Source organism: Enterococcus camelliae, from assembly GCF_042685105.1.
In the GTDB taxonomy this organism is placed as follows: domain Bacteria; phylum Bacillota; class Bacilli; order Lactobacillales; family Enterococcaceae; genus Enterococcus_G; species Enterococcus_G camelliae.
The window spans coordinates 57,672-107,483 of the sequence record NZ_JBHUMO010000001.1 but is presented as its reverse complement, the minus strand read 5'-3'; the positions used below and the strand labels follow the sequence as shown (position 1 = coordinate 107,483).

Here is a 49,812-nt window from a genome sequence, read left to right as displayed (position 1 = left end):
TGTAGATACCTCTTTCATACTTATGGTTTTGACGCTTTTAAGTATAACGTATCTACATGATTTTTTTGTTTATTTCTTTATGCATTTCATTTTACAACTTACCATTTTTTTAAAAGACGTTCATTAAGAAAAAAACACCAAAAAGCATTCGTTTTTTGGTGTTTTTTTCTGATATTTCATCGAAATACATTATAGTTATTCGTTATTGTTTAGTCTATCAACTGATGCTTATCTCATCGTTGGGAATAGTAAAACGTCGCGAATTGATTGAGCATCGGTTAGTAACATAACCAATCGATCAATTCCGATTCCTAATCCTCCAGTAGGTGGCATTCCATATTCTAGCGCTTCTAAGAAATCTTCATCCACCCCATGAGCTTCATCATTGCCTGCTTCTCTTTCTCGTTCTTGTTCCTCAAAGCGTTCTCTCTGATCAATTGGGTCATTTAGTTCAGTGAATGCATTGGCAAACTCACGTCCAACAATAAATAATTCGAAACGATCTGTAAATCGTGGGTCTTCCGGATTTTTCTTAGCTAACGGTGATACTTCAACTGGATGACCATAAACGAATGTTGGTTGTTGCAATGTTTCTTCAACAAATGTTTCGAAAAACTCATTAATGATATGTCCAACGGCCATAGCATCCGTAATTTCAACGTTATGTTCTTTCGCAAGTTGACGAGCTTCTTCCACACTCATTTTTTCCCAGAAATTGACTCCTGTCTTTTCTTTAATTGCATCGACCATGTGAACGCGTCGGAATTCAGCACCCAAATCAACTGGCATACCGCCGTAAGTAATGTCCGTTTTACCTAATGTTTTTTCAGCTGCTGTACGGATGATTCCTTCTGTTAAATCCATGACGTCTTTGAAATCAATATAAGCTGTATAGCACTCTAACATGGTAAATTCTGGATTATGTGTTGTATCAATGCCTTCGTTGCGGAAGACTCGACCTATTTCATACACCTTTTCCATTCCACCTACGATGAGCCGTTTCAAATGCAGTTCCAAAGCGATACGCAAATACAAATCAATATCCAATGCATTGTGATGCGTGATGAATGGACGTGCAGCTGCACCACCTGCTTGATTATGTAAAACAGGTGTTTCCACTTCAAGATAGCCCAATCCATCTAGATAACGACGGATTTCACTGATGATTTTGCTGCGTTTTGTGAACCGATCAAAACTTTCTTGATTGCTAATCAAATCTAGATAACGTTGACGGTAACGTTGTTCGACATTTGTTAAGCCATGATATTTATCTGGCAATGGTCGCAACGCTTTTGATAAAATTGTTATTTCTTTGGCCTTGATGGTCACTTCACCAGTATCAGTTTTCATAATCTCGCCAGTTACACCAAAGAAGTCCCCTAAATCAGCATGCTTAAATACATCATAGGGTTCGTCACCAACTTGATCTTTACGCACATACAGTTGTATCCGTCCTTCGCGATCTTGCAAGTGTGCAAATCCTACTTTTCCTTTTCCACGTTTGGTTATTATTCTTCCAGCCACACTAGCTGTTAAGCCCATTTCCTCTAATTCCTCTTTTGTACGAGGGTCAAACAATTCATGTAGTTCAGCTGATTGATGAGTACGTTCAAAACGATGGCCAAAAGGGTCAATCCCTTCTTCTCGCAATTTTTCCATCTTCTGGCGACGAACCAACATTTGGTCATTTAATTCTTCTTGTGTTTGTCGTTCCTCTGTCACGAATTTTCCTCCATTCTCACATATGCTTCTTTATTATAATGCCAATCTTCAGAAGAAAAAGCAAGCCGAATGTTAACTCCGGCTTGCTTTCAACTATCAAACGGATACGGAAGTCGCTTGACTGGCTAAAAAAGCATCTAGCAAGGTAAGCACTGTTTCTCGATCTTCCGCTTTATTAATGGCTGCCTTTAATTTTGCCGTTCTTGAGACTCCTTTTAGGTAATAGGCCGCGTGTTGTCGAAACTCTCTTGCAGCGATTTTCTCGCCCTTTAGGTCAACAAGTCGCTCAAAATGAAGCTTTGCCATAGTGATTTTTTCATTTGGTGTTGGCTCCGCTATTAATTCCCCTGTCTGTAAATAGTGATTGGTACGACGAATCATCCACGGGTTTCCAAGTGCCGCTCTACCGATCATAACAGCGTCGCAACCAACTTCATCCAACATTCTACGAGCATCTTCTGGGGTTCGCACATCGCCATTGCCCATAAGAGGAATAGAAAGATTTTTTTTCACTTCTTTCAAAACGGTCCAATCGGCTTTTCCTTCATACATTTGGACACGTGTTCTTCCATGCATCGCAATTGCTGCGGCCCCAGCTGCTTCTGCGGCCAAAGCATTTTCAACTGCGAATAGGTGCTCTTCATCCCAACCTGTTCGCATTTTAACGGTAACAGGTATAGATACTGCAGATGCAACTGCTTGAACCATTTCATACACTTTATTCGGGTCTAACAACCACTTGGCTCCTGCTTCTGCTTTGATGATTTTATTTACCGGACAGCCCATGTTGATATCAATAATATCAGCTGTCGTATTTGTTTCCACAAATTTTGCAGCTTCAACCAATGTTTCCTTTGTCCCACCAAAAATTTGCAAACTTAATGGGTGTTCAGTTTCATCAATATACAACATCTCTAAGGTTTTTTTGTTGCGTAGTTGAATTCCTTTGTCACTAATCATTTCGCAAACAACTAGACCCGCTCCTGCTTCTTTGACCGTTACACGAAAAGCTGCATTTGAAATACCAGCCATCGGTGCAACAACCACACGATTCGCAATTTCTACTTGACCAATATTCCAAGAAGAAGGCATCTTACTTCGTCCCTCCAGTAATTTCTTCCTTAATTTCCATCAGCTCTTGTTCATTGAAAAAGTATTTATTGCCACAAAATGAACAAACTGCCTCTGCACCATGATCTTCATCAATCATATCTTGGATTTCTTTTGAACCCAATGTCAAAATTGCTGAGGCAAATTTTTCTTTTGAACAATCACATTTAAATTGTACTGGCATTTCTTCCAGAATCATCAATGATTCCCCAGCAAAGAGGGCATCCAATATATCTTCCGGTGTTTTTCCTTCATCGAGCAATGTGGAAACTTTTGGTAATTCTTGCAAACGAGTTTCTATTTTTGCAATCATTTCCTCAGATGCACCTGGCATAACTTGTAGCATAAAACCACCAGCAGAACGGACCGAATCATCTGTATCCACAAGAACACTCAGACCGACCGCCGAGGGAACTTGCTCAGATGCTGCCAAATAATATGTAAAGTCTTCTCCTAGTTCTCCTGAAACGATTGGCGTTTGACCAGAGAAAGGTTCTTTTAACCCTAAATCTTTGATGACTGTAAAAATTCCTTCTGTTCCTACCGCCCCACGAACATCTAGTTTCCCTTGCGTATTCAAAGGTAAACTGATTTGCGGATTTTGAATGTAACCTTTCACATCGCCACTGCCATTCGCATCAATCATAATTAAGCCCGCAGGACCATTTCCTTGGATTTTGACTGTTAATTTATCGTCCCCTTTCAATGTACTTCCTAATAGAAGGGAACCCACTATTGCTCTACCTAAGGCTGCTGTCGCCGTGTTCCAAGTATCGTGACGATGTTGCGCCTCAGCAACTGTCTTCGTTGCACAAACCGCATAGGCGCGGACATAACCGCCATAAGCCAACGCTTTTACTAAGTAATCTTTTGTCATGTTTCAACTCCTCTTTCTCTTCATTATTGAATCATACCTAGAATGCATCCATTTTTCAAATTCACCGCTTGAGGGTGTCATTCAATCAAAAAGCAAGAGAGTCATTCCATGAACGGCTCTCTTGCAACGTAATTATACAGTTGTGTCATCATTTGAATCAGGTGTTATTTCTTTTGATTGATCCGTTGATCCACTTTCGGCTTGTTCTGCTTGTTCTGCTTGTTTTTCGGCATCCTTTTGTTCCAATGCTCGTTTTGCTTCTTCATAAGAAGCCGCTTTTTCGCTAGGGAAAGGATTGCCTCCTGTTTCTTCTGGCATTTTACCTGTTTCAAACAAAGATTTAATTGCTTTTGCATCAAGCGTTTCAAATTCTAACAGTTTTTCTGCTATCAATTTGTGTTGCGCACGATGCTCTTCAATAATTTCGCGTGCTTTGTTGTGTGCCTCTACGAGAATCCGACGTACTTCTTCATCAATTTCGTATGCAACTTGTTCAGAATATGCCTTTGTTTGACCATAATCTCTACCAACAAACACTTGATGGTTTCCTTCATATTGAACCGGACCTAACTTGTCGCTCATTCCATATTCGGTTACCATACTCCGTGCCAAAGCAGTTGCTTGTTCGAAGTCATTGGATGCGCCAGTTGATTGGACATTGAAAATAATTTCCTCTGCTGTCCGTCCACCCAATAGGCCAACAATCTGCTCAAACAAATCTTCTTTAGTCATTAGCATTTGGTCTTCTTTTGGCAAAGCAATCATATAACCACCTGCACGTCCCCGAGGAATAATTGTTACCTTGTGGACAATGCGTGCACGACTAAGTACTAAACCAACAATTGTATGACCTGCTTCGTGGTAAGCAACCATTTCACGTTCATGTTTGCTGATTACGCGATCTTTTTTCGCAGGTCCCGCAATAACCCGGTCTTCCGCTTCATCAATATCAGAGGCATCAATTTTGGTTTTATTTCGACGAGCAGCAACAAGTGCAGCTTCATTCAGCACGTTTTCCAATTCTGCACCGGCAAAACCTGGTGTTTGTTGAGCAACGACTTTCAGATCTACATCATCTGCTAATGGTTTGTTGCGTGCGTGTACCTTCAAAATAGCTTCACGGCCTTTTACATCCGGACGTCCTACCAAGATTTGTCGGTCAAAACGACCCGGACGAAGCAAGGCTGGATCTAATACATCTGAACGGTTAGTTGCCGCAATGACGATGACTCCTTCGTTTCCATTGAACCCATCCATTTCTACTAACAATTGGTTAAGGGTCTGTTCCCGTTCATCATGTCCGCCACCCATACCGGCGCCACGTTGACGACCGACTGCATCGATTTCATCGATGAAAATGATGGCTGGTGCATTTTTCTTCGCCGTATCAAATAAATCACGTACACGACTAGCACCGACCCCGACGAACATTTCTACAAAGTCTGAACCGGAGATAGAATAGAACGGTACGCCAGCTTCACCAGCGACTGCTTTTGCAAGCAAAGTTTTCCCAGTTCCTGGAGGTCCTTCTAATAATACCCCTGCTGGAATACGTGCCCCTAAGGCAGAGAACCGACGTGGATCTTTTAAGAATTCGACTACTTCAACTAATTCTTGTTTTTCCTCTTCCGCTCCGGCCACATCGGAGAATCGAACGCGATTGGCTTTTTTATCTGCTTCTTTGGCTTTTGATTTACCAAAATTCATGACTCCGCGGCCGCCGCCACCGCCGCCACCTTGTTGACCCATCATCATATAGAAAAAGAAAATAATGATGACTAATGGCAAGAAACTCACTAAGAGTGATAGCCAAATACCACTATTTGATTCTTGCTCAATCTCTGTTTTTACTCCTTGATCACTCGCTAATGTTGTAATTTCATTTAGCGTAGAATCATTTGGTAAAACAATCGTTGAAAACGAAGAAGATGTGGATGATGTTGAGCCAAAAACACTTAACCCACTGTCACTTTCAACTTTCTGAGCGTCTTTATACTGTCCAGTAATACGATAAACACCATTTGATGGTTGGACAGTAAATGATTCAACTTCGCCATCTTTTAATTGCTTCGTAAAAGTAGAGTACTCAATTTCTGGGGAACGATCACTGCCGTTGCCAAAAAAGTAATACACCACCATAACCATGGCTAATAAAATGAGTACATAGTATAAGGTCGTTTTGACCGTACCATTTCCTTTTTTATTCATGCGGCCCCTCCTTGCCTTTTTTGTCTTTATCTGACCTTTCCATTGTATCACATTTGATCAGAATTTATGATTGATTATGATTGGTAAACTGATGGTTTTAATACACCAACATATGGAAGGTTACGATACTGTTCCGCATAGTCTAGGCCATAGCCAACTACAAACTCATTTGGTACATCAAATCCAACATAATTTGCCTCAATTGGGACAACTCGTCCTTCAGGTTTGTCGAGCAATGTAACGATTTGCACGGACTTCGCTTTGCGATATTTAAATAAATCCACAAGATAAGCTAGTGTTCTACCACTATCAATAATATCTTCCACAATCAACAAATCGCGTCCCTCAACATTTGTATCCAAATCTTTTAAAATTTTTACTTCTCCGGAAGACACCGTTGCATTTCCGTAACTAGAAACATCTAAAAAATCGAGTTCCAAATAACAATCCATTTCACGGACAATATCAGCCATAAATGGAACTGCGCCTTTTAGCACCCCCACCACAAGAGGATTTTTATCCTGATATTCTTCTGATAATCGTTTTCCTAGCTCTGCGCAACGTGCTTGAATTTGTTCTCTTGTAATGAGTATTTTTTCAATATCTTTGTCTAACATAAGGTTCTCCTTTCAAAGTTACTTCCGGTATTTATAGAGAAGTACGTACCGTATTTTATCAGTTTCTCTCTCAATACTCAAATAGGAATGAAAAAAAGGAAAAAAAGCCAATTCATTCTTAGTAGAATCTAAAACAACCCACCCCTCATCACGCTGTTTTTGCGGAATTTTATGATCAATCAACCAACGAGACAAACGCTTGGTTAATGCGGGGGTCAGTTTCAATCGATCACCATTCTTTCGTTTCCGAACTTCTAGTGGAAGCGTGACCGTTGACGCAAGCGGTAGACAAACCGTTTGCCACTCACATAGTTCTTTAGGGATGAGCTTTTCATCGATTGGTGTAGGTAAAAGACCAATCCATTGATGATCAGATAAAAAAAATTGAGTATCTTCCATCAGAGAATACGATTTCGCCATCTCCGTTTGCTCTAAATTTCTTTCAATGTACAGATAGTCATACGCCCGCCTAATAATCCATTCCTGGCCAATGTCCATTGTCCATTGTGGTTTGTGCGCATTGCATAGAAGGCGCAAGGTTTGATCAATTTGCTTTTGAGAAAGATTCAAACCCGTTGTTTTTCTAAAGGTATGTGCTGCTTTTTCAAATAAATACATTTGCTCCAGTTTTGAATGTTCATTAAGTTGAGACAACGTTATCGACCATCCATTATCGGATGGGTGGAAAAGTTGTTTTCCTTTTTCCCAGGATAGTTCTTCGAGTAACGCTTCTCTATGTATGACTTGATTAGCAATTTGTTGAAACTGTTTCGCGAGTTGCGGTTGTTCCTCTTTTAGGATTGGCAGAACTTGATGCCGAATCCGATTGCGAAAATACGTCAGTTCTTCATTGGTATTATCCTCAAAAAAGATAAGTTGGCGCTCTTTTGCATAGTTGTAAAGAGTTGCTTTTTCATAAGACAATAACGGACGAACCAACTGTCCTTCATCGGCAAATGCTTGGCTAGGTACAATTCCTTTCAAAGCGGATACTTGACCATCTCGAACGGCCTTCATTATCATGGTTTCAACCTGGTCATCACTATGGTGAGCAGTCAACAATACCTTGTATCCCTTTTCGTTCATGATTGATTGAAAAAAAGCATATCGAAATTGCCGCGCATTGCCTTCTACATTGGTCAGCGTAGGCTCCCAATTCGCTTGAAAATAAGGAATTTTTCGCTGGGCGCAATATGCTCTTAAAAACCGAGCTTCCTGGACACTTTCCGGACGCAGTTGGTGATTCACATGCGCAACGGCTAGTCGTTGTCGTGAAAAATTCCAATTTGCTAGCATCAAATCGAGTAAAACCATTGAGTCGACTCCGGTTGAGACGGCTAGCAAAACCGGGTATTCTTGCAACCAAGCTTGTTGTTTGCCAAATGTTCTTTGCATCTCTCGTGCATCCATTTACACACCCCCAATCAAAAAAGAAGGTTGAGCACTTGCTGTCAATAAGCAAGGCTCAACCTTAACATTATCCTTTGATACTGACTAACTACGACGACCTCCGCGACCTCCGCGTTTTCCTTCAGTATTTCTTCTTAATGAAGAAAGACGATCGTCACTATCCTTCAAAAAAGAAGACATCAATGAGTCGAAGTCTTGTTTCGAATTATTTGCTGCATTTTGATTTCCTTGATTGCGATTGAACGGTTTCTTAGGTCCCGCTTTATGAAAATCTTTTTTGGGAAAATCGCGTTTTTCTTCTTGTGGGCGATCTTCGGCCTTACGAATAGACAAGCCGATTTTACCATCAGCGCCAATATTCGTCACTAATACAGTCACTTCATCGCCAACTTTCAACACTTCGTTGATATCTTTGACAAAGCCATTTGACACTTCACTAATATGAACAAGACCCGTCTTGCCAGATCCTAAATCAATGAATGCACCAAAATTGGTAATTCCTGAAACTTTTCCTGGTACTTTTGCTCCAACTTCGATTGACATAAAAAATGTGTTCCTCCTAATTTATTACCCTTTTATATTCCATCGTCACAAATATGTGCAATGATGACTTATTTATCACTAGACTTGGTTGGTGTTTGGCTATCTGAATCAGGTATTTTAAAGTTGATTTCGCCGTCTTTCGAATAAAAGTACCGACTACGTGCTAACTTTGCAACGTAATCATCGTCTTCTAGTAATGCGACATCTGATTTTAGTTGCTTCACTTCTTTATTTACTTTTTTTTGCTCGACAAGCGTCTCTTGTTTATAGGTATTCAATGTGGCTAATCGTGCATAATCCCGCATTAAACTATAACCGACACTAATTAGCGCCAACACACCGATTGTACAAATAACAGCCAAACGTCTTCGACGAAAAATAACTTGTCGTTGCTGCTTCGCATAATTTGCGTATTGTTCTTTGGCAAAATTTGTTGGCAGATAGGCTACATTATTCTTGTTTTGCTTTTTCAATCCACTCGCCCCAGTCCCTTGATTGTCCTTTTCATTATACCAACATCAGAATCACTTGTCTAACAATATTGCAAACATCTTTTCATGAAATCAAACCAGCAATTAGCTTGATATTCGTTCATCTGAAAGAAGCGTATACATCGCGCTCGCATCTTCTTTTTTCGTTGATTCTTGTAATTTTTCCACTTTGACTTTCACAATTCGATTTCCAAATTGAATTTGAATGGTATCCCCAACTTTTACCATGCTGCTAGATTTCGCTAATTTTCCATTCAATTGAACCCTACCTTTGTCTGTCACCTCTTTAGCAACCGACCGCCGTTTAATCAAACGCGAGATTTTTAAAAACTTATCAATTCTCATTTCTTCACTCCTATTCGTAATAGTTTCTCACCAAATGGAATAAATAACCATTCACGAATGGTGAAAACTTTCAATTTTAATGCAAGTGTGACAAATGTAATAGCCCCTATTCCCACACCACCAATACTCACCATTAAGGTTGTACTGCGATGCCATTTTTCAGGTAAAATCAAAAACCACATGCCATCATAGAGAAACAGTACCCCTACCATTCCGACCAACGCTCCAACTAAACGCCATCCGAATTTTCGTTGGCTCCAAAATTGGTGTAATTGCAATTCATCAAAATGTAAGAATGTTCCAAAGACGAACGCCAAGCCAAGCAAGGTCGAGAGACTTGCACCAATTGTACCAAATAGAGCCGTTAAGACTCCCGTTGTACAAAACTTTATGACGCAGCCACAAACCGCTGCTTTAAAGGATGCTAACACTTTGTTTCTACTCTGTTCAATGCTTTGGAAGGCTTGAATCACCGCCATAAACGCAATAGCAAAGACAAATAAAACCAATGTCCATGTCCCTTGAAAATCTTTAAACAATGTATAATTAATGAACGGCATAAGTAACGCTAGCCCAAAAGAAGCCGCCAAAGAAAGTGAGACAGTCAATCGTAAATACATCATTGCAGAAAATCGAAATTTTGCAAACTTTTGCGTCCGCAAATATTCGGTCAGAGCAGGCAAAAAGCTAGTCCCTAATGCCCCTGCTACAACCAAACCTAATTGGACAAGTGGCTGTCCTCGATCATAGACCCCTTTAGATAATTGCGCGACTTCTTTCGAAACCCCGGAAAAGATTAAGCCATTCACAACAAAAAAGGAATCAATTAGCTGAAATAAGATTAGCAATGCACTAAAAACGGTTAGCATTCCCGCTTCACGGTAAAATCGTATTCGCGCCTTACGCGTTGGTCTTTTTATAGCCAAAAGCCGAGTAAAATGCAAGGTGCTTCCGGTCATTTTTCGATGATAGTGTGCTAAGACCATCCATGCTACAAGCCCACCAAACAACGAGCCTGATAGCGCATATTCCCCAACACGGTAAACAGAATAGTCAAATACTACAAATCCCCAAGCAGCAAGCAAAATAATCCCAACGCGAACGATTTGTTCCACAATTTGCGAGACAGCAGTAGGTACCATATAAAGGTCTCCCTGAAAGCTTCCTCGGTAAAATGCGAGAAATGGAATCAATAAAAAGGTAAATGAGGTCACTCGAATTAACGGTGCTAATTGGCCATCCCCCATTCCCAAAGCCAGCCATTTACTCGTCACCATGAAAAAAAGCCAAGTTAAAAAGGAGAGAGCAGCAATAAATGAGAAGTAGGTCCGCAAAATGGTTCGTTTTTCTAATGGCGATTGTCCGACAAGTAATTTAGATAGAAACTGAGGAATACTCGTCAAGGCAATCGTCATTGCAATGCCATAAATGGGATAGATTTGTTGGTAGACATAAAAGCCTCGGTCACCCGCCAGATTTTGAAACGGGACTCGGTAAACCGCACTAAGTAATTTTGCAAAGAAAGAAGCCAAGGTAAGCACAAATGCCCCTCTGACCAATGAATGAATCTGTCTTTTTTCCATTCATTTCTGCCCCTTTCTATGACTGCAAGGACATTTTTTGTCCCTTTTCTTGGTAGCGAATATCTCGTAACGCACGAACAAATGCAGCAATTTCTTGTAACCAAACCATTTCTTTCATGTCTTTTGGTAATTGCAATCTGATGGTCATTTTTTCTTTTTCAATGCCTAGGGTCGCTTTCAATTTCGTTTTAGCTAACGCTTCAAATAGCTGTTCTACGGTATAGTTTTTGGTACCCACCTTACTTAATAAGAAGGTAATTGTCAGTTGTTGTTTTCGGATGGACTCTACTAAAGAACGATCCGCATTCATTTTTATTTCACCAATCACGAGTAAGTGTGCGACTTCATCCGGGTATTCACCAAAGCGATCAAGCAAATCATCCTGTAATTCATCGAGTTCAGCCATGCTCGCTAGTTCCCGAATGCGTTTGTAAATCTCGATTTTTTGTCGTTCATCTTCAATGTAGAATGATGGCAAATATGCATCCAGTCCCAAATCAATTTCCACATTGGTCTTCTGTAATTGACTATTCTTTCCTTGTTTGCGTTCAACTGCTTCTTGCAGCATTTGAGCATACATATCAAATCCAACCGAGTCAATGAAACCGTGTTGTTGCGCACCTAGTAGATTACCTGCTCCTCGAATTGATAAATCGCGCATCGCAATTTTAAAGCCTGAACCTAATTCGGTAAAGTCTTTGATTGCCTGTAATCGTTTTTCACTTACTTCCGTCAATATTTTTTGCGGTTCATACATAAAATACGCATAGGCCACTCGGTTACTTCGCCCTACTCGACCACGTAATTGATACAGAGTTGACAACCCCATATAGTCAGCATTTTCAACAAACAGCGTGTTCACATTTGGAATATCCACACCCGTTTCAATAATCGTGGTAGTAACTAATAGGTCATATTCCCCCTCAATAAAGTCAAAAAGGGTGTTTTCTAATTGAATTTCCGTCATTTGGCCATGAGCATAGGCAATCCGTGCATCTGGTACCAAGGCTTGCAATTCATCTACTTTGCGTTCGATTGTATCCACTCGATTGTAAAGATAAAAGACCTGGCCTCCTCGAGCCATCTCCCTTAAAATAGCTTCGCGAATTGCTCCTGGATTGCTTTCCATCACATAGGTTTGAATAGGGTAGCGATTTTCAGGTGGCGTTTCGATAACTGACAAATCTCGTACCCCTAACATTGACATATGCAACGTACGGGGAATTGGCGTAGCGGTCAGCGTCAGTACATCGACTTGTGATCGTAACTGCTTCAACCGTTCTTTATGTTTTACTCCAAACCGCTGTTCTTCATCAATCACCAATAAGCCTAAATCAGAAAAAGAAACATCCTGCGACAGCAACCGATGTGTTCCAACGACAATATCTATTTGGCCATGTCGCAGTTGTTCAATGGTTTCTTGCTGCTGACTTTTCGTCCGGAAACGGCTCAAAATACCGACATTCACTGGAAATCCTTGAAATCGGTCCACCATTGTCTCGTAGTGTTGTTGTGCCAAAATGGTGGTTGGTACTAAAATTGCCACCTGCTTGCTCTCTTTAATTGATTTGAATGCAGCACGTAATGCAACTTCCGTTTTGCCAAAACCAACATCACCAACAAGTAGGCGATCCATTGGTTTTTCTTTTTCCATATCTTTTTTGATTTCGGCTGTGCTGCGCAATTGGTCTTCGGTTTCCGAATAGGGAAAGGCATCCTCAAATTCTTTTTGATACCCGTCGTCAGGACCGAACGCATACCCTCTTTCTGCTTCCCGTTTGGCATACAACTGAATCAAATCATCCGCAATATCTTCAATTTTACTAGAGACTTTCCGTTTGGTTTTCGTCCATTCACTTCCACCAAGTTTATTAATGCGAGGCGTCTTCGATTCGGAAGCAACATACTTTTGAATCATATTTAATTGCGTGACAGGAATAAATAATTTGTCATCGTTTTGGTAAAGAATCGTTAGATAGTCTTGATGGATACCATCGACTTCGAGCGTTTCCATCCCAATGTATTTCCCAATACCATGGTTTTCATGAACGACATAGTCTCCTACTTTCAATTCATTGTAGCTTTTTAGTCGCTCAGCATTCGATACAGTTTGTCTTCGAGCACGCCGTTTAGCGACTTTTTGAAAAATTTCTCGTTCGGTTATAACCACTACCTGATCATGTGGCATTTCAAAACCCGCTTGTAGGGACCCCTGTATAATTTGTGAACGCCCTAAGAATAATCGATTAGAACGCGTTTGAACTGCATAGATGTCGTGGTCCCGAAATTCTTGCTCCAACTTTTTCATTTGTTCTTCAGATTGAACGATGAACACGACCGTTTGGGCTTGTTTTTCCCAACGATCAACTTCCGCCTTTAGCAGCCCCATTTGGCCAAAAAATTGTTGCATTGGTCGGTATTGAATGGTGTGAATCGCTTGAAAACGTAAATTCCCCATTCCTTTTTGAAACAATGCGAAAAAGGTGGTTGGTACCGTTGTTTTTTGGAAAAAATCATGTACATTATACCCTAGTTTTTGCTCAGAGAATAACCGCAACTCTTCAATTTTTTGGGTATGCCACTCGCCTTCTTCACGCTCAATTTCACGATTGGTTTCCATAATCCGAGCATAGTCATCTACCATCAAATAGTAGGCTTGGTCAAAATAATCCATAACGGTGGTAGCGTCTTTGTAAAGTAAGTCTGTATAAAACTGTGGATTTTCTCCCGCTAAGCCTTCATCCCATGATTGTAGTAACTGACCAAAATAATCGGCAAGAAACGTTCGATCCGTTTTGTCTTGCGTTACGGCCAGTCTTTTTTCCAACAATTTCTGTAGCTTCTTCTTTCCATATTCAAAATCTTCAGCTGAGAAAATAAGTTCGGTCGTCGGGTGAATGGCAATTTTTTCTAATTGTTCAAGTGATCGTTGTGTTTGTGCATCGAAATAACGAATGGAATCCACCTCTACATCGAAGAGTTCGATTCGGACGGGATGGGGCTGATTGAGTGGATACACGTCAATAATGCTGCCTCGCACACTAAAATCTCCTGGTTTTTCAATCATCGCCTGCCTTGAAAAACCCATTTGGACTAATTTTTTGGGCAATTGCTGCAAATCTAGTTCATCCTCTAAAGCGATTTTCAGCTGTGCGTTTTGCCAAGTGGTTTTGGTCGCAATTTTTTTTCGCAATGCCGCGACAGGTAAAAGGTAAATTCCTTTTTCCTCATTGGCGATAGCTGTTAATGTTGCGACACGTTCCGCTTTGGCATCTGCAGAAGCAAACGCCATTTCCGCTGAGAGCACTTCATCAACTGGAAAGACAAAGACTCGTTCCTCCACATGACGCAAATCTTCTGCTAATTGATTGGCATAATACAAATTGGGCACAACCACGACTACTGATTGATCCAATTTGTGAAATGCCCCAACAATTGCCAAATTTTTGGCTGATCCTGCCAAACCTATAATTAATTGTCGTGACATGCCTTCTCTTAATTGACGAATCCAAGTATCAACAGCTTCTGTTCGCAACAATAGTTCTACTATATTCATTCAGATGCCCCTTTTTTATTAAAATGATTCATCGCCGAAACAAACTCATCCGTTTGAATCCACTCCGTTGTTGCTTCTACAGCTTGATCGATAGCTTCCTGAATGAACTTGCTATCCTCCTTATCAAAGGGATTTAAGACGTGTTGCACCACCGTTTGATTCCATTTTGGACGGCCAATCCCGACTTTGATTCGATTAAATACTTGTGAATTTAAATGAGCGATGATACTTTTGATGCCGTTATGTCCACCAGCACTCCCTTTTTGTCGCAAACGAATCTTCCCAATTTGTAAATCCAAATCGTCATAAACAACTAGCAGCTCTTCTGGATAAATGCCATAATACGTCATTAAGGGTCCAACGGCTCTGCCAGATTCATTCATAAACGTTTGAGGTTTCACAAGTAGAATTTTTTCACCATTGACAAAAAAATCGGCAACCTCCGCTTCAAAAGGATTTTTTTTGAACGTAACCTGCTGTTTCTTTGCAAGTTGATCTACAACTGCAAAACCGATATTGTGTTTCGTCTGTTCATATTTTTTACCAGGATTTCCTAATCCTACAATCATTTTCATCTGTCGCAATCTCCATTAGTTTTTTCCAAACACAAAAGGCTGGGCAGCGCTCTGCTGTCCAGTGTCATAAACTTATTTGGTTTTGAAAATTATACCATATCTCGGACGAATCTGGCGAATTTGCAAGATTTTTTTGCTTTTTTTCTTATTATTTTATGACAACCCTTACAACTGTTTCATATTAAGTAAATAAAACGCAATCAGGAAAGCATTTACAACGAAACACAGAAAAAAATCTGTTATATTGTTTAGTGAATCACATGACAAAGAAAGCCGAAGATGGTAACATAGCAAGTGTAAGAAAAATAAAAATAAAGGATGGATTCAAATGGTTGCAACTACTGAAAAGAATTACCAAAAGGTCATTTTAGTCGGAGATGGCGCAGTTGGTTCAAGTTATGCATTTGCTCTAGTCACGCAAAACATTGCACAAGAAGTTGGTATTATTGATATTGATGCTGCAAAAACAGAAGGTGATGCAATTGACCTTTCCCATGCACTAGCTTTTACTTCTCCTAAGAAAATTTACTCCGCAACTTATGCTGATGCACATGATGCCGATTTAGTAGTTATTACCGCTGGCGCTGCACAAAAACCTAGTGAAACTCGTCTCGATTTAGTGAGCAAGAACTTAAAAATCAATCGGGCGGTTGTAACACAAATCATTGCTTCAGGCTTCGATGGTATTTTCTTAGTCGCTGCTAACCCTGTTGATATTTTAACTTATGCTACATGGAAATTTTCTGGTTTCCCTAAAGAACGTGTCATTGGATCTGGAACTTCACTCGATTCAGCTCGATTCCGTCAAGCACTAGCTGAATTAGTTGACGTGGATGCTCGAAATGTCCATGCCTACATTTTAGGAGAACATGGTGATTCTGAATTTCCTGTTTGGTCTCATGCGAATGTTGCCGGTTTACAAATCTATGAATGGGTCAAAAATAACCCTGAAGTAGATGAAGAAGCAATGGTTAATTTATTCTTTGGTGTCCGAGATGCTGCTTATACGATTATCGAGAAAAAAGGTGCTACTTATTATGGTATCGCGGTCGCTTTGGCCAGAATTACACGTGCCATCCTTGATAATGAAAATGCAGTCTTGCCACTTTCTGTCTATTTAGAAGGAGAATATGGATTAGATGGTATCTACATCGGAACACCTGCTGTTATCAATGCCAATGGTGTGCATAAAGTCATTGAAATTCCTCTTTCAGATAGTGAACAAGACAAAATGGCCGCTTCAGCAAAACAACTTAAAGAAGTGATTGACTCTGCTTTTAAAGCCTTAGCAGAAGAAGATGCAAAAGCTGCGAAAAAATAATGTTTCGCTCGTCTAACTAAAAAAATACGTTATGAAAAAACCCTCCGAATGGAAAAAGATTTGAAGTAATCCTAAAAATGAACTTTTTAGGAGTCTCTCCACTCTTTTACCACATTCGAAGGGTTTTTTAGTCATCTGCATCCTTTACGCTTCTACAAAATTGGTATACACTTCGGACACATCATCATCATCTTCTAATTTTTCCACTAAGTGAGCCAACTGTTCTTTCTGTTCTTCATTCAAGGATACCGTTGTTTGCGGAACCATCGTCAGTTCTTCCTGAGCAAGTGTGAATTGTTCTGCAAGTGCCTCTCTTACCACTGGAAAATCTTCTGGTTCTGTATAAATTTCAAAGACTTCCGGATAAGTTTGCAAATCCTCTGCTCCCGCTTCAATTACTTTTTCAAGCATCTCATCTTCTGAAATGGATAACCCTTGACGCTCAATTGCCAAATACCCTTGGCGTTTGAACAAATAACTGACAGAGCCCGTTTCACCAAGCGAGCCCCCATTTCGTGTAAACGCCACGCGGACATTTGTCTGGGTTCGATTGCGATTATCCGTCAGTGCCTCTACCAAAATAGCCACACCATTTGGCCCATAACCTTCATAAGTCAACTCTTCGTAATTGGCTCCTTCGAGACCACTCGTTGCCTTTTTGATTGCACGCTCAATATTGTCATTCGGCATATTCGCTGATTTGGCTTTGTCGACGACCAACCGTAGTGCTGGATTCATCGCGACCTCTCCACCACCAGCTTTAGCGGCAATATAAATTTCCCGTGATAATTTTTGGAAAATTTTTCCTCTTTTCGCATCCTGTGCATTTTTTCTTCCTTGAATATTGTTCCATTTACTATGTCCTGACATGTTTATCCCTCCTAAAAACTAAAAAACGTTTCTTTTTCGAATAAATTTCCAAATCATACAAAGAAGGATTGCCGTTCCTGCACCTGCGGCATCCAATATAACGTCTTGAAAAAGGGGTGTGCGTCCCCCCGTTATCATTTGATGGTATTCATCCAGTCCTGCATAACCAACAGTTGCTAACCATGCAATCACGCCGGTCAATAAAGTTGACTTTATCCTTGGAAGCAAACCTAAAAAGAAGCTTCCCCCTATCACAAAATAGAGAAAAAAATGCGCGCCTTTTCGTAGAAAAAATTCCAAAAATGAAAAATAGCCATTTGCTGCAACGCTGATTTCTTTGCCCGCATATGAAAAAGAAATTGTTTGTAGTTGGTTCAAAAATGGTTGATTTTTTAATACTTTCTGCAAGAAACCAATTTGCGACTGTTGTTCATACGTCTGGGAGGAAGAATAAAAGATTACCGCCATTACGGCAAATGCAATCACTAAATACAGACGTCCATCTTTTTGCCATTGTTTCATTCGCTGCCACTCCTATCCTTTTCTATCTTACCATTTTCTGATTTCATTTCAAATCAACTTGAAAACCTATGCTATACTAGGATGGTAAGGGAGGAATGAACAACATGACTTATGCAATAAATTGGGATTTAGAGAGTATTTTCCCTGGTGGTAGTCATTCTGAAGCTCTAAAAAAACGACTAGCAGAGCTCTCGACAGAAATCAACCACTACCATACTAAAATAGAAGAATGGACACCGACACTCCAAGAAGCTGATGCGCTAGTAGAAATCATTGAGTTAGCAGAAAAATGCACCAATGGTTTTGGACAATGTGGAAGTTTCATTAATGCATTACTTTCTAGTGATGTGAATGATCAAGAAGCAAAATTATTGATGGGTGAGCTTGCTGCTAAACGACCGGTCTTTCAATTAGCTGCGACAGTCTTTTCCAAAAAATTAACCGTCTTTTCTGATGAAGACTGGGCCACTTTATTGGAAGACACTCGCTTCGCACCAATTGCCTTTCGGTTAAGTGAAATCCGTCGTGATGGCAAAGAATTGCTATCGGAAGCAGAAGAAAACATTATTCATACACTAGCTTTGGATGGTTTGAATGCATGGAGCGAACATTATGATACCCTTGTCGCAGCCATTACCATTCCATTTACCGATAAGACCGGCCAAACAACACAGTTATCAGCTGGACAAGCCTTTAATAAAATGATGGGTGATCCAGATGCAGCTGTTCGTCAATCCTTATTTGATGCTTGGGAAAAAGCATGGTCAGCACAAGCAGCACTATTTTCTGATACATTGAATCATTTAGATGGTTTTCGAATTTCTACCCAACGACTACATGGTGTAGAGGATTATCTAAAAGAACCATTGGAATACAATCGCTTGAAAAAAGAAACCCTCGATACAATGTGGGCCACCATTGTAAAGAATAAACAACCAATGATGGATTTTCTTACACGAAAAGCACAGTTATTTGGCAAAGAGCAAATGGCTTGGCAAGATCAAGATGCGCCAATCATTTTAGGGGAGATGAAAGAAAAGACCTATTCTTTTGACGAGGCTGCAGCTTTTATCACCAAAAACTTTGCAACATTTAGCCCCAAAATGGCCCATTTTGCACAATCCGCATTTGATAATGCGTGGATTGAAGCAGAGGATCGTCCAGGCAAACGCCCAGGTGGTTATTGTACTGGCTTACCTGAATCAAAAGAATCTCGCATTTTTATGACGTATAGTAATTCTGTTAATGAAGTAGCTACGCTTGCCCATGAGTTAGGTCATGCTTTTCATAGCAGTGTCCTATGGGATCTTCCTAGCCTCAATCAAGACTACGCTATGAACGTTGCCGAAACAGCTAGTACCTTTGCTGAATTAATTGTTGCCGATGCCACATTGAAGGAAGCAACAACCGTTGAGGAAAAAATTAATTTATTAGACACCAAAATGCAAAATGCCGTAGCGATGTTTCTTAATATCCATGCTCGTTTCATTTTTGAAAATAGCTTTTATACCGCCCGTCAAAAAGGGTTGGTATCTCCACAACAAATAACAGATATGATGGTAGCCGCCCAAAAAGAAAGCTATCTTGATCAACTTGGTTCTTATCATCCTCATTTTTGGGCTGCAAAATTACATTTCTTCATTGATGATGTCCCATTTTACAATTTCCCATATACGTTTGGTTATCTGTTCAGTATGGGAATTTATGCCTATGCTTCAGAAAAGGGGACAAACTTTGAAGATGACTATATCGCTTTATTACGCGATACTGCCTCCATGTCTACTGAAGAACTGGCTCAAAAACATTTAGGTGTTGATTTAACGAAACCTGATTTCTGGCAAGCGGGAATCAATATGGTTTTAGCTGATATCAAAACCTTCTTACAATTGACAGAAGCCTTCGTAAATTAAGTTTTGTTTCTTGATTCATTGCCACATAAATAGCTGAGTAAGGGGTTCGCCACTAAGGCGTTCATCTTACTCAGCTATTCTTTGCTTTACTTCTAATCTTTGATTTATTTCTAGTCTTCCCTATCAATGAACCTTTACTGCAATCGCAATCGTTTTAGACGCAAGGCGTTCAAAACAACTGACACAGAGCTAAAACTCATCGCTGCGCCAGCAATCATCGGATTTAATAATGGTCCACCCAAAAGATGCAACACGCCCATCGCAACAGGAATACCCAAAACATTATAGGCAAACGCCCAAAAAAGATTTTCACGAATATTCTTCATGGTTGCTTGGCTTAAATGAATGGCTTTTTCCACATCAAGTAGTTCACTCTTCATCAACACAATGTCGGCCGACTCAATGGCAACATCCGTCCCAGATCCAATTGCCATGCCAATATCTGCCTGTGCCAATGCAGGTGCATCATTAATCCCATCACCTACCATTGCCACCCGTTTGTTTTCTTGTTGAATTTTTTTCACTTCATTTGCTTTATCTTCTGGTAAAACTTCACTCAGAACTCGGGATATCCCTACTTGCTGTGCAATCGCAGAGGCCGTCTGTTGATTATCACCGGTCAACATTACCACCTCTATACCACGCTTTTGCAGTTGTTGGATGGCTTGTTTACTGTGTTCCTTTACTGTATCTGCCACGGCTATAATTCCCACCAACTGTTGATCAATTGCTAAATACATGGCCGTTTTCCCTGCTTGTGCTAACGACGAAGCAACACTACTTGCTTGTTCATAAGCAATTGATTGTTGTCTCATCAAGGCTTCATTTCCTAAGTAAATCCATTGTTTCGAAATCATGGCGGTTAATCCGTATCCAGGGATTGCAGCAAAATTTTCAGAAGCTAATTTAGGTAATTGACGTGCCGTTGCTTCCTCTACGATTGCTTGACCTAATGGATGTTCGGAATACACTTCTGCGGTAGCTGCGTATTGTAGTACCTGTGACTCCGACCAACCATGGTAAGCGACAATATCAGTGACAACTGGTTTTCCTTCCGTAATTGTCCCTGTTTTGTCCAAGACCACCGTATCAAGTTTTTCAGCCATTTCGAGCGCATCCCCACTTTTGATTAGGATGCCATTCTCAGCGCCTTTACCTGTTCCCACCATAATGGCCGTGGGTGTCGCTAAACCTAGCGCACAAGGACAAGCAATCACTAAAACGGAAATCGTAATTGTTAGCGCAAAAACCCAAGATTCCTGTCCAAAAATGAACCATAGTAGCCCAGATAAAAGTGCTAAACCAATCACAATTGGCACAAAAACACCAGATACCTTATCCGCTAATTTGGCAATAGGTGCTTTGGATCCTTGTGCATCCTCAACCAATTGGACAATTTGCGCTAAAGCTGTTTCCTTGCCAACTTTTGTTGCTCGAAACTGAAAGCTACCTTGTTTGTTCAAGCTCGCACCAATCACTGCATCGCCGACAGTTTTTTCGACTGGCAAACTTTCCCCTGTCAGCATTGATTCATCCACACTAGAGGTCCCTTCAATGACGATGCCATCTACTGGAATTTTTTCTCCCGGACGTACGACAAGGATATCATCTTTTTGCACATCTTCGACGGGTAGCTCTAGAATGTCCTCACCTTTCATGACTCTTGCCATTTTAGGGGTCAAATTTAGTAATGTTTGAATGGCTGCCGACGTTTTCCCTTTTGAAACTGCTTCAAAGTACTTACCCAGAGTAATTAATGTTAAAATCACCGCAGCTGATTCATAGTACAAATTCATCGCAAAATGATGATTTCCTAGAAGAACTTCAATGGACCCATAGACACTATAAAGAAAGGCTGCACTTGTACCCAATGCGACCAATGAATCCATATTGGGATGACCTTTCACCAAGGTTTTAAAGCCCACTAGAAAAAAGGAGCGTCCCAATATCAGCACGGGCACACAAAGAAAAAATTGGAGACTTGCAAAAACCAACGGATGGGTCGTATGGCTAACTATCGTAGGCACAGGTAAACCCATCATTTCTGCCATTGCTAAATAAAGCAATGGTACAGTGAAAATCGCTGATCCAACAAAACGATGCCACATCGTTTGTGCATGTGCTTGTTTGGCATCCCGCTCAGCTGTCGCATTCTTGTCTGTTGCGACTTCTGCATCGTAGCCTGCCTCTTTCACCGCTGCAATAATTTTTTGTGGAGTGACCTGATCATGATCAAACGTCACTGTCATCTTTTCTGTTGCCAAATTAACCGTTGCTGCTTGGACACCCGCTAGTTTACTCACCGCTTTTTCAACGGTTTGGACACACGAGGCACAGGTCATTCCCTGAACAGCAAAGGTTGTTACTTCTTGACTCGTTTGGACACGATATCCCGCTTGTTGAATAGCTTTCTCAATCTCGGCTACATTCGTTTGCGCTTCTTCAAAAGAAACTTGTAATTTTTCCGTAGCTAAATTGACGGATGCTTCATTCACACCTACCACTTTTTTTACTGCTTTTTCCACAGTTAGTGCGCAAGAAGCACAAGTTATCCCCTCAATCACTAATGTCTCTTTCATCATTTCTACTCCCCTCGTTTGCTCTTGTTATCCTCACTTTATCCTTTGCGTTTACATTTGTCAACGATATTTTCTTTTCTCTTTTTCTATAACAAAAAAAACTTACAAGCACGAACTCTAGTGAGCCCATGCTTGTAAGGTATCTATACTGTTTTTTAATGATACAAATCAAAGCGTCCTTTTGCCATGACTTCCTTAAATCCACCTAGTTCAAGCAATGATTTATTTTCAATCATCTTTTTCACCACTGATGCAGGGTAACCTTTCATTGGTTTGCTGCTTTTTCCAACCACACCAAACGCATGAGTATTCCCAATTGATGCAACTGAACCTTGCGATTGATATGTAAATGGTTGCGTTGCTTGACCAGCTAATTGGCGTAAGATATTTTCTCCTGCGTGTGCTCCCATCTTGGTAGCAATTTGCGCAGTTGTTGGATAAGGTCGATTTGAAGATTTGTCCATCACAGCAGAAACATCCCCAATAAGATAAACGTTCGCATGATTTGGATCGGTCAAATCTTCGTTTACCATTACCCGACCACGACGTTCCGCGAAACCTGATTCTGTTATGACTTCGCTACCGCTCACACCCGTTGTCCAAATAATTGTTGCCGCATGTAATTCAGCTAAATCCGTAGCTTCTTTGCCATCTTGGTACACGACCGTATCTGGCTTAATTGCTTTAATTGGTTTACCTGTCATCAATTGCACTTTCCATTTTGCTAAGTAAGCTAAGCAATAATTGGTCAAATCATCATTGAACATTGGTAAAATACTTGGCGCTGCTTCCACACAATAAATTTCAATTGCTTCCGGTTCAACACCAGCGATTTTTGCAAAACGTTGACGAGCTTCCACCAATGAACCGACCAATTCAATTCCGGTAAAACCGGCACCACAAACGACTAATTTTAAGTACTTCTTGTCTTGAGTCTCTTTGTATTTGTTCATCATTGCCAAAATATGTTGGTGAATTTTTTCGGCTGTTTCAATGTTTACCATTTGCAAAGCATCTTCTTGTGCTCCTGGTATGCCAAATGTTTCAGAACGGAAGCCAAGAGAAACAACTAGATAATCATAGTGTAATGGTTTGTTTTTCACCAATGTGATTTCTTGTTTTTCCGTATCAATTTTTTTCACACAGTCTTGAATGAAGGTAGTTGGTCCCTTTACCACATCTTTAATTGGGAAAGTTACCTTATCTCTTGTTTGTGTACCTGCAGCAACTTCATGCAAACAAGTCGATTCATAATGATAATCATTTTGATCCACCAATGTCACATGAAATGAGCCTGCCTTTTCTTGCAATGCTCTCAATGCGCGTAATCCTGCATAACCAGCTCCTAAAATCGTAACTTCTTTCACGATTCGTTCCCTCTTTCTTCTAGATATCAATTATTATTCCTAATACATACGTTATTACTTGAACAAATGAACCCATAGCTAAAATACGAACAGCACAAACAAATGTTTCTTTTTTTACTTGTTTTCGCAAATACATACCTGTTTGCTTCCACACAAAAGGCACAATTGCAAAAGTAAGCAAGACTGTATACGGCGCCAACCCCAGCAAGACAGCCAACAAAATGGCCACAAAGGCAAAAACGTTATGGCCCACAAACAATGCCAATGACTGTTTTTTACCCAAATAGTGCGGGAGCGTATACCGTTTATTTTTTTCATCTTCTTCCAAATCACACGTGTTGTTTGCTAACATTAAATTTGCAATCCACAATGTATTAGGCAATGCAATTATAAAGATACTCAAAATTTGTGAAAAATTCCAATAAAATGCTTGGTAAGCATTCAAATACACACAAATCAGCGTAATCATAAAGCCCATTGTAAACCCTGAAAAAAACTCACCCACTGGCATGCTTGAAAGTGGTTTGGGACCGGATGAATAGAAAATACCTACAAAATAGCAAAAAAGCCCCATCCAAAAAAGCGGCCATCCAACAACGGCCGACAACAGAATGCCCATTGTCGCGGAAATCACAATCATTCCTACCATCAACCAAAAAACAAGCCTCAAAGAAAGTTGCTCGCGTCCAATAATATTGGTTTTTTCTTTGTAGTCGTGGACAGCAGTTGCATGATGGTAATCGTTATAGTTGTCAAGAATATCCACTGCCATATTAAATAAAAACATTGCAACAAAGAAAATAATAACAAACCCCAAATGAATGGATTGAAAATGATACCAACTATAACAAATACCAATCAAAAATGGTAAGACACTTGCTGTCTTCGCTTTAAATTCAACAAGTTCTAGAAAAACTTTAAGTGACATAGAATCCTCCTTTCCAAGAAATTTGCATAAAATTAGCCAATTCGATACAAAATAGGGTAAAATGTGACTATGTGATTAAGACTATCGAAAGGGTTGTATTATGCATTCACACTGGAACGATTATCCCACGATTCAAAACAAACTCCAAGTCGTATGCTCATTTTTGGAAAAACAGCTGAACGTACGAAACAAAGACATCCAACAAGCATTAATTGATTTTAGTCAAGCTGGAGGGAAATATCTACGACCAGCTTTTTTCTTTCTATTCGCTGAAATTGGAGAACAAGAAAAACAAAATGAAGAAGATCTGATCAAAATCGCTTCTTCCATTGAATTACTTCACATGGCAACCCTTATTCATGATGATATTATTGATGATTCTCCGTTGCGCCGAGGAACGATGACTATTCAATCCCGTTATGGAAAGGATATTGCCGTTTATACAGGTGATTTGCTTTTTACCCTGTTTTTTGAAGTATTAATTGATGTCATGAATGGCTCACCCTTTATGGCTATGAATGCGCAGGCAATGAAAGGATTGCTTTTAGGTGAACTGGATCAAATGCATAACCGCTATAATAGCAACCAAACCATCGACGATTATTTATTAAGTGTCAATGGCAAAACAGCGGAGCTTTTCTGGCTTGCTTGTCTGGAAGGGGCACACTTTGGCCACACTTCACCAGAAATTGAAGCACTCGCTGGTGACATTGGCCGTAACATTGGTATTGCCTTCCAAGCGTATGATGACATCCTAGATTACACCTCCGATGAGTCTACTTTGCAAAAACCAGTTCTAGAAGACTTGACCCAGGGTGTGTATACGATTCCTCTGCTCTTGGCCAAAGCCCAAAATTCTGCAGCATTTGAACCATTTTTACGAAAAAAGGGGAACCTAACAGAAGAAGAAGCCAAAAAAGTTGCCTCCCTCGTCGTAGCGTATCAAGGGGTAGAGCAAGCAAAAGAGTTTGCACGAACCTATACTGAAAAAGCATTGGCCGATATTCGACGCTTGCCAGCAGGACATGCCCGTGATCAACTCGAACGACTAACACGACAATTGTTGGCACGCAACTACTGATTGACTATTCATTCACCCGATAAAAAAGCAAGGACAATTGTCCTTGCTTTTTTATCGACCTTCATCCACTGCTTTTAACAATCGATAACGAGGACTTGTAGCCGCCAATTCAGCTGGGCTTCCTGCAAGCTCAATTTGACCATTCTCAATAAACAGCACGCGTTCCATTTGATTAATTCCTTGTAAATGATGGGTAATCCAAATGATTGTCTTATCTTTTAATTCACCAAAAAAGGTATCAATTAAGGCTTGTTCTGTGATTGGATCTAAACCTACAGTTGGTTCATCTAGCAAAACGATGGGTGTGTCTTGTAACAAAATACGCGCCAACGCCATTCGATGCCGCTCACCACCAGAAAAACGCAAACCAGCTTCATCCACCATCGTTTGGAGTCCATCTGGCAAACGTTGAACCAATTTTTTTAACCCTACGCGTTCAAGAACGTGCCACACCTCTTCCACTGAAGCTTCTTCATTCCCAATACGCAAATTATTCAAAATGGTCGTATGAAATAAATAGGGTGTTTGTTGAATAACACCAATATAGTTAGCTATTTGATCACCAAATTGATTCGTTGGCACCTCTCCTAAGGTCAAAAAACCATCCGTCGGCGCCAAGTCCCCACGAATAAGGGTTGCAAGTGTACTTTTTCCTGATCCGCTTCGACCTAAAATAGCTAATTTTTGCCCTTGAGGAATGGTTAAATCCAAGCCATTAAGCACCATTTTGCTTTCATTTGGATAATGAAAGGAAAGGTTTTTCAATTGGATTGTCAGCGTCTGAATAGGGAGTGCAGAATCCTCAGGCGTAGCTTGACTGTTCAGCGCATTCAATCGATTCAAAGAATCTTTGTAAACATTCGTTTCTTGCGCTGCATCAGGTAAAACAGCAAATGCATCAATCAGCGGAAAAAGACTGAGTACGAAGGCGGCAATCCAGTTTGCTGCTCCGCCATGATTTCCTACAAATCGCTGGCTTGTCCAGAGAATTAGACTAACCGCCATCAAGCCGATATACAGTTGAAAAAAGTAATTGCGTAAGCGATTGAATCGTCGTAATTCATTTTGAACATGATAAAGCTGCTGCTCATTTTCAAGATAGGAAGCTACATATTCTTGTGAACGTTGGCTGAATATCCAGTCAGAGACCCCCATCACATTATCCGTTAAATCGATATACAACGCATTTTTTACTTGTTTTTCTCGCTCTTGTCTTGCACCATTCATTAGCACAGAGACAAGCGGAAAGACCACAACCAAGCCGAAAAATAAAATAGTCATGACCAATGCAAACCAAAGTGAAAAGAAACCTAAACCAACTATCACAAACACATAGAGAATCCAAGCAATAATTGTTGGAAAGATTGTTCGCAAATATAAATTTTGAATGTGGTTAATATCTTCTGCCAAAAGTCCCAGAATATCACCCATTCGATAGGTTTGTTTAAAAAACATTGCTTCTTTCTCTAACGTGAGGTAAAGCTTGAGACGAAGCTTAGATGTCATTTTCAACACCCAGTTATGACTAGTCAAACGCTCCACATAACGAAAAACGGGTCGGCCAATCCCAAACGCCCTTGTTAGAACAATCGGAATATAAATCATTAGAATATTTTCTGGTAACGAAGCCGAACGACTAATCAAATAACCAGAAGTAAACATCAGCGCACCCGCACAAAAGAAGGTCATAAAACCTAAAAATAACGCCAAGTACAATGCTTTTTTATACTGGTGAAGAAAAGGTTTCACCCATTGATCCGTTTTTAGAGATTGGAAAAGTGGAATTTTAAACATGTTCTTCCCTCCTCATTTGCTCTGTCAATTCATAAAAATGCCCTTGCTTAGCTGTCAATTCGGCAAATGTCCCTTGCTCGACAATTTTCCCTTGCTCAATCACGAGAATAACATCCATTTGACGCATCCAATGCAAGCGGTGAGTTGCGAAGAAAACAAGTCGATTTTCCATTAATGGCAGCATTCGTTCTTTGATTTCAACTTCTGTTTCAATATCCAAATGCGCCGTTGGTTCATCAAAAAGAAGAATACTTCGTTTTTTATCTAGGAAAGCTCGTGCCAACGCAATCCGTTGGGCTTGTCCACCACTCAGCGCACGTGCACCCTGACCGATTGGTGTGTCTAGTCCTTGGGGCAATTCAGCTACCAATTCATTCAATCCCACGACATTAACGGCTTCTTGAATTTCCTTTTCAGTGGCATTTGGTGTATAAAAAGCAAGATTTTCCCGTAATGTTAGTTGGAAAAGATACGGACTTTGTGGGATATAAATCATTTGTTTTTGCCAATCTTTCTGTGCGAAGGAGGTCACACGTTGTCCAGCAATCTCAATGGATCCACCACTTGGCGTCAGAAAACCACTTAATCCGTTAATTAAAGTTGATTTTCCAGAACCACTCATCCCAATCACACCAATTTTTTTGAAGCCGGTTGTTGTCAAATCAAATGGTTGAATAGTTTCTGTCTGCCCGTCGTAAGAAAAGCTCATTTGATGTAGTGTTAGTTGAGCGTCTTTCCCCCATTGAGGGAGCGATTGTTGTACCTCTGTTTCTTCTGGTAATTCTAATACTTCTCGTACAGCAGTCATCGCATTTTTTCCATCCAATGTTGCATGATAATCGCTAGAAAAATCACGAACTGGTAAAAAATATTCCGGGGACAAAATCAATACCGTTAAAGCCGGAAATAAAAAAACTTCTTGATTGATGAGTCTTAAGCCCAAAAGAACCGCGACAATTGCTACGGATAACGTGGTAAAAAAATCCAAGGCAAACGTCGATAAAATACCAATTTTCAACGTACTCATCGTTGCTTTGCGGAACGCTTCACTTGTTTGGTAAATACTACGACCATAGCGTTTGCTTAATCCAAATACCTTCAACGTATCAATTCCTCGCAAAGAATCAATAAAATGATTGGACAACAATTGAAAGGCGCGGTATTGGCGATCAGCCTTCGCTTGAGCCGCATACCCTAAAATAATCATAAAAATAATAATCAGGGGGAAAATAAGCAGCAATGTAAGCCCTGATTCCCAATCTAAGAAAAAAATAACGACTAAAATCAGCCAAGGAATAATCATCATGTTCATCATTTTAGCCAAAATGAGATGAATGTAGTTCTCAACTTGGGAAATTCCTTCTAAAGCCATCGTAATCATATTCCCTGTTCCTTGTGCTTGGACTACAACGGGACCTAATCGGAATAATTTTTCCAGTAATTGGCTTCTTAACAATTCCACCTGTTCTTGTGCATAGTTGTCCAATAATTTATCACGGAAAAAAATGACACCATGACGAGCACTATAACAGAGAAAAAAAGCCACAATTAGCCCAAATTGAGCTTGCAACGATTTGCCTTCCCACAAGTGGGTAATGACTGTTGCTAAGGTGTAAGCTTGCCCAATTATAAAGAGAGCTTGCAAGATAGCATACCCTGCAAGCACCATCATTATTTTTTGAATGTTCGGCAAGCGCATAATCGCTTTATCAACCATTCTTAGTATCCTTTCACATCTAACGTTACACGTTTTCTAAATATATAATATGCCCAAGCAGTATATGCTAAGACAAATGGTAATAACGTAAAGGAGATATACGTCATTAACTTCAACGTATAAGGCGTCGATGAAGCATTTTTAATTAACAGATCAAATTGACTGCCTAATGAACTAATCATCACACGTGGAAATAGTCCTGTGAAAAGTAAGGCTACTAAGACAACCATTGTCAAGCCACTCGCAATAAAAGCAGTCATTTCTTTTTCTTTAAACACTGAAATGTTAGCAAGAACTGTCAACAATACAATTGCTAACACTAGTAGACTTGTCAACGCAAAATTATTATCAAAGAAATCTGTCTTGAAATACAACAAGATTGCAAACAAAACTAAACCAACATAAAGGACATAATAAAGCAATTTAGCATAATTGCGCGCATGTTCTCTGACCGGTCCTTCTGTTTTCAAGGAAATATAATTTAACCCATGCAAGTAGCAAAGCAACGTCAACGCCACTCCACCAACAACTGAAAAGAGATTAATATAATCAGTAAACTTAGCAGTCATATTTCCATCCGCATCAATTGGCATACCTTGCACCAAACTGATAAAGAGAACACCAAAGAAAAAAGGTACAATGAAACTACCAATACTTAATGTCCAGTTCCAGAAATTTTTATTTTTTTCTGGCACTTTATGCCGAAATTCAAAGGAAACGCCGCGAATAATCAAACCAAATAAAATAATAAAGAGGATTAAATAATATCCACTAAACAAAGATGCATACCAATAAGGGAATGAAGCAAACATAGCGCCCCCTGCGGTTAGTAACCATACTTCATTACCATCCCAAACAGGTCCTATCGTATTGACAATTTGGTCTTTTTCTTCGTCATTATGAGCTAACGTCTGGACAGCCATGCCGACACCAAAGTCAAATCCTTCAAGGAAAAAGAAACCGGAAAATAAAACGCCAATTAACACAAACCACATTAATTGTAAACCAGACATTAGAATGCACCTCCATCAAATGGATCTATCGACGGTTTGCTATCTGCTTCCTGTTGATGATCCACATATTCAGGCCCTTTTTTCAATTCGCGAATAACCAAGTAAACCATCACAGCACCCAGACCGGCAAACAGTAAGAAGTAAATAATATTTGATATTAATAGTGATGTCACCGATACATTAGGTGACACACTATCTTCAATTTTAAACAGGCCGTAAACTGTCCAAGGATACCGTCCAAGCTCAGTGATTAGCCAACCTGAAGTGTTTGCTAGAAATGGCGCAAAGGTCATCAAACCAAGAACCCATAACAGCCAATTTTTTTTGTATAGCGTTTCCTTCTTTTTGCGTGTCATAATTAGACCCACAATTGCGACCAATAACATTAACGTTCCAAAACCAGCCATCACCCGGAAGCTCCAAAACAAAGTGTTGACAGGAGGGTAGTAATTACCTTCACCATATTTGGCAGTCAATTCTTTGTTAATTTCATTCATGCCTTTGACAGCACCTTCTGGAGCATTATAAGACAAGATACTTAGCATATAAGGAATTTCAATCCCAAATACGCGTTCCTTTTTCGCCTCGTTTGCCCAAGCGACTACCGTCCAAGCAGCTGGGTCTCCTGAGTTTTCATATAATCCTTCTGTTGCAGCAAATTTCATTGGTTGATCTTCAACCAACGCTTTCATTTGTAAGTCACCTGCAAACAAAACAGAAGCGGAACCAATTAACGTTACCCAAAGGCCAACTCTAACGGTTTTTTTGTAAATTTTTTGTGTCAATTCACTTAATTGATTCTTCTTCAACAATTGGAAAGCAGATAACCCAGCGACCACAATCCCTCCAGTTAATATTGCACCGGCGATAACATGTGAAAACTCATACCAAACTTGGGGATTGCTAATGACTGCTCCAAAATCCGTCATTTCTGCCCGACCATTGTTAATGGTATACCCGGTTGGATGTTGCATAAAGCTATTCGCAACTAATATCCAAAAAGCGGACATGATGGAGCCAAAACCAACTAACCAAATGAACAGTGCGTGCACTGCCGGTTTTACTCGATCCCAAGTAAATATCCATAACCCTAAGAAGGTTGATTCCAAAAAGAACGCAAGCAAAGCTTCAACTGCTAGAGGTGCTCCAAAAATATCGCCGACAAAGCGAGAATAATCTGACCAGTTCATACCGAACTGAAATTCTTGAATAATACCTGTCACGACACCTACTGCGAAACTTAATAATAAGATTTGTGCCCAAAACTTAGCCATCTTCTTATAAACTTCGTCTTTTTTCGTTACATAAAGAGTTTCCATAATTGCTACGACAAATGCCATCCCAATCGATAATGGGACGAAGAAAAAGTGAAACACCGTCGTCATAGCAAATTGGATTCGAGCTAATGTAACAATATCCATTTCCTATTCCTCCAATCAACTTTGTACATTCTGTACATGTGGTCTTACAACTAACCATTTTACAAGTTTTTTCACGAATACCTATCTAAAAAGTACTCCTTTTATTATAACTCACCCTCTATTATAATAGGCGATTTTCAAATAAATGCAATGTTTGCGCCTCTCATTTGACCAAACTTTCCAAACAAACTTTCAAAGTGAAAAAGAAAGGGTCTCCTGCATATAGCATGCAAGAGATCTTTTCTTAGCAATCTTCGACTACAACATATGTGACATGGAGCGGCCCATGTACGCCTTCAACTAAAACCATTTCAATATCTCCGGAATTTGAAGGACCTGAGATAAAATTCAAAGCCGAGCCAGTAGCTTCTCCAGCTTTGATTTTAGCGGCATAGTGATCTGTCGCTTGCGTGATTCGGGGAACCATTTTGCTGATAGGAACAATTGCAATGTAATTTGTAGGCAAAAAATGCAACGACCTTCCTTGACCCGCGGATGATTCCAGCGCAACGGTTCCTGACTCTGCTAACACATATTCTGCAAAAGCAATACCGATATTCGAACGTTGGGCCTCAAAGATATTGGCTTGTCGTTTATCTGCACCTTTTTGCCAAATATATGTATTCGGACGATGAGTGAAATCAGCTAGCCCATATTCCTCAAACCGAGGATCATCTGGTAAAATCATGGAACCTTCCCCATATTCTTGAATTTGGGTTGCCAATGTAGCAGGCAAATCGGCAAGCGATGTTGTAAGCAATTGGCAATGAAGTGCTGCGCATTGTTTTTTTAAGACTTCTAACAATTCGTCTTGAGTCAGATCATTTAATGTTTCATGCGGTAAATCATTCATAAACGGCACAGCTGAATCCTTTAAACTGTGGCGCTCATACTTTAAGCATCCGGCCAAATGATCAAGAAAGTTTTCTCTGTTTTCGTTTGTTGTGCTCGTCATCTTACTTTCCCCCCATTTGCGCTTTCGCTTTTTGATGATCTTTAAACCACTGACGGAAATTGTCTTTTGCTTTAGGAGGTCGAGGTAAATCACGATAGTCGGTCCAATTTTTAGCCATTGCAGGCGCTTTGTTTAAATAGCCATCATGGTTATATAAGTTTTTTACACTCATATCTTTCTTTTTCGTAATCATTGCAGATCCAGCATGATCCACCTTTTCTACCATTTTAAACGCGATTGGGGAAGCCGTAACGCGGCCAATCATTTTCATGGTTGCATCATCCAGCCCATGTTTCATCTTTAGTTCATTGGTCATCACTGTACGATGCTCAATTAGCAATTTGTGCAAAGGAATTTTTACTGGACAAGTATCCGTGCATGCTCCACAAAGACTTGACGCATAGGGTAAATCACCGAATTCTTCGTATCCACCTAAAATTGGAGACAGCACTGCACCCATTGGTCCTGGATAAATAGACCCATAACCGTGCCCACCAATATGACGATACACTGGGCAGACATTTAAACAAGCCCCACATCGAATGCATTGCAACATTTCTTGAAATTGTGTGCCTAACGCATTTGATCGTCCATTGTCAACAATCACAACATAAAAATCTTCTGGTCCATCTGATTCATCTTCATGCTTGCGACCAGCAAACGTCACATAGCTCGTTAATTTTTGACCAACCGCACTGCGACAAAGCAAATTGTCCAATACTTCTGCTTCTTTGATACTTGAGACGATCCGTTCCATCCCCATTAAGACGATTTGTGTTTTAGGAATACTAATACATAAATCAGCATTTCCTTCATTGGTCACTAAATTGATCATGCCACTATCAGCAATTGCAAAGTTACAACCAGAAATACCTAAATCAGCTTCTAAGAATCGTTCTCTCAATATTTTACGAGCAAACTTTGCCAAATCCACAGGCTCATCTGAACCAACATACCCAAGTTTTTCAAAAATTTGTTTCACTTGATGCCGATTTTTATGGACAGCTGGGAAAACAATGTGTGAAGGTTCATCCCAATTATCCATTTGCAAAATAAATTCTGCTAAGTCCGTTTCAACCACACTAACATCGGTCATTTTTTCAAGCATTGGATCCAATCCAACTTCCGTGGTAACCATTGATTTGGATTTCACAATTTTTTTAATTTCTTTTTCTAAGACAATTTGGCGGACAAACTCTTGCGCTTCTTTATCCGTCCGGGCAAAGAAGACATGTCCCCCTTGTTTTTCGACATTATCACTAAATTGTTCTAAATAATCGGGTAAATGATTTAACGTATGTTGCCGGATTTGCTGTCCTAATTCCCGCCATTGTTCCCAATTTCCTAATTGGTCGCGGGAGCCTTCTCGTTTAATCCATTGCGCATCTTGTGCTTTCTTTAATGCTGCCTGCATTTGTTTGTCTTCGATGTTTTCCGTACATCGTTCATCGAAAGATAAGGTACTTGTCTTTAATCCCATGTATCCGTCCTCCTATGCCAATGCCTTTTCTGGAATTTTGACTCTTGATAAATCAACATCATGATTTAATACTTCTGCGATGTGCATAATCGTGATTGGCTTGCCTTCACGGTTGAACTTCCCGCCAATATTCATTAAACAAGCCATATCGGCACTAATTAAAACTTCTGCACCTGTATCGATGATGTCGTTCATTTTTTCTGTGACCATCGCATTTGAAATGATGGGTTCTTTCACTGAGAAGGTTCCGCCAAACCCACAACAATTTTCAATATGAGGAATCTCAACATATTCCAAGCCCTTAACATGTTTCATTAGTTCAAACGGTGATTCTCGTTCCCCTAACAGACGAGTCATATGGCAAGAGCGATGATAGGTTACTTTTTTATATAATGTTGCACCCACATCAGTTAACCCCAAAACATGATACAAAAACTGGGTAAACTCATATGTTTTATCATGCAACTTAACTGCTTCTTCATAGTAGATTGGATCATCTTTAAAAAACTCCGCATATTCTCTCATAGAGGCTGTGCAACTTCCTGCGGCGCCCACTACATAATCAGCATCTTTAAATGCTTCTAATTGATTAATTAATACTTTTCGCGATTCTTCTCGATACCCACTATTTAATGTGGGTTGTCCACAACAGACTTGATTCTCTGGATATAGCACTTCAATCCCAAAACGTTCGAGCACTTCTACAATCGCAATCGAGACATTTGGAAAAAGGGCATCTACGACACAGCTCGTAAACAAACTCACTTTCATGATCGTCATCTCCTACATTAGAATAATTTTAGTATACTCCTTTTCAAAAAAGCTTTCAAAAGGAAATCGTATTTTTTTGACGGATAGAATAATCTGTATAAACCAAAAAAACGGATGAGAAATCTTGTTCTCATCCGTTTTCTTTTATTTACACTAACCGTTTTCTTAATTGACCAGAAATAAAATCAATCAGCGTAACAGTTATAATAATTCCAATTAAGATAATTCCCACGCGACTCCAGTTTCGAGCATTGATTGCAAAGATCATTGGCGTCCCAATCCCACCGGCACCAACCATCCCTAAAATAGAGGCTGAACGCACAGCTAATTCAAAGCGATACAATGTAAAGGAAATGAATTCCGGAACTAACTGTGGCAAGGTCGCATAAGCCAAAAGATCCCAGCGATTTCCACCGGCACTAATAACTGACTCTGATGGTCCTTGATCCATATTTTCAATCGCTTCACTGTATAATTTGGCAAGCATCCCGATTGAGTGTACACTGACAGCCAATACACCGGCAAACGAACCTGGTCCCACTGTTTTAATAAACATAATTGCCAACACAATTTCCGGGAAAGTCCGAATCGCTGTTAGCATAATTTTCCCTGTACCTGATACAAAACGATTGCCTTGTTTGGTACGCGCAGCCCAAAAGGCAAACGGTATACTCAACAAGGATGAAATAAACGTTCCTAAAAAGGCAATCGCCACCGTTTGAATCATCAAAGAAATCAAATCTTCGCCATCACCTGTATACACATAGGCCCAATCCGGGTGCGTTAGTCCATGAAAAATAGAGCCAACAATTTCTTTCACATTTTCTTTCACACCAGTAAACGGAATACCAGAAAATGCCCATACATACATTGCTAGTAATGCCAAAGCAATAATCCAGTTTCTTACCAGATGTTTTTTTGGTTCAGCTGGCAACATCATATTAATCGCTCCCTTAACTTATTACTAATTGTGTCGATGACTAACACGACTGCGAAGATAGCAATGACAATAATAGACGTTTGATCATAACGAAATTGGCTAAGCGAGCGTTGCAAGTATATCCCAATTCCACCAGCACCAATATACCCTAAGACAGTTGATGCTCGAACGTTTATCTCAAAAGCATACAGAAGATAGCTTAAAAAATGACTCGTGACTTGGGGGAGTACCGCGTAACGAATAATATCTAATCTGGAACCACCTGATGCTGTAATTGCTTCAATCGGCCCATCATCAATTGTTTCAATCGACTCAAAAAACAATTTTGAAATCATTCCAAACGTGAATACAGCTAATGAAATAACCCCTGCCACAGGACCGATACCGACAATGGCAACGAACAATGCTGCTAGCATTAAATCTGGAATGGTCCGGATAATATTTAAAATAAAGCGGAAAATACCAGTAACCCATTTATTATGTACGATATTTCGAGCAGCAAATAAAGAAAATGGAAAGGCAAATAAAGCACCTATCGTTGTACCAATAATAGCCATCTGTAACGTTTCTAAGATAGGCTTTATGATAATGGAAACATAGGACCAATCCGGATGAGCCATTTTCTGGATGATAATAGTCATCTGTCCTGCATTGGTCACAAAGCGTGGAATATCGACACCCGAAATATTGCCACTAACAATCAATATCAAGACAAAAATAGCTAACCACAAGAAATTTTTCCAAAGTCCCCCACGTTTTGGTAGCGTCTGTGAATTCATTATACAATCGCTCCTTGTGCTTTTTCTTCCAAAATTTCACCACCATAAATTGCCTTCAATGTATCATCAGTTGCTTCCGCTACCGATCCATCAAAAACTAGACCCCCATCACGCAAACCGATGATTCGTGTACCATACTGACGTGCTAACTCCACAGAGTGCAGATTGACAACCACCGTAATCCCGAAATCTTGATTAATCCGTTTTAAATCATCCATTACTTTTTCGGTAGTCACTGGATCTAACGAAGCAACGGGTTCATCTGCTAAAATAATTTTCGGTTTTTGTGTCAAAGCTCTTGCAATCGAAACTCGTTGTTGCTGCCCACCAGACAATTCATCTGCTCGTGTGTAGACTTTTTCAGCTAGATTGACACGTTGCAATGATTGATACGCCCGTTCTTTGTCTTCTTTTGGAAATAGACCTAAAAGCATTTTCCATGTTGGATGATAAGCTACACGTCCCGTTAAGACATTTCGCAAAACACTTGAACGTTTGACCAAATTAAAACTTTGAAAAATCATTCCAATATCTCTGCGAATTAACCGCAATTCCTTCCCTTTCGCATTTGTAATGGATTGATTGTCAATTAAAATTTCACCACTTGAGATCTCGTGTAAGCGGTTGATTGAACGTAGCATGGTGGACTTTCCAGCTCCGGATAAACCGACAACAATGACAAACTCTCCTTTTTTAATATCAATATTCAAGTCCCGCAATCCATGAACACCATTTGGATAGACTTTATTGACATGCTTAAACGAAATAATCGCTTGATTTTCCTCTGTCACTTTTTTTCCTACTTTCTTATATTAAAAATAAAAAAATACAATGCAAAAGGGTATCGGTAACACTCGATACCCTTTGTTCCTATTTTATAGAAACGTTTGCTTATTGTCCAACTTCTTTTGCGTATTCGCGAACGATATCAAAATTGCTGTCTTTTGATTTTACATAGCCTTCATGCGAGTAGACAGAAGAAATAATTTCTTTCCCTTTTGGATCTTTACCGATTGCAATAAAGGCGTCTTGAATTTTTTTGTCCCATTCTTTACTCATATCTGAACGAACACTGATGGTATCGTTTGGAATTGGTTCAGTAAAGTACATTGGTTCTACTTCATCCATAATTTGTGGATAGTCTTTCTTCACTGTATTACGGGCATCTTCAAAGACAAAGGCTGCGTCCACATCTCCATTTAGAACGGAAAGAACAGCTTGGTCATGACCTTTCACTTGCACCGTTGTAACATCTTTATTAATATCAATTCCTTTTTTCTTCAATTCAGCAACTGGCCAAACATATCCAGCAGATGAAGTTACGTCTTGAGTTGCGATTTTTTTCCCTTTTAAATCATCAACATCTTTAATATTGCTTCCTTTTTTCACAACAATCATTGAACGGTAACTATCTACTAATTTATCTGTACTCTTTCCACCAGGTTGAGAAATGCCATAGCGCTGTGCTTGAAGAAGAACTTTCACACCACTTTGTTCATGAGCCAATACATAGGCGTTTGGTGGTAAGAAACCAACATCCACTTGTTTAGAACCCATTGCTTCTACAATGGTATTATAGTCAGTAGAAACACTTACAGTGACTGGAATGCCTAATTGCTTACTCAATAATTTTTCCAATGGTTTCGCTTTTGCTTCCAATGTTTCAGCAGATTGCGAAGGAACGAATTGTACCGTTAATTTTTTTGGCTCATAGCTTCCATCTTTTGATGAAGAACTTGATGAACTAGAGCTCCCACATGCCGCTAATGTAACTGCTGCAGCTAAACTCAAGCCAACCGCTGCCAATTTCTTCCAAACTTTCATCCTTATTCCCCTTTAGTAAATGTTTTGCAATTAAATACGAACAATTGCTACTAGATTATAGAATATTAATCGTTTATTAGCAATATTTTTTTATTATATTTTCGTTAGAATTATCTTCATTTCAATGAGAGTTTTCTCGTAATTCACCAATTGAGAGACACTGACCTTGTTTCACTGACAGCCGATGAAAAAAAATACAAAAATTCGTTTTGTATCCATCTGATAGTATACGCTGTTTTCGTTAACCTTCGTTAACATTTGTGTAAAGTTTTTGTAAAGAAAAATGAATGAAGCACTGCTTATCCCAAACAATGCTTCATTCATTGATTAATCACTTACCTGTTTTTCGCGTCCACTACCTACCCTCGTTGATAGTTAGGATCATATTTATCCGTTTCAATGTAGATGTAAACTTTTTTATCTGGCAAGCGTCTTCGGATATCTTCCTCAATCAGATTGACAATTGCGTAACCTTGCTCTTCTTGTGTATCTAACAAGTCAATTTTTGCAGCAACCATAATTTCATTTGGACTAAGATGAATCGTTTTGATATCAATTAATTTTTCAACATCATTTCGTTGGAATGCTTGCTTAATTTTATTTAAATCACTAGCAGTCACACTTTCTCCCACAATCAAACTATAAAATTCTCTTGCCAAGAAAATAGCTGCTCCCGTTAACAACACCCCAATTAACAAACCACTAAGGGCATCAAACGTAGGATTGTTTGTTACAATTGTCAGCAACGTTCCTGCCATCGCCAACGTCAAACCAATAACTGCACAAAAATCCTCTGTAAAAATGATAAGAATTTCGCTATGGCGACTTTCCCGTAAAAATGCCAATGTGGACAACTTTTCACTGTTCAATTCAGCAATTTCCTTCATGGCGATTCGTAAAGAATACCCTTCAACAATCATCCCAAAAATTAAAATAAGTATGACCACCCAAGGACTATTCACTTCATGACTTGGATGGAATAGCTTATCAATGGCCTCCATGATACCTAGGATACCACCCCCAAAGAACAACATGGTTGCGACAATCGTACTGAAAAAATACTTGGCACGGCCCTCTCCAAATTGATGCAATTCACTTTGACCACGGTTGGCTCGCTTGTTACCAAAAAGTAGCAACAACTGATTTCCACAATCGACCACACTATGAATACTTTCATTTAACATTGCTGCACTACCACTAATAAAATACCCAATAAACTTGCTAATTGCCACTAATACATTGGCGGCTAACGCTGCAAATACTGCCGCCATTCCTGTTGATTTCTCTTGCTCATTCATCTTTTTCTTTGCACCTTCTCTTTATCATTTTTAGCCAGTATACCTAATTACTTCTCGACCACAAAATCATTTGCTAAATAATCAATATAATTGATGGTAACGTTTGAGATACATGTTTTTGACCAATGTTACCAGGCACAAATATGCACAAACGATTCCTAACAAACAGCTCCAAAAAATCGTAGGCAAGTGCATCAATCCAAGAGAGGATCCCAAAGAAGTCATTGGCAAAATGCTTCCACAAAAAACGCCGAGACTAGTCGCAACAATCACCGGCCAAGTTGCGCGACTTTGGATAAATGGTAGTTTTGGAGAACGCAAGGCATGAATGACTAACGATTGCGTCCAGAAAGACTCTACAAACCAACCCGCATGGAAGACTGCGATGAAAACAACTTGTTGCGTAGCCGATAATTGAAAGTACGATCCGCCCGCTACAAGTGGACACAACCACGTATACAATAGATAAAAAGTCACCAAATCAAAAATGGAACTAGTGGGACCAAACCATACCATAAACCGCCCCATATCTTGCGTTGTCCATTTTTTAGGGCTTGCTAGATATTCTTGATCGACACGATCCCACGGCATTGCTAAGCATGAAAGATCATACATAAAATTTAAAAATAGTAATTGCAAGGGTAACATTGGTAAAAAAGGTAAAAAGATACTAGCAACAAGAACCGAGAGAATATTTCCAAAATTGGAACTTAACGTTGCTTTCACGTATTTCATAATATTGCCAAATACTTCTCTACCAGCTAGAATTCCTCTTTCTAACACCATCAAGTCCTTTTCCAATAAAATGACATTGGCGGATTCCTTCGCGATATCGACCGCTGTGTCCACGGATATCCCTACATCTGCAACTTTCAGGGCAGGTGCATCATTGATGCCGTCTCCTAAAAAGCCAATTGTATGATTTTTCTTTTGAAAACGTTGGACCAAATCTGCTTTTTGTTGTGGCGTCAATTTGACAAAAATCTTGGTGGTTTCAATAATCTTGTCCCATTCTTCTTCGGTTAGTTTTTCCAATTGACTGCCTTCTACCATATTCTCCGTCGCAATCCCGACTTGTTGACAAACGGATTGTGTCACTAAGGCATTATCTCCCGTTAATACCCGTACATCAACACCATGAGCATGTAAAGTGGAAATAGCTGCTTTCGCTGTTTCTTTTGGTGGATCAAGAAAGGCCAGATAGCCAATGAGGACCATCTCTGTTTCATCACCCGTCGAGAAAGCTCCCACTTCTGGTGGATTAGTCTTTTGAGCTACCCCAAGGACGCGGAATCCTTGTTGGTTTAACTTCTCTACCTCTTGCATAATGTGTCCTGCTAACGTTGGCGTAAGAGTGGTTACTTGCCCATCAAAATCGACAAATGAAGAAACACTGAGCATTTCTTCAATGGCGCCTTTGGTAATCATTTGCGTCTTACCTGATTGATCCGCAATCACCACACTCATTCTTCTCCGATCAAAATCAAATGGTACTTCATCAACTTTACGATAGTTTTCTGGATGCAATGTTAACTGTGTATCTGCAGCTTGAATAATGGCAATATCCATGAGATTTTTTAAACCCGTTTGGTAGTAACTATTCATATAGGCATGCCGCAACACGCGATTGCTCTCATTTCCATTGCAATCAAGATGGTATTCCAATACGATTTTGTCTTGAGTTAGTGTGCCTGTTTTATCCGTACAAAGCAAGTCCATTGCCCCAAAATTTTGAATGGCGGATAAATTCTTGATAATGGTTTCCTTTTTTGCCATGACACGCGCACCACGAACAAGGTTTGTTGTCACAATCATGGGTAACATTTCTGGTGTTAGACCAACAGCAACAGATAAACCAAACAAAATTGCTTCTAACCAGTTGCCTTTTGTTAGACCATTAATCACGATGACTATTGGTGCCATAATCACCATAAAACGAATTAACAGAAGAGACGTTTCCTTGATTCCCAACTCAAAACTCGTTTGCTTAGGCTTTTCGTTGAGGGTATGGGCAATGGAACCAAAGACCGTATCTTCCCCTGTTGCAATGACGATTCCTTCTGCCGTTCCACTTAATACGTTACTTCCCATCAAGACTAGGTTGGAACGTTCCGTCATGGCTATGTTTGATTCTGTTGCACTAGTTGCATCTTTCTCAACAGGGTAGCTTTCTCCTGTTAAAGCTGCTTGCGATAAAAACAAATCTTTTGTTTGTAATAAGCGCATGTCAGCAGGAATCATATCGCCTGCCGCTAATTTTACAAAATCACCGCAAACAATATCCTCCGTCGGTATTTCTTGGTAACGACCATCACGTGATACTGCAGCCGTTACATGAATCATTTTTTTTAATTGATCTGCTGCTTGATTAGCCCTGATAGTTTGGACAAAACTAACTAGACCACTTGCAAACACCATTATGCTAATTAACCAGACAGTTACGAAACTCCGATCTTGGGGTTGCGCAAAGATGCCATCTACAAAAACAGACACCACTGCTAATGCGATTAACACCAAAGTAAACGGTGTGATGAAGGATTCTCCTAATAATTTTAGCCAATGTTCATGTGATGGCCCTACAATTTGATTTTTTCCAAATTGGTCACGGTTTTCTTCTGCCTGTTCTGTTGTCAGCCCTCCAGCAACGCTGTGAAATTGACGCAGTACTTCTTCATAGGAACAACTTGCAGCACGTGCAACTTGTTCGCCTTGGTTTTTTTTCATTTTTCTGGCCTCTTTTCTCTTCTAAACGAAAGGACTGAGAAAAGAAAGCATCAGTCAGCAAGTGGCTAAGACGAACCAACCCATGCTTCGTTTCTCATTATGCTGTTGACTATTGGGGTGTCCGTCATCCATCTTACTCACTTCTTTCTATCCATTACTCTGATCCTAGTCGGTTTGTTAAAAGGAAAGGTACCCAACACAAAAAAACCTTTCACCAAATTGCTCAGCGAAAGGTTAAAAATACAAGACTGCTTGTTATTTTCGATCTACTCGTCGAGTTTTGGCACTATATAACGTAAAAAGGAAAATTCCTTTTAGCTACCTTAAAAAACGCCTTCTTCGACGATTTCTGTTCTACCCATTGGCGTCTCTCGACATTTTTGGGCAGTAGCCTGTGTTCATATAGGAGCCTCACCTAACAAATCATAGGGTCATGTTCATGCTTATTATAGTTAGAATGCTTCCAACCGTCAAATCAAAAAAGACATTTCCCGCCTTCATTTAAAAAAAATTTTTTCTCGACTTTCTTTAAAAAGAGTCAAAAACAAAACCCGTACCTATTAACTAGAATAGGTCGAGTTTTGTCTAAAATCAATTATTTAGAAGAACCATTCGCTTCTTTTTTCATCGATAAGGTCATCGCATTCATCGCCACAATTACCGTACTCAAAGACATAAGAATCGCTCCCACAGCTGGGTTGAGTACTATCCCAATCGGTGCAAGAATACCTGCTGCTAATGGGATAGCAAAAATATTGTATCCCGCTCCCCACCAAAGATTTTGAATCATTTTTCTTCTGGTGACTTTTGCTAAATCCAAAAAATGTAAAATATCTTCAGGATTGCTATTCGTTAAAACAACGTCTGCTGAGTCAATAGCTACATCTGTCCCAGCTCCAATAGCAATTCCAATCGTTGCACGTGCCAAACTTGGCGCATCGTTGATACCATCACCAACCATTGCTACTCTTTTTCCTTCATGAACGAATTGGGCAACAATCTTTTCTTTTCCATCTGGTAAAAGACCCGCATAAAATTGAGTAATGCCAAGATAGCTGGCCACTTTGGCAGCTGCTTCCTGATTGTCTCCAGTCAACATAACAGGTTCAATTTGGCGGTTATGCAATGCTTGAATAAATGCTTTTGCTTCAGGCTTGATTTCATCCCCTAAAGCAATTAGACCAACAATATCATCATTTAGTTTGACAAAACTAATCGTATTGCCTTGTTCTTGATAGTGAAGCCATTTTGATGGATCCAATGACTGCTTTTCGCTTTCAGTCAACGCATTTTCATTAAGAATTGTGACTTTTTGTGAATGCACCATTCCACTTAAGCCCACCCCAGTGATGGTCTGAGTATCTTTTGCTTCGAAAGGTTCCACTCCTTGTGCCTTTAGATAACGCATCATCCCTACTGCAATTGGATGATTGGCTGTTTTTTCCAACGCACCAATGTATTGCAATAGTTCTTGGGAAGTAATTTGATTATCCCATTGTTCAATTCCTGTTACAGCAAATGTTCCTTGGGTTAAAGTCCCAGTCTTATCAAGCAAAATCATCGACAAATCGTGTGAATTTTCAAGCGCGTTGCGGTTTTTTAACAATAAGCCATTTTGGGCAGCAATCGAGGTCGAGCGTGCAATCACTAATGGAATTGCCAAACCAAGTGCATGTGGACAAGCAATAACAAAGACTGTCACCATTCGATCAAGTGCAGTTGGCAAATCAGTCAATACTAACCAACTAATAAATGCCAAAATACCAACCGTTAAGGCCACATAAAATAGCCATTTGGCCACTTTATCAGACAATGCTTCCAGTTTTGACTTTTCCGCTTGCGCTCGGCGAACCATGGTCATCACTTTCGCTAGATAGCCCTCTTCTCCCGTACCAGTCACTTGGATCGTCAACGTACCTTCTCCATTTACCGAACCGCCAATCACCAAATCTTGTGGATTTTTTTGAACCCCGCGCGACTCTCCCGTAACGGCCGATTCATCCACAATGGATTGTCCCGACAAAATTTTTCCGTCCGTAGGCATTTTATCGCCCGACCGGACAATGAGTTTGTCCCCTGTGTGAACTGCTTGTAGCGAAACAACTTCCTCTTTACCGGCAACAAGTCTCGTTACCTTATCTGGTAATAATTCAGCTAATTTTTGTAGCGCATCACTCGCATTCATGACCGCATTCATTTCAATCCAGTGTCCAAGAAGCATAATCACTATCAACGTGGCTAGCTCCCAGAAAAAATTCATGACATCCTTTCCAAAAAAAGTTGTCGCGATAAAAGAATAGACACTATAAACATAGGACACCGTAATCCCCATTGCAATTAATGTCATCATCGCTGGATTTTTTTGTCGTAACTCTGATTTGGCCCCAGCTAGAAAAGGTTGTCCACCATAAAAGAATAATATTGTTGCCAAAATAAGAACAAGCCAATCCGATCCTGGAAATTGAAATTGAAATGGCAGATTAAGCCCCATCATTGGTGAAAGAAGCACAATTGGAAATGCAAGAATCAAGGATACCCAAAACTTTTGCTTAAAGTTTCCCATATGCATACTGTGATCCATGCTACCATGCATAGCATGCCCCATATGCATTTCATGCTTCATGTTCATTTCGTGATCCATATCCATTTTATGGTTCATGTTCATTTCGTGATCCATATCCATTTCATGATGTTGTTGGTCCATCACTGATTGCCTCTTCTCGTCATGCAGTTGTTCTTTTGGTTCTTGCATGTGCGTCATATGATGCGCGTGATTCATTGATTCATCCATTGCATGAGACCGTTGTTCTTCCTTCACAGAAGAAACGTGTGCTTCTTTTGGTTTCGATGCTTCTTGACTATTTTTCGTCACAATAAGCCCTTCTTCCTCAATTCGTTTACAATAGTAAACAATGTTTATATTTACTATACCACCTGTCGATTGATTGTCAATCAATCGTGCTTTTGCTTTTATCTCTCGTTTTCTTACCATGGTTTTTTTAAATTCACTTTTCATCTGAAAATCTTTCGGTATAATAAGAGAAACATCATCATGGGAGGTTTAAAAATGAACACACAATTAGATGCGTCCACTGCCTTCAAAGATACATTGCCCACAATGCTTGGTTACATCGGAATTGGCATTGCTTTTGGCATCGTCGGCAAAGCTGGTGGCTTTAGTACCTTAGTAGTTGTCTTGATGTCACTTATTATTTATGCAGGTTCTGCCCAATTTATTACCGTTAGCATGTTAGCTACAAACAACCCCATTTTTGCAATCATTTTCGCAACATTTTTAATTAATGCACGGATGATTTTAATGAGTCTGACCGTTGCTACTTTTTTTAAAAAAGAATCTCTTTTTAAAAATATTCTGATTGGCACCTTTTTGACAGATGAAAGTTTTGCTTTAGGCATAAACAAACAACTGATTACCAATCAGCGCTTAACGTTTTCGTGGTTCAATACGGCCAATCTTCTTTCCTACTTAACTTGGGTCGGTTCGACCATCATAGGTGCCTTAATTGGTGATTTCATTCCCAACCCCGAGTCACTTGGACTCGATTTTGCCATTGTAGCAATGTTTATTGGACTACTTTACTTACAAGTCCATACAGATCAGAAACTTTCCGTTACCTTACAACTGCTACTAATTGTACTAACATTTGTTGGTATTTACTTTGGAATGATCTTCATTCCTCATTCAATATTGGTTCTTCTCGTTACGCTAATTATTTGTGCAATAGGAGTGATGATTAACTATGCCTTCAACTAGCTATATTTTATTAACTATCCTAGGTTGCGGCCTTGTTACATGGGTTTCACGTATCCTTCCATTCATTCTTTTAAAAAAGGTGACTTTACCCAAAATTGTCATTGATTATTTACAATTTGTCCCACTCGTTATCATGGCTGCTTTGTGGTTTGATAGTCTTCTTGAACCTCAAATCGGACAATTTCCTCTTATCAAATGGACATATGTTGGCGCCTCTCTACCCACAGTAATCAGCGCCCTAATTAGTAAAAATCTCTTCGTAATCGTCCTAGTTGGCATTGCCTCATTGGCATTGATTCGCTTCTTTTTTTGAAATCGTAGTCAAAAGATTCGCAATATTCCGCATTTTTTTATAAAATTAGTCTAACTGAGAACTATTCTCAAATTATGGAGGTTGCGTATGACATCAATTCAAAAACGAATTACGACACGAAGAACAGCAAAAAAAAGTTTGGATACTCCCGTCAAAAAAGACTTATTGATCGAATTATTAGGTCAAGCTAGCAATGCACCTTATCATAAAAAGGAACCTTGGCTGGTCAAATTAATCACGACTACCGAAGAAAAAGAATTTCTTTACCAATCAATCATCGACTTCTATCAAGAAATTGGACTGATTAACGATGAAAAATCGCAGGAGAAGTTCACTGTCAAAATGAATCGATTGATTCGTCAAGCACCAGCCACGCTATTATTTGCCCACGAAGTTTTTCCGGAAAACAACCGGTTGAATTCCGATGCTGCTTTAGCAACTGCCGCACTTATTCAAAATTTTTCACTTCTATTGGCAGAACACGACTTGGTCGGCTTTTGGGCCTCTTCTCCCTTTACTTTAGAACCCACCTTCGCCAAAAAAATCGGCTTTCCAGAAAACTATGCGCTGATTAGTAATTATCGTGTTGGCTATCGTGATCCAGAAGCCAAGGTGAACAGTGGAAAAAGAAGACCCACAAGTGAATGGGTCAGTGATTTACTTCCGTAAGAACCCGTCATTCATTTCTGAAACAATAGCCGCCATTTCGTTTCTTCTTCCTTGAATACTGCTAGTTACAGCTTCACATAAGGGATGCTGAGAAACTTAGCACCCTTTAGCTGAAGCTTATTTTGACTTGCTTAGAATCTTAGCTAGCATCCACTAGGCAAACCCGCTTATAGTCAATACAGAAAGGACGTGATGACCCATGAGATTTGGAGAACGACTGAAACAAGCACGTACAAAAATTGGGAAAACTCAAGAAGAAGTGGCAGCTTATTTACACGTTTCTCGCCAAACCATCTCTAGTTGGGAAAACGAACGCAGTTATCCAGATATCAGCAGTTTACTTAATCTAAGTGATTATTACGGTCTTTCGTTAGATGTTTTACTAAAGGAGGATGCCGGTATGGTAGAAGAAATGAAGCGCAAGGAACAAGAAAGTAAATTGAAAAAAATGTGGAGTCTTTCGTATATAATGAATATAAGTTTTCTTATCATCATTATTTTAGGTTCTGTTTTTAAATGGTCTCCTTTCCAGCTCGGCTTAGGGGCCCAAATTATGGTGACAGCTATCTTATTGCTCAATGTCGGACTACTTTCACTTTTAACAAATGAACGTCAATTATTAAAAGGAAAACCTTCTAGTTTTATCGTCCAATCGCACCGATTCAAGCGTATACTGGTGGTTGAAGGGATCGCCTTATTTATTATTGGTGGCCTAACGATTGCCCATGTGCTACCTACCTATACGCTCTTTGGGGTTATCTGTGGGATTGTTTCGGCTAGCATCTTCGCCTACGTCATTTTGACAGTTACGGTGAAAAATCAAAAGAACAATCGCTAAGCCGAACCAAAAAGAGTCTCCCGATATTCATCAACCATCAGCCTGCCAGCATTTTGCTAACGGCCGAGTTTCTGATGAATCGGAGACTCTTTTTTATTGCCCTCTATCGAACACTCACTTTATTACCAAGTATCATGAGCAATTTCTTGCAACAACGTAATCTTGGCCCATTGTTGTTCTTCGGTCAGTTTATTTCCTTCTTCTGTTGAAGCAAATCCGCATTGCGGACTAATGCACAGATTCTCAAGTGGAACATATTCGGTGGCTTCTTGGATGCGGGCTTCAACGGCATTTCGATCTTCCAACTCTGGAAATTTTGATGTAATTAAGCCTAAAACAACACGACTTTGCGGATTTTGCCAGTAACGTAACGGTGCAAAATCCCCTGCCCGTTCAGAATCATATTCTAAAAAGAAACCATCGTAGTTTGTGGCAAATAGTTCTTTGGCAATTGGTTCGTATCCGCCGGAAAATAGCCAAGATGAAGCATGGTTTCCTCGACAAATATGAGTGGTAATGGTCAAATCTGCTGGTTTGTCTTGCAAAGCATCATTAATAATCTGGGTACAGATTTGCGCAATTTCATCAGGATTCAAGCCCTTTTCTCGTAATGACTCCCGCTTTGTCGCGTCAGCTAAAAAAGCCCAGTTTGTATCATCAAATTGAAGATAGCGACACCCATGCTCATAAAAAGCTTGTACTGCATCATGATACGTTTGTGCTAAATCGTGATAAAACTCAGTGACATCTGGGTAAATCTCTGCCAATTTTGAAGAGCCATCATTGGCCAAGATTTCCTGACGCAAAATCATCGTTGGACTAGGAATTGTTGCCTTCGCTACACAATCTGCTGCTTGTCCCACTGCCTCGTTGAGAAAGTCAAAATCTCGTAGAAACGGATGTGTTTCTGGAAAAGAAAGTTTTCCTACTAACCGAATGTTGTAAGATGGTGCTGCTTTGCCATGAAATTGCTGATTGTATCCTTGTTCTGGAACATAGCCTTCTACTCCGTTTAGGTGTTCCAAAAAATCAATATGCCAAAAACCTCTGCGAAATTCACCATCGGTAATCCCTTTTAAGCCTACTTGTTTTTGTTTTAAGATAAGTTCGCGAATTTCCTCATCTTCTACTGAACGGAGCGCCTGCGCATCAATTTTTCCTTTTGCAAATGCGTCCCGCGCATCTTTCAATCGTTGTGGTCGTAAAAAACTACCGACATGATCCACACGAAATGGTTTCGTTTCATTTGTCATGTTTTCCACCTATCCTTTTCTAAAAATAAAAAAGTCCTCTGATAACCAACAACTGGCTATCAAAGGACGAACACTCGTGGTACCACCTTTATTGGGAACAATCATTTCCCCACTTTTTCCTGATTGACATCAGGTCATCTGCTAACGGAGAAGATCCGCTCTTAACTACCTATCGCCAAGAGATTCTCAAAGGCCATTTTCATTTGCTCTTATCCGATACTTTCCACCAAGCAGTATCTCTCTACTCTCAAAAAGCAAATTACTCTCCTTCTCAAAGAATGAGACTATTTCTAATTGATTGCATCATATCACGTTGAAGTAATTTGTCAAGTTTCTGACAGAATGTTCTGAAAAAAAGCATTTATTCGAATGGATAGACCAATCCCCATTGTGAACGAATACTTGTTAAGGTGTCCATAACATCGCGGATCATTGTCAGATTATCTTCCCCAGATTGATTGGTTAGATAGTCTTCCATATCTTGAATTTCATATTGCAAGGCTTTAGTTGTATCACCACTCGTCACTGTCTCTACCTTTCCAGTGTCAGTATACGTAATGGTCGCTTTTTCTGCACGAGGATAGTTGGTGATTTCAATAAAGCCTTTTTCACAAGCAATCACACCGCGCTTGG

40 protein-coding genes, 1 riboswitch and 1 other annotated feature (1 of these 42 cut by a window edge) are annotated in these 49,812 nt (G+C 39.8%); of the genes, 7 read left to right on the top strand and 33 right to left on the bottom strand.

The window, feature by feature from the left end:
- Positions 1-228: 228 nt before the first annotated feature.
- The 12 genes from lysS to pth all read right to left on the bottom strand — a co-directional run bounded on the left by lysS (position 229) and on the right by pth (position 15,037).
- Positions 229-1,722, bottom strand: a complete 1,494-nt coding sequence (gene lysS / locus ACFSR0_RS00480) for a lysine--tRNA ligase (protein ID WP_379978816.1) — start codon at positions 1,720-1,722, stop codon at positions 229-231.
- A 96-nt stretch (positions 1,723-1,818) separates the two neighbouring features.
- Positions 1,819-2,814, bottom strand: a complete 996-nt coding sequence (gene dusB / locus ACFSR0_RS00475) for a tRNA dihydrouridine synthase DusB (RefSeq protein ID WP_379978814.1) — start codon at positions 2,812-2,814, stop codon at positions 1,819-1,821.
- 1 nt (position 2,815) lies between these two features.
- Positions 2,816-3,709, bottom strand: coding sequence for an Hsp33 family molecular chaperone HslO (hslO, locus tag ACFSR0_RS00470; RefSeq protein WP_379978812.1), 894 nt, complete (start codon positions 3,707-3,709; stop codon positions 2,816-2,818).
- Positions 3,710-3,841: 132 nt separating this feature from the next.
- Positions 3,842-5,917 (bottom strand): ATP-dependent zinc metalloprotease FtsH, encoded by a 2,076-nt coding sequence (ftsH, locus tag ACFSR0_RS00465; protein ID WP_379978810.1) that lies wholly within the window; start codon positions 5,915-5,917, stop codon positions 3,842-3,844.
- 74 nt (positions 5,918-5,991) lie between these two features.
- Positions 5,992-6,534 (bottom strand): hypoxanthine phosphoribosyltransferase, encoded by a 543-nt coding sequence (hpt, locus tag ACFSR0_RS00460; RefSeq protein WP_379978808.1) that lies wholly within the window; start codon positions 6,532-6,534, stop codon positions 5,992-5,994.
- 18 nt (positions 6,535-6,552) lie between these two features.
- A complete protein-coding gene (gene tilS / locus ACFSR0_RS00455; protein ID WP_379978806.1) occupies positions 6,553-7,944 on the bottom strand; it encodes a tRNA lysidine(34) synthetase TilS in 1,392 nt (463 codons plus the stop codon).
- An 84-nt stretch (positions 7,945-8,028) separates the two neighbouring features.
- Positions 8,029-8,487: a S1 domain-containing RNA-binding protein gene (locus ACFSR0_RS00450; protein WP_379978804.1), complete on the bottom strand. Its 459-nt coding sequence runs from the start codon at positions 8,485-8,487 to the stop codon at positions 8,029-8,031.
- A gap of 68 nt (positions 8,488-8,555) precedes the next feature.
- Positions 8,556-8,960, bottom strand: a complete 405-nt coding sequence (locus tag ACFSR0_RS00445; RefSeq protein WP_379978802.1) for an FtsB family cell division protein — start codon at positions 8,958-8,960, stop codon at positions 8,556-8,558.
- Between the two features lie 102 nt (positions 8,961-9,062).
- Positions 9,063-9,323: an RNA-binding S4 domain-containing protein gene (locus ACFSR0_RS00440; RefSeq protein ID WP_379978800.1), complete on the bottom strand. Its 261-nt coding sequence runs from the start codon at positions 9,321-9,323 to the stop codon at positions 9,063-9,065.
- Positions 9,320-10,906, bottom strand: a complete 1,587-nt coding sequence (locus tag ACFSR0_RS00435) for a putative polysaccharide biosynthesis protein (protein WP_379978798.1) — start codon at positions 10,904-10,906, stop codon at positions 9,320-9,322. The genes ACFSR0_RS00440 and ACFSR0_RS00435 overlap by 4 nt, the downstream gene beginning before the upstream one ends.
- 16 nt (positions 10,907-10,922) lie before the next feature.
- On the bottom strand, positions 10,923-14,462 hold the full coding sequence (mfd, locus tag ACFSR0_RS00430; protein WP_379978796.1) for a transcription-repair coupling factor: 3,540 nt from the start codon (positions 14,460-14,462) through the stop codon (positions 10,923-10,925).
- On the bottom strand, positions 14,459-15,037 hold the full coding sequence (gene pth / locus ACFSR0_RS00425) for an aminoacyl-tRNA hydrolase (RefSeq protein WP_379978794.1): 579 nt from the start codon (positions 15,035-15,037) through the stop codon (positions 14,459-14,461). Before pth ends, mfd begins: the two co-directional genes overlap by 4 nt.
- A 328-nt stretch (positions 15,038-15,365) precedes the next feature.
- Between pth and ACFSR0_RS00420 the strand changes: the two genes are divergently transcribed.
- Positions 15,366-16,358: an L-lactate dehydrogenase gene (locus ACFSR0_RS00420; protein ID WP_379978792.1), complete on the top strand. Its 993-nt coding sequence runs from the start codon at positions 15,366-15,368 to the stop codon at positions 16,356-16,358.
- A 144-nt stretch (positions 16,359-16,502) separates the two neighbouring features.
- Here the strand turns inward: ACFSR0_RS00420 and ACFSR0_RS00415 are convergent, their stop codons facing one another.
- Positions 16,503-17,228, bottom strand: a complete 726-nt coding sequence (locus ACFSR0_RS00415; protein ID WP_379978790.1) for a YebC/PmpR family DNA-binding transcriptional regulator — start codon at positions 17,226-17,228, stop codon at positions 16,503-16,505.
- Between the two features lie 18 nt (positions 17,229-17,246).
- On the bottom strand, positions 17,247-17,750 hold the full coding sequence (locus ACFSR0_RS00410) for a VanZ family protein (protein WP_379978788.1): 504 nt from the start codon (positions 17,748-17,750) through the stop codon (positions 17,247-17,249).
- A 104-nt stretch (positions 17,751-17,854) separates the two neighbouring features.
- Here ACFSR0_RS00410 and ACFSR0_RS00405 point away from each other — a divergent pair, with 104 nt between their 5' ends.
- On the top strand, positions 17,855-19,660 hold the full coding sequence (locus ACFSR0_RS00405; protein ID WP_379978786.1) for a M3 family oligoendopeptidase: 1,806 nt from the start codon (positions 17,855-17,857) through the stop codon (positions 19,658-19,660).
- Positions 19,661-19,794: 134 nt separating this feature from the next.
- Here the strand turns inward: ACFSR0_RS00405 and ACFSR0_RS00400 are convergent, their stop codons facing one another.
- The 3 genes from ACFSR0_RS00400 to ACFSR0_RS00390 form a co-directional block, all read right to left on the bottom strand.
- Positions 19,795-22,242 (bottom strand): heavy metal translocating P-type ATPase, encoded by a 2,448-nt coding sequence (locus ACFSR0_RS00400; RefSeq protein WP_379978784.1) that lies wholly within the window; start codon positions 22,240-22,242, stop codon positions 19,795-19,797.
- Between the two features lie 152 nt (positions 22,243-22,394).
- On the bottom strand, positions 22,395-23,606 hold the full coding sequence (locus tag ACFSR0_RS00395; protein WP_379978782.1) for an NAD(P)/FAD-dependent oxidoreductase: 1,212 nt from the start codon (positions 23,604-23,606) through the stop codon (positions 22,395-22,397).
- A gap of 19 nt (positions 23,607-23,625) precedes the next feature.
- Positions 23,626-24,534 carry a prenyltransferase gene (locus tag ACFSR0_RS00390; protein WP_379978780.1) on the bottom strand — a complete coding sequence of 303 codons (909 nt, stop codon included), beginning with the start codon at positions 24,532-24,534 and terminating at the stop codon, positions 23,626-23,628.
- 100 nt (positions 24,535-24,634) lie between these two features.
- On the opposite strand from ACFSR0_RS00390, the gene ACFSR0_RS00385 reads away from it, so the two are divergent.
- A complete protein-coding gene (locus ACFSR0_RS00385; RefSeq protein WP_379978778.1) occupies positions 24,635-25,615 on the top strand; it encodes a polyprenyl synthetase family protein in 981 nt (326 codons plus the stop codon).
- A gap of 51 nt (positions 25,616-25,666) precedes the next feature.
- Here the strand turns inward: ACFSR0_RS00385 and cydC are convergent, their stop codons facing one another.
- The 14 genes from cydC to ACFSR0_RS00315 all read right to left on the bottom strand — a co-directional run bounded on the left by cydC (position 25,667) and on the right by ACFSR0_RS00315 (position 45,122).
- Positions 25,667-27,409 (bottom strand): thiol reductant ABC exporter subunit CydC, encoded by a 1,743-nt coding sequence (cydC, locus tag ACFSR0_RS00380; RefSeq protein ID WP_379978776.1) that lies wholly within the window; start codon positions 27,407-27,409, stop codon positions 25,667-25,669.
- Positions 27,402-29,126, bottom strand: coding sequence for a thiol reductant ABC exporter subunit CydD (gene cydD, locus ACFSR0_RS00375; RefSeq protein ID WP_379978774.1), 1,725 nt, complete (start codon positions 29,124-29,126; stop codon positions 27,402-27,404). The genes cydC and cydD overlap by 8 nt, the downstream gene beginning before the upstream one ends.
- 2 nt (positions 29,127-29,128) lie before the next feature.
- Positions 29,129-30,139 carry a cytochrome d ubiquinol oxidase subunit II gene (cydB, locus tag ACFSR0_RS00370; protein ID WP_379978772.1) on the bottom strand — a complete coding sequence of 337 codons (1,011 nt, stop codon included), beginning with the start codon at positions 30,137-30,139 and terminating at the stop codon, positions 29,129-29,131.
- Positions 30,139-31,560 carry a cytochrome ubiquinol oxidase subunit I gene (locus ACFSR0_RS00365; protein WP_379978770.1) on the bottom strand — a complete coding sequence of 474 codons (1,422 nt, stop codon included), beginning with the start codon at positions 31,558-31,560 and terminating at the stop codon, positions 30,139-30,141. Before ACFSR0_RS00365 ends, cydB begins: the two co-directional genes overlap by 1 nt.
- 244 nt (positions 31,561-31,804) lie before the next feature.
- A complete protein-coding gene (locus ACFSR0_RS00360) occupies positions 31,805-32,515 on the bottom strand; it encodes a LutC/YkgG family protein (RefSeq protein ID WP_379978768.1) in 711 nt (236 codons plus the stop codon).
- A 1-nt stretch (position 32,516) separates the two neighbouring features.
- Positions 32,517-33,995 carry a LutB/LldF family L-lactate oxidation iron-sulfur protein gene (locus tag ACFSR0_RS00355; protein ID WP_379978766.1) on the bottom strand — a complete coding sequence of 493 codons (1,479 nt, stop codon included), beginning with the start codon at positions 33,993-33,995 and terminating at the stop codon, positions 32,517-32,519.
- A gap of 12 nt (positions 33,996-34,007) precedes the next feature.
- Positions 34,008-34,766 carry a (Fe-S)-binding protein gene (locus tag ACFSR0_RS00350; protein ID WP_379978764.1) on the bottom strand — a complete coding sequence of 253 codons (759 nt, stop codon included), beginning with the start codon at positions 34,764-34,766 and terminating at the stop codon, positions 34,008-34,010.
- A gap of 148 nt (positions 34,767-34,914) precedes the next feature.
- Positions 34,915-35,706 carry a phosphonate ABC transporter, permease protein PhnE gene (phnE, locus tag ACFSR0_RS00345; protein ID WP_379978762.1) on the bottom strand — a complete coding sequence of 264 codons (792 nt, stop codon included), beginning with the start codon at positions 35,704-35,706 and terminating at the stop codon, positions 34,915-34,917.
- Positions 35,703-36,485 (bottom strand): phosphonate ABC transporter, permease protein PhnE, encoded by a 783-nt coding sequence (phnE, locus tag ACFSR0_RS00340; protein WP_379978760.1) that lies wholly within the window; start codon positions 36,483-36,485, stop codon positions 35,703-35,705. Before phnE (ACFSR0_RS00340) ends, phnE (ACFSR0_RS00345) begins: the two co-directional genes overlap by 4 nt.
- Entirely contained in the window at positions 36,485-37,276 is a 792-nt protein-coding gene (phnC, locus tag ACFSR0_RS00335) for a phosphonate ABC transporter ATP-binding protein (protein WP_379978758.1), read from the bottom strand. The genes phnE (ACFSR0_RS00340) and phnC overlap by 1 nt, the downstream gene beginning before the upstream one ends.
- A 100-nt stretch (positions 37,277-37,376) precedes the next feature.
- A complete protein-coding gene (locus ACFSR0_RS00330; protein ID WP_379978756.1) occupies positions 37,377-38,309 on the bottom strand; it encodes a phosphate/phosphite/phosphonate ABC transporter substrate-binding protein in 933 nt (310 codons plus the stop codon).
- Between the two features lie 359 nt (positions 38,310-38,668).
- A complete protein-coding gene (locus ACFSR0_RS00325) occupies positions 38,669-39,607 on the bottom strand; it encodes a cation diffusion facilitator family transporter (protein ID WP_379978754.1) in 939 nt (312 codons plus the stop codon).
- Positions 39,608-39,688: 81 nt separating this feature from the next.
- Positions 39,689-42,331: a magnesium-translocating P-type ATPase gene (gene mgtA, locus ACFSR0_RS00320; RefSeq protein WP_379978752.1), complete on the bottom strand. Its 2,643-nt coding sequence runs from the start codon at positions 42,329-42,331 to the stop codon at positions 39,689-39,691.
- Between the two features lie 258 nt (positions 42,332-42,589).
- A riboswitch (M-box (ykoK) riboswitch) is annotated at positions 42,590-42,761 on the bottom strand.
- A gap of 165 nt (positions 42,762-42,926) precedes the next feature.
- Positions 42,927-45,122, bottom strand: coding sequence for a heavy metal translocating P-type ATPase (locus ACFSR0_RS00315; RefSeq protein ID WP_379978822.1), 2,196 nt, complete (start codon positions 45,120-45,122; stop codon positions 42,927-42,929).
- Between the two features lie 276 nt (positions 45,123-45,398).
- On the opposite strand from ACFSR0_RS00315, the gene ACFSR0_RS00310 reads away from it, so the two are divergent.
- The 4 genes from ACFSR0_RS00310 (at position 45,399) to ACFSR0_RS00295 (ending at position 47,926) form a co-directional block, all read left to right on the top strand.
- Positions 45,399-46,106, top strand: a complete 708-nt coding sequence (locus ACFSR0_RS00310) for an AzlC family ABC transporter permease (protein ID WP_379978750.1) — start codon at positions 45,399-45,401, stop codon at positions 46,104-46,106.
- Positions 46,093-46,419, top strand: coding sequence for an AzlD domain-containing protein (locus tag ACFSR0_RS00305; protein ID WP_379978748.1), 327 nt, complete (start codon positions 46,093-46,095; stop codon positions 46,417-46,419). The genes ACFSR0_RS00310 and ACFSR0_RS00305 overlap by 14 nt, the downstream gene beginning before the upstream one ends.
- Before the next feature lie 87 nt (positions 46,420-46,506).
- Positions 46,507-47,088 (top strand): nitroreductase family protein, encoded by a 582-nt coding sequence (locus ACFSR0_RS00300; protein ID WP_251854678.1) that lies wholly within the window; start codon positions 46,507-46,509, stop codon positions 47,086-47,088.
- A 199-nt stretch (positions 47,089-47,287) separates the two neighbouring features.
- Positions 47,288-47,926, top strand: coding sequence for a helix-turn-helix domain-containing protein (locus ACFSR0_RS00295; protein WP_379978745.1), 639 nt, complete (start codon positions 47,288-47,290; stop codon positions 47,924-47,926).
- 122 nt (positions 47,927-48,048) lie between these two features.
- Here the strand turns inward: ACFSR0_RS00295 and ACFSR0_RS00290 are convergent, their stop codons facing one another.
- The gene (locus tag ACFSR0_RS00290) at positions 48,049-49,179 is read right to left on the bottom strand and encodes a 5-methyltetrahydropteroyltriglutamate--homocysteine S-methyltransferase (protein WP_379978743.1); all 1,131 of its coding nucleotides are present in this window, start codon (positions 49,177-49,179) and stop codon (positions 48,049-48,051) included.
- A 59-nt stretch (positions 49,180-49,238) separates the two neighbouring features.
- Positions 49,239-49,463: a binding site (T-box leader), on the bottom strand.
- Between the two features lie 77 nt (positions 49,464-49,540).
- Positions 49,541-49,812, bottom strand: the final stretch of a protein-coding gene (locus tag ACFSR0_RS00285) for a Gfo/Idh/MocA family protein (protein WP_379978741.1). Its footprint extends 697 nt past the window's final position; 272 of the gene's 969 nt are visible here — the last part of the coding sequence; the start codon falls outside the window, past its right edge — the gene reads right to left on this strand; it ends in the stop codon at positions 49,541-49,543.

Coding starts and splice junctions, on each gene's coding strand:
- ACFSR0_RS00300 (WP_251854678.1), top strand. CDS start 46,507: ATGACATCAATTCAAAAACGAATTACGACACGAAGAACAGCAAAAAAA.
- ACFSR0_RS00305 (WP_379978748.1), top strand. CDS start 46,093: ATGCCTTCAACTAGCTATATTTTATTAACTATCCTAGGTTGCGGCCTT.
- ACFSR0_RS00400 (WP_379978784.1), bottom strand. CDS start 22,242: ATGATGAAAGAGACATTAGTGATTGAGGGGATAACTTGTGCTTCTTGC.
- ACFSR0_RS00360 (WP_379978768.1), bottom strand. CDS start 32,515: ATGACGAGCACAACAAACGAAAACAGAGAAAACTTTCTTGATCATTTG.
- ACFSR0_RS00355 (WP_379978766.1), bottom strand. CDS start 33,995: ATGGGATTAAAGACAAGTACCTTATCTTTCGATGAACGATGTACGGAA.
- tilS (WP_379978806.1), bottom strand. CDS start 7,944: ATGGATGCACGAGAGATGCAAAGAACATTTGGCAAACAACAAGCTTGG.
- cydB (WP_379978772.1), bottom strand. CDS start 30,139: ATGTCTGGTTTACAATTAATGTGGTTTGTGTTAATTGGCGTTTTATTT.
- cydD (WP_379978774.1), bottom strand. CDS start 29,126: ATGGTTGATAAAGCGATTATGCGCTTGCCGAACATTCAAAAAATAATG.
- ACFSR0_RS00330 (WP_379978756.1), bottom strand. CDS start 38,309: ATGAAAGTTTGGAAGAAATTGGCAGCGGTTGGCTTGAGTTTAGCTGCA.
- cydC (WP_379978776.1), bottom strand. CDS start 27,409: ATGTTTAAAATTCCACTTTTCCAATCTCTAAAAACGGATCAATGGGTG.
- ACFSR0_RS00410 (WP_379978788.1), bottom strand. CDS start 17,750: ATGAAACAATGGCAAAAAGATGGACGTCTGTATTTAGTGATTGCATTT.
- ACFSR0_RS00325 (WP_379978754.1), bottom strand. CDS start 39,607: ATGAATGAGCAAGAGAAATCAACAGGAATGGCGGCAGTATTTGCAGCG.
- ACFSR0_RS00350 (WP_379978764.1), bottom strand. CDS start 34,766: ATGAAAGTGAGTTTGTTTACGAGCTGTGTCGTAGATGCCCTTTTTCCA.
- ACFSR0_RS00315 (WP_379978822.1), bottom strand. CDS start 45,122: ATGGATGAATCAATGAATCACGCGCATCATATGACGCACATGCAAGAA.
- ACFSR0_RS00450 (WP_379978804.1), bottom strand. CDS start 8,487: ATGTCAATCGAAGTTGGAGCAAAAGTACCAGGAAAAGTTTCAGGAATT.
- ACFSR0_RS00295 (WP_379978745.1), top strand. CDS start 47,288: ATGAGATTTGGAGAACGACTGAAACAAGCACGTACAAAAATTGGGAAA.
- ACFSR0_RS00390 (WP_379978780.1), bottom strand. CDS start 24,534: ATGTCACTTAAAGTTTTTCTAGAACTTGTTGAATTTAAAGCGAAGACA.
- ACFSR0_RS00365 (WP_379978770.1), bottom strand. CDS start 31,560: ATGGATATTGTTACATTAGCTCGAATCCAATTTGCTATGACGACGGTG.
- hslO (WP_379978812.1), bottom strand. CDS start 3,709: ATGACAAAAGATTACTTAGTAAAAGCGTTGGCTTATGGCGGTTATGTC.
- hpt (WP_379978808.1), bottom strand. CDS start 6,534: ATGTTAGACAAAGATATTGAAAAAATACTCATTACAAGAGAACAAATT.
- ACFSR0_RS00435 (WP_379978798.1), bottom strand. CDS start 10,906: ATGGAAAAAAGACAGATTCATTCATTGGTCAGAGGGGCATTTGTGCTT.
- ACFSR0_RS00440 (WP_379978800.1), bottom strand. CDS start 9,323: ATGAGAATTGATAAGTTTTTAAAAATCTCGCGTTTGATTAAACGGCGG.
- dusB (WP_379978814.1), bottom strand. CDS start 2,814: ATGCCTTCTTCTTGGAATATTGGTCAAGTAGAAATTGCGAATCGTGTG.
- mgtA (WP_379978752.1), bottom strand. CDS start 42,331: ATGAAAAAAAACCAAGGCGAACAAGTTGCACGTGCTGCAAGTTGTTCC.
- phnE (WP_379978760.1), bottom strand. CDS start 36,485: ATGAATTCACAGACGCTACCAAAACGTGGGGGACTTTGGAAAAATTTC.
- ftsH (WP_379978810.1), bottom strand. CDS start 5,917: ATGAATAAAAAAGGAAATGGTACGGTCAAAACGACCTTATACTATGTA.
- ACFSR0_RS00290 (WP_379978743.1), bottom strand. CDS start 49,179: ATGACAAATGAAACGAAACCATTTCGTGTGGATCATGTCGGTAGTTTT.
- ACFSR0_RS00310 (WP_379978750.1), top strand. CDS start 45,399: ATGAACACACAATTAGATGCGTCCACTGCCTTCAAAGATACATTGCCC.
- pth (WP_379978794.1), bottom strand. CDS start 15,037: ATGAAAATGATTGTAGGATTAGGAAATCCTGGTAAAAAATATGAACAG.
- mfd (WP_379978796.1), bottom strand. CDS start 14,462: ATGAATATAGTAGAACTATTGTTGCGAACAGAAGCTGTTGATACTTGG.
- ACFSR0_RS00420 (WP_379978792.1), top strand. CDS start 15,366: ATGGTTGCAACTACTGAAAAGAATTACCAAAAGGTCATTTTAGTCGGA.
- ACFSR0_RS00405 (WP_379978786.1), top strand. CDS start 17,855: ATGACTTATGCAATAAATTGGGATTTAGAGAGTATTTTCCCTGGTGGT.
- phnE (WP_379978762.1), bottom strand. CDS start 35,706: ATGATGTTGCCAGCTGAACCAAAAAAACATCTGGTAAGAAACTGGATT.
- ACFSR0_RS00415 (WP_379978790.1), bottom strand. CDS start 17,228: ATGTCAGGACATAGTAAATGGAACAATATTCAAGGAAGAAAAAATGCA.
- ACFSR0_RS00385 (WP_379978778.1), top strand. CDS start 24,635: ATGCATTCACACTGGAACGATTATCCCACGATTCAAAACAAACTCCAA.